Source organism: Nostoc sphaeroides (assembly GCF_003443655.1).
Classification (GTDB): Bacteria; Cyanobacteriota; Cyanobacteriia; order Cyanobacteriales; family Nostocaceae; genus Nostoc; species Nostoc sphaeroides.
Genome location: NZ_CP031941.1, coordinates 1441614 through 1499284, shown reverse-complemented (window position 1 = coordinate 1499284; position 57671 = coordinate 1441614). Strand labels below are relative to the sequence as shown.

The following is a 57671-nucleotide window of genomic DNA, read 5'->3' as shown; positions in this document are numbered from 1 at the left end:
GTTTAGATAGGAGTTTAATTTAGGTGCTAGTTCGTTAATGATTGTTTTGATTGCATTTATCTATTCGGTAGTTAAAAGGTTACGAGTATAAGCCCGTCTTAACCAATGTTGAGTTTCATTCAAAGAGCCTCTCGCTATTTTGATAAAACGTCTATTATCTTGAAAACTACCTCTTCCTACACCTTCTGCTATATTGGCACCGATACTATCTGCCGAACGTACAATCTGTTTACCAATCGTATCTTTTGCAAAAAAACTCCATCCATCAACAATTTTCCAAATGTCATCTGCCAACTGTTCTGATAATTGATAAACCTGTAATTCTTGGAAACGCTTTCTTGCCATTTATTCAGTTATCTACTTAATTTATAGTCACTCAATTTTCGTCCATATATTTTAAATTGTCACTATTTGTAGACAAATGACCAATAACCAATGAAAAATGACAAATAATATGAAGATAGTTGCAAGAAAGAAACTGTGGAAATATCTGTTTTGGTTGGGCCCGTTCCTAATTCCTGCCGGACTAACAGTTGGGTTAGTCTCTGAATCCTGGGGACTAATCCCATTAGCATTTATAATTGCGGGAATTGTCATTAGTGGATTGGGGATAATATGGCAAAGCTATGAGACTAACTGGTGGAAACGTCGTTCTACCCAAGCTGGGACTAATGCTTTATTAGCAACTCTGGCAGTGTTGGCAATTTTAGGATTGATTAACTTTTTGGGAACTCGTTACCACCTGCGGGCAGACTTAACAGAGGCTCAATTGTTTACCCTTGCGCCCCAGTCACGGGAACTGGTGAGAGTTTTACCACAGCCAGTTAAGGTATGGGTGTTTGATATTAACCAAAATCCCCAAGACCGGGAATTGTTAGAAAATTATCAACGCCAAAGCTCAAAATTTAAATATGAGTACATCGACCCCCAAACTAAACCAGGATTGGCAGAAAAGTTTGGCGTCAAAGATTACGGGGAAGTTTATTTAGAATCTGGCGATAAACGGCAATTAGTACAGACGATAAATGAAAATGAGCGCTTGTCAGAAATCAGATTAACTAGTCGCCTACAACAACTAACAAATTCAACCACAGCCAAAGCTTACTTACTTCAAGGTCATGGCGAACGCCAACTTTCACCTGGTAAAGATGCAATATCACAAGCAGTTCAGGCATTAGGCGATAAAAGTTTTACAACATCACCCCTGAATTTAGGAGAAACTTCTAAAGTTCCTCAAGATGCGGCTGTAGTGATAGTAGCTGGCCCTAAGCGAGGGCTGTTTGAAGGCGAAGTCAAAGCTTTGCAAGAGTATCTTAATCGCGGTGGTAACTTACTGCTGATGATTGATCCTAATACCGATCCCAAACTTAACAGCCTACTGCAAGAGTGGGGTGTTCGTCTGGATAATCGTTTAGCAGTGGATGTCTCTGGCGAAAGCGTCGTGGGACGTGGCCCTGCTGCGCCCTTAGTCACAGAATACGGACAACATCCAATTACCAAAGATTTCGGTAACGGTAATTCTTTTTATCCCATTGCCCGACCACTGGAAATTACCTCTGTACCTGGTGTTGAAGCTACTCCACTGCTACGAACCAAACCTTACCCCAGCAGTTGGGCAGAAAGCGACCTCCAAAGCGAAAAATTGGAATTTAATGCAGATAAAGACCTCAAAGGGCCTCTAACCTTGGGCGTTGCCTTAAGCAGAAAACAAACACCCAAATCTGCTTCCACTCCCCAAGCTGCACCGACACCTTCACCCCTACCATCACCAACCACCCAAAACAAAACTTCCCCCACTCCCCCTGCTCCCCCTGCTCCTACTCCTTCCCCCACTTCTTCATCTCAAACAGCCACCGAATCCCGGTTAGTAGTTTTAGGAAATTCCGATTTCGCCACCGATGGCTTATTTCAACAGCAATTAAATGGAGATGTATTCCTCAACTCAGTTACTTGGCTGAGTCAACAGGATCAACAACCCCTTTCTATTCGCCCTAAAGAACCGAAAAACCGTCGGATAACCTTGACAACCACACAAGGCAATCTTTTAATATTGTCATCTCTGTTGGTTTTACCCTTAATTGGGTTTGCTGCGGCAGTTATTATTTGGTGGAAACGACGGTAAGAAATGAGTTAGGAGTTAGGAGTTAGGAGTTAGGAGTTAGGAGTTAGGAGTTAGGAGTTAGGAGTTAGGAGTTGAGAGTTAGGAGTTAAGAGTTATAAATATTAACTCTTTACCAATGACAAATGACAAATGACAAATGACAAATGACTAAAAATGAAATTGCCAAGAACGACTTTAATTTTGATACTGCTAGCGCTAGGTTTAGGTGGTTTTGTTTACTTCCATGAAATTCGAGGTGCAACTGTGCAAGAAGAAATCAAGGAGCAAAAGCAGCGAATTTTCTCTTTTGGAGAAGATGATGTACAGTCTTTAACAGTCACGACAAAAAAACTCACTCTGAATCTGGAACGGAACCCTGAATCTAGTAGTAACCCCAAATGGTTAATCAAATCTCCGGTATCTGGGCAAGCAAATGATGCTATTGTTTCTTATTTAATGGATTTGTTAGTCAAAGGTAATAGCGATCGCACTTTATCAACTTCACCAAAAGAGCTTAAAGAATTCGCCCTAGATCAACCCCAAGCAACCATCAATATCACCCTGAAAAACCGACAAAGCCATCAGTTGATTTTGGGTAAATCTAACTTTAATGGTCGTTTCTTGTATGCTCAAGCTGACTCTGCTGCTAAACCCGATGGAAATATAAATGTGCTGTTGGTATCTACAGATTTTGCAAATGCCGTAAATCGGGAGCTATCAGAGTGGAAACAACCTGTAGATAACAGCCAGAAACTTCCTCCGCTCACCATTCCTAAACCGACTCCGACAAACAGCAAATAATTAATTCAAAATCTGGCGATATTATTATGACAAATCCGACAGCAACATTGCTGATTTCTTGCCCAGATCAACGAGGATTGGTAGCGAAATTTGCCAATTTCATCTATTCTAATGGTGGTAATATTATCCATGCAGATCAGCATACAGATTTTGCTGCTGGATTATTCCTTACGCGCATTGAATGGCAGTTAGATGGGTTCAATTTACCGCGAGAATTTATTGCTCCTGCATTTAATGCCATTGCTCAACCTTTAGGCGCTAAGTGGGAAATACGTTTTTCTGATACAGTACCACGCATTGCTATTTGGGTAAGTCGGCAAGACCATTGTCTATTTGACTTGATTTGGCGACAACGTGCTAAAGAATTTATTGCTGAAATTCCTTTAATTATTAGTAACCATTCTAATTTAAAGGTAGTGGCAGAGCAATTTAATATCGGCTTCCAGCATATTCCCATCAATAAAGATAATAAAGCAGAACAAGAAGCCCAACAACTAGAATTACTGCGCCAGTACAAAATAGATTTAGTTGTATTGGCTAAATATATGCAGATTGTTAGTGCAGATTTTATTAGTAAATTTCCGCAAATTATTAATATACATCATTCATTTTTACCAGCTTTTATCGGAGCAAACCCTTATCACCGAGCTTTTGAACGTGGGGTAAAAATTATTGGTGCAACTGCTCATTATGCCACTGCTGATTTAGATGCAGGCCCAATTATTGAACAGGATGTGGTGCGAGTTAGTCACCGTGATGAAGTGGATGATTTGGTGAGAAAAGGCAAAGATTTGGAGAGAGTTGTATTAGCAAGAGCGGTGCGATCGCACTTACAAAATCGTGTATTAGTATATGGTAATAGAACAGTAGTCTTTGAGTAAATGATGCTCAAACCACGGCATGAATTACGCAAACAATTGCAAACTGGTTAAATCGCAAGTGTTTCAGCTTTTCTTAGTGCCATTCCTCTCTTAGTTTTTAGTAGCAAATAAGATGCGTTTGCTCTATGCTAGTGATAGCTATTTAGGTAGTGTCTAGACCAAGAAACCAGGTATCCGCTCAATAAATCGGGGCGAACTACCAGTTCAGGAACGAGTTTACGCCATTTGAGCCTTGTCACTGAGCGATTTACCCCGGATTATTGAGCGGTTACGAAACCAGTTTGTAGTAGTAGATGCTACATTGTATTATGAACTACCTATCTAGGGTTTCTCCTCGCTGGCAGGGCTACTCATAGATGACACCTCTGCCAGCGAATATCTCTGAATCAAACTTATAACTGAGGGGATTGATATGCCAGACATTATTGGAGACAACAGGAATAACACTCTAATTGGCACGTTTGAGAATGACGCTATCCTTGGTCTGGGCGGTGATGATAACCTCTTTGGTCGGGGTGGCAATGATGACCTCTTGAGTGGGGCTGGCGATGACTCGCTTAATGGCGAAGACGGCAATGACCTTCTCAATGGTGAGGACGGCGAGGACACCCTGCTTGGTGGGTTCGGCGATGATATCCTCCTTGGTGGATCTGGCAATGACCTTCTCGATGGCGAGGAGGGGGACGATCAACTCCTTGGCAGAGGCGGTGACGACACCCTGCTTGGTGGGTTCGGCAATGATGTTTTCCTTGGTGGATCTGACAATGACCTTCTCGAAGGCGGGTACGGAAATGATCGACTCTCTGGAGAAGACGGTAAAGACCAACTCTTTGGCGGGGAGGGGGCTGACACGCTCAATGGCGGGGCTGGCGATGACCAGATTGATGGCGAGGAAGGCAATGACAGCTTGATTGGTCAGACTGGCGATGACACCCTCCTTGGGGGGGCTGGCAATGACCGACTCGAAGGAGGGGACGGGGATGACAAAATCTTTGGTGGGACTGGCAATGATACTGCTGACTATTCAAATAGCACTGCTGGTGTCACCGTTAACCTAGCGACTCGAACTGCCAGTGGAGGGGCAGGGAATGATGTCCTGTTTAATATGGAACAAGTCTTTGGTTCTGGTTTCAACGATTCCATAACTGGCGGGCGCGGTAATGACACCCTCTTGGGTAGAGGTGGCAATGACCTGCTTGATGGTGAAGTTGGCAATGACCTGCTTGATGGCGAGGAAGGCAACGATATTGTTCGTGGTGGGGCTGGCGATGACACCTTGCGCGGTGGGACTGGCAATAACCAACTCTTGGGTGGAGATGGTGTTGATACTGCTGATTATTTAAGTGCCACTACCGGAGTCACGATTAACCTTGCCACTGGAACTGTTACTGGGGAGGGCAGGAATGATGTCTTGTTGGAAATTGAAAGATTCGTTGGTTCTAGGTTCAATGACACCCTCTTGGGCGGAGCTGGCAATGACTTCTTCCTCAGTGGTGGGAACGGGAATGACTCTATCAATGGTGGGGCTGGTAATGACCGCCTGTTTGGCGATAACGGCAATGACACCCTCCTTGGCGGGACTAACGACGACTTTATCAATGGCGGGGACGGCAATGACTCCCTGCTAGGCGGTAGCGGCACTGACATCCTGCTTGGTGGGCTTGGCAATGACCAACTCTTTGGTGAGGACGGCAATGACTCCCTCATTAGTAGAGAAGGCAATGACATTCTGTTTGGTGGTAGCGGCAATGACATTCTCCTTGGTGGAAGTGACAATGACACTCTCCTTGGTGGAGGCGGGGATGACCAACTCTTTGGTGGAGATGGCGTTGATACTGCTGATTATTTAAATGCCACTGCCGCAGTCACCGTTGACCTTAGCACTGGAACTGCCAGTGGGGGAGATGGGAATGATGACCTGTTAAATATCGAGCAAGTCTTTGGTTCTAGTTTTAACGACTCCCTGATTGGAGGAGGCAGCAATGATACCCTCTTTGGCAGAGGCGGCAATGACACCTTGCTTGGTGGGGATAACGATGACTTTCTTGATGGTCAGGAAGGTAATGACCTCGTCTTGGGCGAGGATGGGAATGACAGCCTGTTTGGCGGGACTGGCAATGACCAAATCGAAGGAGGGGAAGGCGATGACACCCTCCGTGGCGGGGTCGGCAATGACAACCTCCTTGGGGGGCCTGGAAATGATGTCTTCATAGGCGTTGATACAAACGCTTCTGATTCTCCTGGATTAGGGGAGGTTGATACCCTAACTGGAGGGCCTGGGGAAGATCAGTTCTTGCTTGGAGATGCTACTAATGTCTTCTATGACGATAACAACAGTGGAAGTAGTGGTTTTGCAGACTACGCTACCATCAGTGGCTTCAGCTCCAACGAAGATACAATCCAGCTCAAAGGAACACTGGGAGACTATCGCTTGGAGACTGTGGGAGCCAATACAAGGGTATTTCTGGACAACTCAGGGGGAGAGGTAGATGAACTCGTTGGTGTTGTGCAAGCATCGCCTCTGAAGCTTGATAGTAACGACTTCCTGTTCTACGAGAAAGAAAATGCTCGACAAGGAACAAACAACACACTAGCCACTGCTGAGAAGCTAGGTACTTTAACATCAGGTTCAGAAGTTAATACCTCTGCTGAACTGGCAAGACTTCCAGGGAACAATCCTGATTTCGACTTTTTCACATTTTCTTTAGGTAACCCAGGAACTGTGACTATCAGCACGTCGAATTATAACGGTTTCTTTCCAGTTCTCGGTCTATTTAATAGTGCCGGGAACTTACAGAGTTCCAGTACTTCTACATCAATCACCGCTTCACTAGGGGCAGGTACTTACTCCATTTCAGTAAGTGATTATGATTACTTCCCGCAAAATGGCGGAACTTTCAGTTCTGGCTCTTTTGATCCTGGTTCTTATACACTAGGAGTCACTGTAGCCTAAAGACAAATAGTACTAAGGAATGAGGATTAAATTAGATCCATAACTTTTTTCTGGGGGCATGGCACTGAAATGCTTCTATGCAGGAAATCTGGAAGTTAATAAATCCTCATTCCTAAGAAAAGCGGAAACAGTTGCTAATTAAGAAGTTTGCAATTGTTTTCGTGATTTTTGTCGAGGTTTTGTCATGAAGGGGTAAGCTTTGGGGCGGCGTTTTTGATTCAGCTAGTCGAGTTATCGCACTTTACGAAAATCTCCTAGAATAGCAGGAAAAGGCTCACAACGAAACTCTAGAACAACGTGAGGCTTGAAAAGATATGGATTTACCAAAAGCGCCAAGAACTTGAGCAAGTACAGAATGGGCTGGAAGTAATTCTTAATAAATCCACTATAGTTTAATCGCATTCCTTACAGGCTTCAGTTTTTAACAAGGGCTGCGATCGCAGCCACCAATTCGGCAGGATCGGCTGGTTTAGCGATATGGAGTTGAAATCCGGCTGTAAAAACCTGTTTTTGTGTCGTTTCTGCGGCGTAAGCAGTTAGGGCGATCGCGGGAATTTGTCCACCTAAATCGGCGGGCATTGCTCGTAACTGTCGGATCAAAGTATAACCGTCAACATCTGGCATACCTAAATCGCTTAACAGCAAATCTGGCTTTGACTTCATAATTGCAGTTAGTGCTTCACTGGCAGATGCTGCGATCGTCACGATTGCCCCCTGCTGTTCTAATAGAAAAGCCAGAAATTCACGGGTATCAGTATTATCATCTACAACTAACAAACGTATTCCTTCTAGTGGAGCATAAAGCGTACAGGATGGATAGGAATCTTCTGATACATTCTGATTTTCCTTTCCTAATTCCAGATTTTGAAACACGGGTAGGCTAACTGTAAATGTCGCACCTTGCCCTTCTCCTAAACTCTCTGCCAAAACTGTACCGCCATGTAACTCGACAAGTTGGCGCACAATCGCCAAACCAAGTCCTAGTCCACCAAAACTTCGGGTTGTCCGACTATCTGCCTGACGGAAATACTCAAATACGTATGGCAGAAAGTCAGGACTAATACCTTTACCCGTGTCACTAACTCTCAGTTGTACCTCAGAATTAATCTGTTCTAAGTAGACTTCGACTTGTCCACCGGATGGTGTGAATTTAACAGCGTTAGAGAGTAGATTCCAAATAATTTGTTGAATCCGATTACTATCACCCTTCACCTGTCCAATTTCTCTATCCAAATGAAGACTAATTTTAATCGACTTTGCTTCTGCTGCCAATTGCACTGTCTCTAAGGCAGCTTCAATAGTAAAAATAAGATTAACAATTTCTAAATTAAGTGCTAGTTTGCCCTGGAGAATGCGAGAGATATCCAACAAATCTTCAATCAACTGAGCTTGTAATTCAGCATTTCGTTCGATGGTATCAAGGGCACGCACAGTAGTAGCTTCGTTTAATGAGCGGTTTTTCAGTAGCTTTGCCCAGCCTAAAATTGGATTAAGAGGAGAACGAAGTTCATGAGAGACAATTGCTAAAAATTCATCTTTGATGCGGTTTGCTCTCTCAGCAGCTTCTTTCGCCTGTTGACGTTCTTCTGCTATTGCTAGAGCCTGATCGCGGAGGTTTTTATATTCGTGAACTCGGAACGTTAAATCTGTCAAATCTTCAATTGAAAAGAGAGCATAAAATTTCTCTCCATCCAATGCAGACACAGCAGTAACAGTTGTGTGTTGAATGCGGTATTTATCTTTGGATACAGGTACTGGAATAATATATTTATGCAGTTGAGAAGAAAAAATTGCCGGAGGCCCGCCTTGAAAAATTTGGTACAAACGGCTAGCGTAACGAGGTTGATTTAGATGAGGAAAATATTCATGAATAGAATTTCCCAAAATCTGACTTCTGGGAATTTTTGTCCATTCCTCTAAGCAGCAGTTCCAGAAGATAACAATATAATCTGACTGTAGAATAAATGCTCCTAAAGGAATTTTATCTAAAAGGCTAAATTTTTCCTGAGCTTGTTCAATTATATTCATTGGATTCTCAAACTTCTTTAAGACCTTTCTCCACTATTTTTGCTAATATTATATTATTGGATTATTCCCATTTCCTCATTCATTGCATTGATCAGCGCATCAAAAGTGCCCACCAAAAAGATTAAAATAATATCGCCGATAATTTCTAAGCGTTCAATTGTGAAACTGGCTTGTGCTAGTAAGATTTTTGAATCGCTCTCGTATGCAGATAACAATAAATTTTCCAGCGTATCTTCTAAATAAACGGGCAATGTGTAGTTTAGATGCCGCTTTAGCACATTACTGAGTGAACCCATTACCCCATTGATCACAATGTTACCAATTTCGCTCAGAGTGCCAATTTTAACCGCATCTAGGTCAACCGAGCCTGGATCTTCACCTGTAAGCACTGCAACCAATGTTGATGCGCTGTCAGTTGGAAAAATTAAGCTAGCAGTGCCATAGAAAGAGCCTGTAAAGCGTAGTTTTACAGATGCCAAAGTCTGATCGTGAAATCGTGTTGCTAATTCTTGATATGCATCGTTAGCAGTTAAGACTTTAACAACCGGAATTTTCAGACGAATATGAGAATCTACCATTTCATTCAGTAGACTTGCTGCTCGACCGACTCCAATATTAATTAACTCTTCTAGGGCATCCAGTTCTTCTTCTGTCACATTCATGAAAACTTATTCCTTAGTATTAAGAACTTCCTGGACTACCTTTCGCAATTCACTTTCTTTTGGCGGTTTATTAATAAAGTTGACTGCGCCCAAGCTATAACTTTGATTGCGTGCCCCTTCTTGGATATCGGCAGAAATGATAATGGTCGGAATCTTTAATTTTTTATCTTGCATAGCTTTCAGAAATTCAAACCCATTCATATCTGGCATGAGAAGATCCGCTAATACACAATCTGGCTGATGGTTGTCAACCATTTTTAATCCCTCACGCCCATTAGTTGCTTCGATAATTTCATAGCCATCGACTTGCAGAAACTTACGGATCATTCTGCGAGAAAAAGCTGCATCATCGATAATCAAAACCACTGCCATCAGCTTTGTCCTTTTTTGCTTTAGCTTAATAATTATTGATTTAGGCTAATTAGCCTACATTATTAATTAAAAGGAATGAATTAAAGAAGAAATCAATATAATTTTACAATTATCAATAATCAGAGTTTCGGAAAAATTATCAAACTCGCTGAAACTATTATCTTGTGGAGCTAAAATTTTTAATAAGGGAAAATTTTAAAAATTTGTTAAGTATTTGAAATCCGATCTAATGCCAGCTTTGCTATCCGTTGCCAATGCAAAACTGTTGTGTGGTGGATATCGGTTACTTGCTCGATTTATCGCAGGGTTATACCATTAAGATACATTTTGAGGCATCATTGCTTGATATCGTTTGAGTAGCACCAAGTTTGTTAGAATTTGATAAACTGACGATCGCATTATTTGCACTTGTAATACTGTCTGTCTTAACGACGACTATTCTTGAAAGTTTAAGTTGAATGGCAACGATAAGATTGCCTGTCTTTTAACTATATCATTAAGGCAAATATAATGTCTTCATCCTGAGACAAGACAAACATCTCTCTTTCGATAGAGATTGCAGAGGTGGAATATTAAATTAGTATTAAAATAATATATATAAAACTTTACTTTATTAACCAATGGAGTTAAATGAAATTGACGATGATATAGAAGCATTTCTTGTTGAAAGCTATGAGAACTTGAATCAAATTGAAGGCGATATTATTGAGCTAGAGAAAGCATCTGGTGATGGAGAAGCATTAGTTCGGATTTATCGCTCACTCCATACGCTTAAAGGAAATTGCGGCTTTTTACCGTTTCCTAATTTGGAATCACTTGCTCATGCTGGAGAGAATTTGCTCTCGTGTCTGCGCGATCGCACGATCGCAATCACCCCTGACATTATTAGTATTTTACTACAAACAGTTGACGGCATTCGGCAAATCTTGTCTCAAATTCAAGCTACAAAGCATGATGGCGATGTCTACGACGGGCTGCGCCTACGCGATTATTCAGCACTGATCGCGGCTTTAACCCGATTGTCAGAAACTAAACAGACTCCAAAACCCTCTCAATCCCATGAGCCTATTGTTAATATACAAACGCCACAAATAGATACAGCAGGTAGTGATGTTGAGTCTGTCAATCACGAACTCACAGAAATATCAACGACAACATCAGAATCTGCTTATATCCGAGTCAATGTTAATCTACTAGATCAGATGATGAACCTAGTGGGTGAACTCGTTTTAGCCCGTAACCAGGTAATTGGATTTAGTACGAAGTTTAAAGATAATAGTTTTGCTGCTACCTGCCAGCACCTGAATTTACTTACAGCCCAGTTGCAAGAAGGGGTGATGAAAACTCGGCTGCAACCAATTAGTTCCATTTGGCAAAAGTTCCCTCGCGTCACCCGCGATTTAGCGATCGCTTCCGGTAAAGAAGTTGAAGTAGAAATGGAGGGAACAGAGACTGAACTAGACAAAAGTATTATTGAAACAATTAAAGACCCCTTAACACACTTATTACGCAATTGCATCGATCATGGCATTGAATTACCAGCCGAGCGCGTTGCTTGTGGAAAGCCAAGGGTAGGACGGCTATTTCTCAGAGCCTTTCACGAAAGCGGCAAAGTCAATATTGAAATTGGCGATGATGGTCGCGGTCTGAATTTAGAACGGCTCAAAGAGCGATCGCAGCAACTTGGTTTAGTCAACGCTGTGCAAGCTGCAACCATGAGCGAATCAGAAGTGATGAACTTAATTTTTTTATCCGGCTTCTCGACTGCTCAACAGGTAACTCACCTTTCCGGGCGTGGGGTTGGGATGGATATTGTCAAGAGCAATATTGAGAAGATTAACGGAACGGTTGAAATTTACAGCCAACAGGGACAAGGAACGACCTTTAAAATCAAGATTCCCCTGACATTGGCAATTATTCCAGCATTGATTGTCAGCAGTGGTGGCGATGTCTCACGACAAGCCGCTCCGCGTCTACGCTATGCTATTCCCCAAGGGAGTTTACTAGAACTAGTACGCCTAGAAGCACTCAATAGTATTGAGATGTTATACGATGTACCAGTGTATCGCTTGCGGGGTAATCTTGTGCCCTTGATTTACCTCAATGAAGTATTGCAACAGGATAGTCTTAGGAACTTAGAAACACTCAGTCTGGTAATTGTGGAAGTTGATAATTATCGCTTTGGACTGGTTGTGGACACAATCGAAGACATCCAAGATATTGTAGTTAAACCTTTGGGAAGACAGTTAAAGGCGCTATCCCTATTTGCAGGAGCCACCGTTTTAGGGGATGGCACAGTGGCATTAATTATTGATGTTGTCGGTCTGGCAAACCAAACTGGTATAACCGCCAAAAAGCAGTTGTTGAGCGAAAATGCTGCAAATAGCCAAAAGCAAGCAGGCTCACGCCAAACAATTTTACTCTTTGAAGGGCCCCAAGGCGCACGTATGGGCATTCCACTAGCGATCGCATTTCGGCTTGAGGAGATTCTTGCTTCTGCTGTCGAAAAAGTGGGTAATCAGCATGTCTTCCAGTCTTACGGGCGAATTTTGCCACTGATTGATCTTTATCAGATATTTTGCGTTGGCGATCGCTTTAATGATCAGGCTTTGGCGACAGTTACAGAAACGCTCCAGATAGTTATTGTCTCTCCATACTCAGAACTCAGTGTTGGGCTAGTAGTCGATCGCATTCTTGATATTGTGGAAGAACCACTAACCATTAAAGGTATTCCTAGTAGACCTGGTGTGCTTTTCTGTGCTGTAATTCAAGGACAAATCACAGAAATTATTGACATTGAGACTGTAATTCGGATTGCCAACCCTCATTTGCTGCAACTGGCTACTCATGACTGAACAACAAATTTGCACATTTTTTCTTAAAGGAGCTTACTTTGGTATTGACGTGCAACACGTTCAAGAAGTGATTCGTCCCCAAGCAATGACTCGTGTACCTTTAGCACCACCAGATATCTGTGGGTTAATTAATTTACGTGGACAAATTATTACTGTCATCGATTTGCAGCGTCGATTAGAGATGAACGAACCGCAGACACAATCAACTACAAAACTTGGAGATGAGCTTGATTCACACTATGTGGAAAAACCAACGCGAAACCTCCCTTCTCTACAAAGGAAGGGGGAGAATTCAAAGCCTCTCTCCTTGCAGGAGAGAGGTTTGGAGAGAGGTTTTCCAGATCCCGTGAAAAATCAGGTAGATGAACCGCAGGGATTTAATGTCATTGTGTGTTCTGATAATGAAGTAGTTAGTCTGCTAGTCGATCGCGTGGGAGATGTTCTAGAGTTCGCACAAAACACCTTTCAACCCCCACCCGCAACGTTAAAAGGTAAAATACGTCAGATGCTAGCAGGAGCTTACCCGCTCCCAGAGGGATTTCTGTTAGTTCTAGACGCCGAGAAAATTCTAGATGTTAATTTAATAAATCAGATTATCGAATAATTGAGGAGCGCTTTGCAATGACTACAAATCGGGCTGGGAAAACACCCAACTCTAAATCTGCCTCGGTGGATAGTGCAGATTCACAATCGGCTGATGACAGTGTGATAAAAGTGCAATTGCAAGCGTTATTAATAGCACTAAAGGCTGTAAAAAACGGTGATTTTAGCGTTCGTTTAGCTGATGAGAATAATGAACTGGGTGAAATTACCTCAGTTTTTAATGAATTGGTGAGTTTAAATCAAAACTTTGCTAACGAAGTTAATCGCTTGGCATCCGAGATTGGTATTGAAGGGAAGCTTGGTTCTCAAGCCGTTGTCAAAGGAGCAGGTGGGAGTTGGAAAGAATCACTCGACAACTTGAATCAGATGTCTACAAATTTAAGAGAGCAGATAAAAGGTATTAATGAGGTCAGCCTTGCCGTTGCTCAAGGAAATTTATCCAAGCAAATCGAGGCAAGCAATGCAGGAGAGTTTAAGCAGCTCACGGATAATGCAAATCAGATGATTAGCAGCCTACAGTCTTCAATCAGACAGATGACAGAGGTGGCAACAGCAGTTGCATCTTCAGCAGAAGAACTGACCGCAGTCAGCAAAGAAATGACTGAGAACGCCGAACAAACAGCCGAACAGGCCACTTCTGCGTCTGCTTCTGCTGAACAGGTAAGTCAGAATACTAATACAGTTGTGACTGCCGTGGAAGAGATGAATGCTAGCATTCGAGAAATTGCTAAGACCGTTACTCAAGGAGCAAAGGTAACGACTGAGGCAGTTAAAACAGCTGACCGCACCAATGAGACAATTAACAAACTCGGTCAAAGCAGCATCGAAATTGGCAAAGTTATTAAAGTCATTACCGCGATCGCAGGGCAAACAAACCTGCTAGCACTCAATGCTACCATTGAGGCGGCTAGAGCCGGGGATGCCGGTAGAGGATTTGCCGTAGTCGCCAACGAGGTGAAAGAATTAGCCAAACAAACGGCAAATGCTACTGAAGATATAAGCTTGCGAATTGAAGCAATTCAAACAGATACAAAAAGCGCCGTTCAAGCCATCACTCAGATTACTAGTATTATCAATCAAATCAACGACTTCCAAAGCACGATCGCCAGTGCTATTGAAGAACAAACAGCAACTACAAATGAAATTGGTCGAAATATGGCTGAGGCAGCCAAAGGAACCTTAGATATTGCCAAAAGTATTGGAATTGTGGCACTCAATACTCAAAGTACGACTACTGGAACCAGTAATACCTTAGAGGCAGCTACAGAATTATCTCGAATGGCAGTAGATTTGCAGAAAGTCGTCAATCAGTTCAAGTATTAATTGAAGCACAGGTGTCAACTTAACGTAAAAGTCATGTCCCGCAAGGAACTGAAGTTCCTTGCTAATAGCTAAAGTCATCTTCAGATGACTAAATAAGCTAATCGTCATTCATTTTTCCAAAATGATTCGCTTTAGCTTATAGCTGTTTCCGACCTAGTGATACCATTTCACTTTACTAGTGATACAAATACGTTAGTAAGGGCATGGCATTGCCATGCCCCTACGATAAATCTATGTGTATCAAGGTTTTCGTGAATTGGTATGAGGTACACGCGTAGGGGCACGGCACTGCCGTGCCCTTACACCTTGCGATATAATGTTGTACCGCATCTGAATGGGAACCGCTATATACCTAAAAATCTTTAGTCTACTTCAGTAGACTTTAGCTATTAGCCTTGAACTTTAGTTCCAGGCGGGTGAGGAAGCCAACAGATATATTTTAGAATGCAACAATGAGCCTTTGAACTCCATTAAAGAGTCTTTGAACTCCATTAATGAGCCTTTGAACTCCATTAAAGAGTCTTTGAACTCCATTAAAGAGTCTTTGAACTCCATTAATGAGCCTTTGAACTCCATTAAAGAGCCTTTGAACCCCATTAAAGAGCCTTTGAACCCCATTAAAGAGCCTTTGAACCCCATTAAAGAGCCTTTGAACTCCATTAATGAGTCTTTAATACTCGTAAACAAGCATAAAAATTCCCCCTGCCCCCAATCCCCAATGCCCAATGCCCAAAATCCGGGTACTAATTGTCGATGACTCCGTAATAGTGCGGAGTCGAGTAAGTAAAATTTTGTCTAGCGATCCAGAACTGGAGGTGGTAGGAGTCGCGGCTAACGGTCGTATTGCCCTTGCCAAGATTTCCCATGTTAATCCCGATGTGATCATTTTGGATATTGAGATGCCGGAGATGGATGGTTTGCAAACCCTGGCCGCTATCCGACAAAAGTATCCACGTTTACCAGTAATTATGTATAGTACCTCCACACACAGGGGAGCGATCGCAACCCTAGAAGCTCTTTCTTTAGGTGCTTCAGACTATGCCACAAAACCTAGTAACTTAGGAAGTGTAGAGGCAACAAATCAACATATTCGGGATGATTTAATTCCCAAAATTAAGGTATTTGGTGCATTTTTCACACAAAGCGCAATTACCCATCCGGTTGTTTTTCCCGTTTGTCGGGATATACAGCAGGTGGAAGTTGTGGCAATTGGGGTTTCTACCGGAGGCCCAAATGCTTTAGCTGTAATGCTTAAGGAGTTTCCAGCAGATTTATCAGTGCCGATTTTGATTGTGCAACACATGCCGCCAATCTTTACGAAACTACTAGCTAAACAATTAGCTTCCAAGTGTCAAATCCCAGTAGATGAAGCGGTTTCTGGACAGATACTAAAACCGGGACACGCCTGGATTGCCCCAGGAGATTTTCATCTAATTGTGCAACGTGACAAAACTGGGGTTAGACTTGTTACCCATCAAGCAGCCCCCGAAAATTCTTGTCGTCCTTCAGTCGATGTGCTGTTGCGATCGGTTGCACAAGTTTATGGAGGTGGGGCGATCGCTGTTATCCTCACAGGTATGGGGCAAGATGGCTTACATGGCTGTCAGTGCATACGCGAGGCGGGTGGACAGGTACTTGCACAAGATAAAGCTACTAGCGTCGTGTGGGGAATGCCTAGTTTTGTCGTTAATGCCGGACTTGCCAATCAAATTCTTCCACTTAATGAGATCGCAGCTGAAATTATGCACAGAATTCGTTTCAATCAAGTTCCTCCTTCAGACCTGTAATTAAACAGATTATGGGTGTAAGCAGCACTGATTTTGAGTATCTTCGGGAATTAGTTCATCATCATTCAGCAGTTGTGTTGTTTGGTGATAAAACTTATTTAGCAGAGTTACATTTGCAGCCAATTGTCGAATCGGCAGGATTTGCTTCGATCGCTGATTTAGTGACTTACTTGCGAACTCAGCCGTTTAATAGTCTTCATGCCCAGACAATCGAGGCGCTAGTCACTAACGAAACTTCATTCTTCCGTGATAGCCACCCTTTTGAAGCACTGAAAAAATACATACTACCAGAGTTAATTAAACAACGAGAAAGTGAGCGATCGCTCAATATTTGGTGTGCTGCTTGCTCTAATGGACAAGAACCTTATAGCATCGCCATACTAATTAATGAACATTTTCCCATGCTTAGTAATTGGTCTGTAAATTTAATTGCGACTGATTTTTCTACTAAGGTTTTAGCGCGGGCCCGCGAGGGGCATTATAACCAGCTTGAAATCAATCGTGGACTCCCTACAAATATTCGCGATCGCTACTTTCAAAAACTAGATAATGACTGGCAAATAAAAGAACAAATCCGCCAGATGGTTGATTTTCGTCAGTTAAATCTTTTGCAATCTTGGTCATCTCTGCCGCAATTTGACGTTATCTTTTTACGGAATGTTTTAATCTACTTTGATGTTGTTACCAAGAAAGCCTTGCTAAAAAATATCAAGCAGCAATTAAGTCCAGATGGCTATTTTTTTCTTGGTAGTGGTGAGACGACTATCAACCTTGATGAATCATTCAAGCGGGTTTTATTTGACAAAGCTATCTGCTATCAATTGCACAATCCTGAAGTTAAAATTCCCGATTGAGGTAAAATCAGCAAACTGTTGTTTTCCGCCATTTTCCTCATAACTATTAAGGGTTTTGACAAAATATTGACAGTTACAAATTACACAAATTTGAAAAAAGAATGCGACAAATAGACCATTTGTAGAGACGCGATTCATCGCGTCTTAAGGATGTGTTGCTGTTGAAAATGCCCCTAAAGGTGAGTTTAATTTAAGTATCGCTATAAAAGGAGTTAAAAAAGTATATTTTTTTAACTCCAATTCCCTATTTAGTTTTAAGTTTTTCGAGCTAAAAATCTCAGCAGCTTTTTTACATTACCCCAAACTTCCTTTAAAGAACTGTACTTAAATATCAAAATAGCGTGTAATAAATTGATAATCAAGTAGGAATAAAAAACATCCTACTTTTCCCACCTTTCTTACTTTTTATACTATAGTTTTTCCTAACATTACTCCTCTATTTTTTTCAGAGTATCAGGCTTGTGAGCAGCTTGTTTTCCTGTGCGATCGCTTTCAACTAAGTACTCAGGGTTATCTTCATTTGCAGCAATATGGTGTTCTTTAATATCTGTAGTCGAAGTAAGTTTCTTTAATATTTTGCCAGTTGTCTTGCCTTGTGAAGTGTTCCATTCAACCCGATCGCCCTTTTTAAATTGTTCAGCCACATTTATCTCCTGTTGGATGTTTTATACCTACTAACGTCACATTAGGGACTTCCAAGTAAAAAAATATTCCATTGCTATTGTTCACTGTTGACCGTTGACGGTTCACGATTTTTCAGTCAACATTCAACAGTCAACGACTTGAATGTGGAATAATTTATTTTTTGGAGTTCCCTTATGTCTGCGACTGGAAAAGCAGCCATCATTCTAGTGATAGAGAAAACATCTGTTCTGAAGCCAGTAGTTTAATTAGGTGTAAGATGAAAAAATTAGGCGATCGCTACAACCACCTTGATACAAAACCTGTGCAATCGCCTGATAATAAAGAGAGATTAAGCAGATTGTAAAGAATTCTCTCAATGAGCCAGACTAGCCTAAATTTAGTTGCAATATCTATCTTTCTGATGACCCTATCGGTACTGCTGGGGCCATTATTGAATTTATCACCAGCAGTACCAGCGATCGCTACCTTCGCTATTTTGGGAATAGCCACTTTTGACAGTTTTAGCTTGCAAGGCAAGGGTGGTACTATCTTTTTAGATTGGATTGCTGGTTTTTCAAGTGAACACCGCGATCGCATCGTCCATCACGAAGCAGGGCATTTCTTGGTTGCTTACCTGTTAGGTATTCCCGTTACCGGCTACACTCTAAGCGCTTGGGAAGCCTGGAAACATGGGCAACCTGGGCAAGGTGGCGTTAGCTTTAATGATGGCGAATTAGCATCTCAACTAGAAGTGGGTAAAATCAGTGCCCAAATGCTAGACCGCTACTGCACTGTTTGGATGGCGGGTATTGCTGCTGAAACCCTAGTTTTTAATAATGCTGAAGGGGGAGGCGATGATAAAAATAAGCTGATAGGAGTCTTGACAATTTTGGGCTTTTCTGAATCAGTTTATCAGCAGAAACTACGGTTTCATACCCTCCAGGCAAAAACCCTACTGCAAGAAAATTGGCCTAGTTATGAGGCTTTAGTTAATGCCATGCGACAACGCACTTCGGTAGAAGATTGTCATGCCCAGTTAGGAGACGCGATTAATCGCGTACAAGAGAGACGCGATTAATCGCGTCTGTACAAGAGTGGGGGATGAGGGAGCAGGGAGAGCAGGGGAAGAATAATTAATGACAAATGACTAATGACAAATGACAAATGACAAATGACTAATGACTAATGCCCAATTTTAAGAAGAAACAGCATTTAGATGTGGGATATGAGATAAATAGTTCGAGGCAATAACCCGATTACGTCCAGTAGTTTTAGCTTGTAGCAAGCATTGATCGGCATGATGCAACAAACTTACTCCTTGCTCATCATCCTCAGCTTGTAAACAGCCTATGCCTAGACTAATGGTGACATTAATTGTCAATTTATTACTGATTGAAAATGGTTCCTCGCAGACTACCCGATTAAGACGACGGGCGACAACTAGTGCTTCCTCACCGGTAGTGTTAGCCAAAATAATCACAAATTCTTCGCCACCATAGCGAAATGCTGTGTCTTGACAGCGCAGATTGTGTCGCAGACGCTTACATAGTAGTTGCAAGACGCGAATCGCCTATTAAATGCCCGTGAGTATCATTAACTTTTTTGAAATGATCTACATCTAGAATAATCAAACTCATGGGAGTCTTTTGAGTTCTAGCTTTTTTTATTTGCCTGGGTAAGTCCCATTCTAAAGCACGACGATTATTTAATTCTGTCAACGAATCGGCTAAGGCGATCGCTGATAACATATCATTTGTCCGAATCAAATCTCGGTATTTTTGGGCTTTTCGCAAGCCAACAGTCAATTGAGCAAGTATTAGTCCATGATTGGCAGTCAATTCTGTCAAGCTATGGTCTATTTTTTCATCAATAACATGCCAAATATAAGCATCGGCTCCTTGCTTTAATGCCGCAGCAGTCATCTCTAATTCCCTGTGCCAACCCTTATTTCTATCAGCAAGCTGCTCTGGACGATCCTCGAGGAGAATACAGTATATCGAGGATAGTTTTGTCTGGTCTTTCAACCAACTGCAAAGTTTTATACTGCCATCCTGACTAGCCTGCACAAGTATTATATCAGGGGGTGTCATTTGAATCCGGGACACTGCCTGATTCAGATTGTGTATAATTTCTACACTAGAAGCCATCGCATAAAGGATCTGATCTGGAAGTGTGGCGATAAAGTTATTTTTTCCAAAGACCAAAATAGAAATATCCATTGCTTTATTTTTTATCCTATTTAACTTTAAAGAGATTAACTTGAGTCACTTACTGTTCTTGTTGCCTAATACCAAAGATGATTTTTGTGGTTGACTTATAGTTGCTCATATATTATTTTTTTGACGCCGAATTTACAATATCTTTCCAATTCTAATCTCATTTCCAGACTTTATATTTACTACTACAGTTTCTGAAACCTCCTCTTATAATCAACCAATGTCTTCTTTACATAATTTTTTTAAAACAGTAAAAATACTGAAAATTGTTTACAATTATAACACCGCTTATGTAGTTGGTTAACTGTTATTTTCCTCAAATAATTACCAAAATAAATACTTTGTAATAACTCTCACATTAAGCGGCAAATTTTATTTGATTAAAGAAAAATAAAGAAATTATAATTTTTCTTTAATTATAAAAACCCAAACTTTTTCTTTGAATGAGAAATGTTATTAACCAAACACGAGTTAAGCCTTTTTCTTTAAAGAATAGGCTTTTATTAACTATCAAGGTAGGGGTTTAATTGCAAGAAAACGGCGAATCAAATAGACAGCAAAAGTCACCACTACTAAGCCGAGTAGCTTTATAGCACTAACCTACGCTACAATTAAAGATTGAATTTTTACCCTAAAAATTCACAGTTTAAGTGAAGTTCCACAATGTGTTAGTAGGAGAAACAAAAGGTTTCTGTCTACACTTTTGCTGTGTTTGTTTGTTTATTTACTTAATTCACATCTTCTTTTGTTTGCCGCAACCTCATAAATCTAGAAAACAAAGCTAAATAAAAGAGTTTATGTTAAAACCTACCCCTAATGTGGGGAATTTAGTTCAATTCCGCCCGTAGAAAGGGCGGAAAAAATATGAAAAATTTTGTTAGCGTACCCTAAAATATGAAAATCTCAACTTCTGTGAAAAGCTAGAACCTGATCAATAACCCTTAACAGCATAACCAGCAGTAACAATTACCTGTTTGATTGACTCCTCAGAAGCTGCGGATTCCAATGTGACAGTTTTAGCATTAAGGGACTTCCAAGTAAAAAAATATTCCATTGCTATTGTTCACTGTTGACCGTTGACGGTTCACGAGTTTCCAGTCAACTGTCAACTGTAAACTGTCAACGACTTTTGCTATTGTTCACTGTTGACCGTTGACGGTTCACGAGTTTTCAGTCAACTGTCAACTGTAAACTGTCAACGACTTTTGCTATTGTTCACTGTTGACCGTTGACGGTTCACGAGTTTTCAGTCAACAGTCAACAGTCAACAGTCAACGACTTTAATGTGGAATAATTTATTTTTTGGAGTTCCCTAACATCGATATCCATCTTCGCCTCAGGTTCTATAAAGTGATGGATTTAGTCAGTATTTCTGCACATCCCTCACAAGCAATATTTGATACTTTCAGTTTTAGTGCTATTTGTTACCCTAGTATGGGAATTTTAAAGTATTTCTTAAGGATTAATCTTAAAGACCAAAATGCGATGTCTACGACGGGCTACGCCTACGCGCATTCTGCCAGAGTCGGGTTATGGTGTAAAAGCGTCCTAATCACTGGATATTGCTCATCGACTGGCACAATTTGTTGGCAGTAATATGAAACAAAATGCAAGAATATATAAAGCTATTTATGAAAATACATCTATCTACTGCCGCTACGCCCAAGTCTAAAGTTAAAAATACCTATGTCTTCAAATCCCCAGTACTTAAGCGGTAACGAAATTCGCAACATATTTCTCGACTTCTTTGCACAACGGAATCACCAAATTCTCCCAAGTGCCTCCCTCGTGCCAGAAGACCCAACCGTGCTGCTGACGATCGCGGGGATGCTACCATTTAAGCCGATATTCTTAGGGCAGCGCACACCAGAATTTAAGCGGGCTACAACTTCACAAAAGTGTATCCGTACCAACGATATCGAAAATGTCGGACGCACTAAACGGCATCACACATTTTTTGAGATGCTGGGCAATTTCAGCTTTGGTGATTATTTTAAAGAACAAGCGATCGCTTGGGGTTGGGAAATCTCTACACAAGTCTTTGGCTTCTCGCCTCAAAATCTCGTCGTCAGCGTTTTTAAAGAAGATGATGAAGCCTTTGGCATTTGGCGCGATCAAATCGGTGTGCCGGTAGCGAGAATTAAACGCTTGGGCGAAGACGATAACTTTTGGGTATCTGGCCCAACTGGCCCTTGTGGCCCTTGTTCAGAAATTTATTACGACTTCCACCCAGAACGCGGTGACGAAAATATAGATTTAGAAGATGATTCCCGGTTCATCGAGTTTTACAACCTCGTCTTCATGCAATATAACCGGGATGCTTCCGGGAATTTAACGCCACTGCAAAACAAGAACATCGACACCGGCATGGGTTTGGAGAGAATGGCGCAAATCCTCCAAAAAGTGCCCAATAACTACGAAACTGACCTGATTTTTCCAATTATCCAAACAGCAGCGCAAATTGCTGGCATTGATTACCACAAAAGTGATGAGAAAACCAAAGTTTCTCTAAAAGTTATTGGCGATCACGTTCGTTCTGTTGTCCACATGATTGCCGATGAAATTCGCGCCTCCAACGTGGGAAGGGGTTATGTGCTGCGGCGGTTAATTCGGCGCGTGGTGCGTCATGGGCGATTAATTGGGATTTCTGGCGAATTTACTACTCAAGTTGCCGAAACTGCGATCGCTCTTTCTGAATCAGCTTACCCCAATGTGCGCCAACGGGAAGCAGCAATTAAAGCTGAGTTGCAACGGGAAGAATCGAATTTTCTCAGAACTCTGGATAGAGGCGAAAAACTCCTAGAAGAAATTATCCAAGAGGTGAAACAGCAAGGGGAAACTCAAATTAGCGGTGAAAGTGCATTTACCCTTTATGACACCTACGGATTCCCCCTCGAACTTACTCAAGAAGTTGCTGAAGAAAATCATCTCACAGTCGATGAAGCGGGATTTGATGCCGAAATGCAAAAGCAGGTGGAACGCGCCAAAGCAGCACATGAAACCATCGATTTAACTGTGCAAGGTTCCCTCGACAAATTGGCAGAACACATCCAAGTCACCGAGTTTTTAGGCTATACCCAATGGGCGGCGACGGCAAAAGTCGAAGCGATTTTGGTAGAAGGTGTTTCTCAAGAGGAAGCAGAAGCGGGGACAGAGGTGCAAATTGTCCTTGATAAAACGCCATTTTATGGTGAATCTGGGGGACAAATTGGCGATCGCGGTTATATCTCCGGTGATGGTATTGTTGTTCGGGTGGAAGATGTTAAAAAAGAATCTGATTTCTTTGTTCACTTCGGACGCATCGAACGCGGTACACTGCGCGTAGGCGATCATGTAACCGCCCAAATCGATCCGGCTTGTCGCCGTCGCGCCCAAGCTAACCATACCGCAACGCACCTATTGCAAGCAGCTTTGAAAAAAATTGTTGATGATAGCATCTCTCAAGCTGGTTCCCTAGTATCCTTTGACAGGTTGCGCTTTGACTTCAACTGTCCTCGTGCGTTGACAGCAGAGGAAGTGCAACAAATTGAAGAACAGGTGAACACTTGGATTGCTGAAGCACATGCAGCGAATATAGAAGTATTACCAATAGCCGAGGCGAAAGCTAGGGGTGCTGTTGCGATGTTCGGCGAAAAATACGGTGACGAAGTGCGCGTGATTGACTTCCCCAACGTCTCAATGGAACTGTGCGGTGGAACTCATGTGAGTAACACGGCTGAAATTGGCGTATTTAAAATTATTTCTGAAGCTGGTGTAGCTTCTGGGGTGCGGCGGATTGAAGCTGTTTCGGGGCCAGCAATCCTAGATTATCTCAATCTGCGGGATAAAGTAGTTAAAGATTTGAGCGATCGCTTTAAAGTTAAACCCGAAGAAGTACCAGATAGAATCACAAGTCTGCAAAGCGAACTGAAAAATAGCCAAAAGGAATTAGAAACCTTGAAGGGACAGTTAGCGATCGCAAAATCTGATAGCTTGCTACAAACAGCCGAAACCGTAGGCGATTCTAAAATTATTGTCGCTCAATTAGAAGACGTTGATCCAGAATCATTGAAAACCGCAGCCGAACGCTTACTGCAAAAAATCGGTAACGGTGCAGTGGTGCTGGGTTCTGTTCCTGAAGAAGGGAAAGTTAGTATAGTTGCAGCTTTTAGTGCAGAAGTGAACAAAAAAGGTTTGCAAGCTGGTAAATTTGTAGGTGCGATCGCTAAAATCTGCGGTGGCGGTGGCGGTGGAAGACCGAACTTAGCCCAAGCAGGCGGACGCGATGCGAGTAAATTACCAGAAGCGTTGCAACAAGCCGAAAGTGAGTTAAAGTCCGCGTTGGGTTAACTATCTTCTGTTTCAACGACCGAATTGGTGCGTTACGGCTGATACCTGTCAACTTAACGTAAAACTCATGTCCCGCAAGGAACTTCAGTTCCTTGCTAATAGCGAAAGTCATCTAAAGATGACTAAATAATCCAAAAAATCTTTAGTCTACTTTTAGTAGACTTTAGCTATTAGCCTGGAACTTTAGTTCCAGGCGGGTGAGTCAGCCAACAGTTAAGCTATTTCTAGCTTCAGTTGACACCAATGCTTACAGCTTCGCCTAACACAACCTAGATTTTAGGTTAGGTTATGAAGATTATTGCTGCCCATCTTCTACGCAATTATCATTGGGAGATATTACCCAACCAAAGATGGGTTGCGGGTTAGATTTCAACCTCGGTGAAATATTTTATGGCTTCCCAAATAGACATACATTTATCTAACGGAGTTTTGCAACGCTTACAAAACGTGAAAGATTTTGTCGGTGAAAATGTTAACTCTCTAAGTAACTCAGCACAACAAGTTGGGGAGTCTTTAAAGGCAACAGCAACTACAACGACTGATAAAGCAATTGATACAGTTACGACAAGCTTAGAACAAACTTGGCAAACTGCTGATAAATTTAAGAGTACAACATCGGGAGCAGTTAAAGATGCGATCGCATCTTCTGCAAGTGATTGGCTGACACAACACCCGATATTTTTTAGATTAGTTCAAATACTAGGTTGGGCTACTAATCACCCAATTATTAGTATAGTGATTTTGCTGTTTGCACTTGCTTTAATTTGGAGCATCATCAGAGCAATTGTTCGCTTGATTGAAACAGCTAGTTGGTCAATACTGCAAGTTCCGTTAAAATTGCTTCAGGCTTTGATTAAAGTTAGTTTTCTATCCTTAACTAAAGTTGGCAGTTTTGCAGTTCAACGAATGACAGCTACTAAAACAATTGATAACCTGCCAGCTTTGTTACCTGAAAATTTTCAACCAAATAAGCAACAACGATTAGCAGAAATTTCTAGTCGCTTAGAAGCAATTCAAAAGGAACAACATGAGCTTTTACAAGAAGCCGCAGACTTGATTGCTACTGACACAATTGATATAGAAATATCAAAAATTAAACAGCTAAAAAACGTTGAATCACATCTTGGCTGAGTTCGGCTGTGGAACCGGAGGCGACAATACCACCTTTTTGCATGGCGTAATAGTAATCAGCCTGACGGACAAAGTGTAAATGTTGCTCTACCAATAAAACAGAAATGCCTGTGGTTTCGACGATGCGACGGACTGCGGCTTCAATTTCTAGGATGATGGAGGGTTGAATACCTTCAGTGGGTTCATCTAAGACGAGTAATTGAGGTTCTCCCATTAAAGCACGAGCGATCGCTAATTGTTGCTGCTGTCCCCCACTCAAATCACCACCCATCCGCGAAAGCATGGTTTTTAACACCGGGAATAAGCTAAAAGTTTCTTCGGGAATTTCTGCTTTTTTTACTGGTTTGCGTCTAGCTTCTAACCCCAGCAGCAGATTTTCTTTGACTGTCAACCGGGGGATAATTTCTCTTCCTTGGGGGACATAACCAATTCCCAACTTTGCCCTTTGGTCGGGAGATTTTGAGTTGATTAATTCTTCAGCTAAATTAATAGTACCACTGCGGGGTTTGAGTAAACCCATAATTGTTTTGAGTAGGGTGGTTTTTCCTACACCATTGCGTCCAATTAGGCATACCATTTGCCCAGATGGTACGCTTAAATCTACATTGCGGAGAATATGGCTTTCGCCGTAGTAAACGTTGAGGTTAGAAATTTTTAGCATAAAATAATTTTTTACTGTTAGTTTTGATATCAAGTATTTTACTGGCGATCGCTCTGTTAAGACACTCATTAACCACGGTTCATTAGGATTCTGGTTAATCTCTTCAGATTTACCACGGGAGATACTGAACTTGACCTTCTAGCTCTCCGTCTTGACTACACTCTACAAGCACAAGAATATCTTCAATGACCCGCCCGACTGCTGCATCTGGGCTGACTTCGATAACTCCGGGCATTGTCTGTCCAAGCCTTACTCGATCGTATGCATAGCGAGTGATTGTAGAAACATCATGGGTAAGCAGGATGCGCTCTTCTTGGGCTGCCCATTCCAGGATGGTTGGATCGTCCTTACCTGACAATCCAACATCTTGCACACGAACGATGTCGATTTCTGAGTTACGGCGGAATATTCATCTAACAACCGTATTATCAAAGTTTTCATCAGCAAGCAGTTTTAACATGCTTCTGGCGCTGTTTTGCGGGCAAGCAATCGATCGCGTAAGCCTTGTGGGTCAAATCTTGCTTGATTCATTGCCCGAATCTCTTGTGATTGTTGCTGTCGCTGTTGCAAGTAGGCTTCTACTTCTGCCTGGTGATTGAGGTAGAAGGCGATTGTGGCGTAAACATCCGCCAGATTCAGCGATGGATAGCGATAAACAATTTCCTCTGCTGTCGCGCCTTGCTTAAAAACCAATACGGTTCAGTTAAAGCCAAAAACCTTGATACACGTAGGTTGGGTTGAGGAACGAAACCCAACATTTGGCGGGTTTGTTGGGTTTCGCTGTCGCTCAACCCAACCTACAATTTTCCTTAACTGAACCGTATTGGCTTAAAAACCACAACAACAGTATCCAGTGTTACACGAGTTTTTCCCACGAGAACCACACCATCTTTATTAGATTTCAGAGGAGCAGGTTCAGCCATAATCGCTAGTGTCATAAGCGCCTTCAAATTCATTGTTTTGATAGTAGCAAATCGGCTTCGCATAATTGAAATATAAATTCGAGCGTCACCGAACAATAAAGCAACTGGTACAAGATTTAAAATAACCGCTACTCTCAAGTCTGTAGTGACTACTCTCAAGTCTGTAGCGACTACTCTCAAGTCTGTAGCGACTACTCCCAAGTCTGTAGCGACTACTCCCAAGTCTGTAGCGACTACTCTCAAGTCTGTAGCGACTACTCTCAAGTCTGTAGCGACTACTCCCAAGTCTGTAGCGACTACTCCCAAGTCTGTAGCGACTACTCTCAAGTCTGTAGCGACTACTCTCAAGTCTGTAGCGACTACTCTCGTGTTTGCTACTTCTTGCCTTCGTATATGAGTAATTATATACCGGAATATTACTGATACAAACGAAAAATTTTATTATCAAAAATTGCGAATTATGCTGAACCGGAATCAGGGTTAATTGAGGCAAGCTAGTTCTAGAAGTATCTTAAAAGAGCAAATTTATGTCTCGTCAAAAACGTACATCCCGCGTTTTAGAAAAAGCTGAATTAAGAGCATCTGGGATGAAATCGATTGTTCCAAGCATTAAATTTGAAGAAAATTATACTTTAGAAAAACTGATTGAGTCAATCGAACAGTTACGTAACAAACTTGATGTTCATAATAGCGCTCTGGCTATAGTTGACTCTTCTTTAACAGAAGTTGAACAGATGGAAAAAAACTTGAAGCAGTTTTCTGAGAAAATGTTAATGGTGGTTGCTATCAAGTACGGCAAAGACAGCGCTGAATATGAAATGGCGGGTGGTGTTCGCAATAGCGATCGCCTCCGCAAAATGAGAGCGAGCCGCTTAAAAAATATTGCAGAACAAGCATCAGATAAGAATGAGAAAACTGTATAGAAAATGAGATAATATCATTTTGGATTTGAGATTTTGGATTGAATAATCTAAAATCTCAAAGGTATTTCTACCTCTGGCTGAAGCAAGCTTTTTATCACAATTGGGATGTCCACAATAAATCTATTGCTTCTTGATGTAGCGGCTCATCAACCCATACAATTTGAACGCTTGAATTGTTGATCAGTTCAAGGCTGTATGACAGTACAATTGAACGGGAAAAGCCTCGAACCAATGCTAGAGCCACTAATTCTGCTAAAACATAGTTGTGCGTAAGCCGAGTTCTGCTTGTAGTAGCAATCAGTTCAACTGCCCTTTCATGTTGTGGCTTATCTTTACAGCAGATTGCGCTCTAATCGAATACACATAGAGACGTAGCACTGCGGGATTGTTAGACCTTGTGGATTATTTTCACCTTTTCATAAACCACTTATTTCAAGCTCGTTTTACTTCGTTAAGAATTTGTCTTGGAGACTTTCCAGCCATCTGTTCACAATCTTTCTCATTTATATTCTTGTGCGCTGCTACTTTCACGCTCTCTTTCAGTAATTGCTTATCAACTTCACTGGTTATCCATTTAGCCCCTGCTACTCCTACAAGAAAAGCACCAGCTAGAGCGGAGAATCTGAGACTGATTTGTGATTGTTCAGTAAGTTGTGCTAACTCAACTGAAGCACCTGAGCCATAAAATGCCCACGAGCTGAAAGCAGAAACAGCACCAATGAGAACATTTGAGATAAAACCAGGACACCAAATCGTACTTTCTTTGCGAGGAAGTATAAAGCCATTATCGGTTAATATAGCGGTGTGCAGTTCAGTGAGATACAAAAAAAATGCTGGAATGATTTGACAGCAAGGACTTTGGTGTTCTCATCCAATCGATAACCGCTATAGAGCGTTGACTACTCCACCTAAAGCCCCAGAAATTGAAATTAGAAAAGCGCACATCCAAGGATTCATAAGTTTCTTTTTCGAGTTACATGATGTACTTATTCACCACACTATCATTTAGTGATAGTCTGTATAGGGTAAGAAGGCAAAACTTAATGACCCAAACGACGAAAACCCAAAAACTGCTGACCTTTGAGGAGTATCTTACCTATGACGATGGTACAGACACGCGCTATGAGTTGGTGGATGGAGAATTAGTCGAGATGCCACCAGAAAGTCAGGAAAATAGCAATCTGGGAAGATTTTTATTCGTTGAACTACTAAAACATTTCCCATTTTATTTTGTTGCTTACAAGGATACAGAAATTGAGGTGGCGGGGCGACGGGCGAGATGTCGTTTACCTGACTTAATGGTTCACACAGAAGAATCTTATGTTGCCCTTATCGGTGCTACTCGTGCCACCCTCACCCGTGATATGCCGCCGCCTGCGCTAGTGATTGAAATTGTTTCACCAGGAACAGCGAACCATGTTCGTGATTATCGCTACAAGCGGACGGAGTATGCTGCTAGGGAAATATTGGAGTATTGGATTGTTGACCCACAGATACAACAAATTACAATTTGCCAGTGGGTGGAGGGACAGTATGAGGATAAGGTATTTACAGGTTCGACTTGCATGGAATCAGTGGTAATTGCTGATTGGGTGCTAACAGTAGAGCAGGTGTTTAACAGCGCAAACCGAGCAGAATTACCAGGCGAATAGAATCTTATTGAAAAATAAAAACTGGGATGCACTCCGCATCAAATTGCAGAAACAAACTCGTTGACTGTAAGCCCAGCAGTGCGAATCAAACTTCGCAACGTTCCTTTTGCTACTTCACGATGCTCAGGAACAGACAGTGTGGCTAACTCTCCTTCCTTAACCAGGATGATATGGCTTCCACTTTGACGTGCAACTTCCCAACCAAATGACTCAAACACACGAACTACTTCACGTCCGCTAAGAATAGGAAGAGTAGACGCCATAATTAGGCCACAACCTCTACTTGGTGAGTCTCTATGGTAAGTGGCAAACCGCGCTCGGCCCGAACTTGTAGGCAAGCAGCTATTGCATCTTTGATATTCTCTAGTGCTTCTTCCTTAGTCTGACCTTGACTAACACAACCCGGAATACTGGGGCACTCTACAATCCATGCACCATCTTCATCACGATCAACCGTTACATTAAACCTCATATTTCCTCATCCACTAAGCTTGTGACTATAGTATATCTAAGCTTTGTAGAGCTAAAAATTTAGTCTTCCTGTTTTCCTAAATAAACCTCAATCACACGAGAGTCATTTTGAACTTCCTCAAAATTTCCTTCGCACAGCACCGAACCTTCATGTAGTACCGTTACTTTTTTGGCAATTTGACGCACAAATTCCATATCATGTTCAATTACTAAAATTGAATGACTTTGCGCTAGTGCTAAAAGCAGTTCGCCAATATTGTAAGTTTCTTCATCTGTTAAACCCGCAACGGGTTCATCAACGAGTAATAAGTCTGGAGACTGTGCTACTAACATCCCAATTTCTAAACGTTGCTTTTCTCCGTGGGAAAGTAAACCTGCTCTGATATCAGCTTTCGGCGTTAAACCGATGGTTTCTAATAATCCTTTAATACTATTCTTTTCAGCAGTATTAGAACGTCCAAACAAAGTAGAAAAGACATTTTTATTTTTGTTACTGGTAATTTCTAGATTTTCGCGGGGCGTTAAATTTAAGTAAATTCGAGGTGTTTGAAACTTGCGTCCAATTCCCAATCGCGCAATTTTATATTCAGGTAAAGAACGCAAGTTTCTTCCTTTGAATAAAACTCGCCCAACAGTTGGTTGCACTTTTCCCGTAATCACATCTAGAAATGTTGTCTTTCCCGCACCATTGGGGCCAATTACTACCCGTAATTCGCCAACATCCATGCTGAAATTTAGCTGATTTAGAGCCTTAAAACCGTCAAAACTAACAGTTACGTTTTCAGTTTCCAATATTTTCGCGTTCATGTTGCACTTCGGGGTCTTCTTCCAAGGTTGGATATGTAGCAATTTGTTGACGGCGGTGGAAAAGAAAAATATTCTGACTACGCAACCATCCCACTATGCCGTCAGGAAGCACCGTAACGACTATTAAAAATAGTGCGCCTTGGAAAAATAGCCAGATTTCAGCAAATTGTTCACTTAAAAAAGTGCGGGCATAATTGACTAACAAAGTTCCGACAATCGCGCCAATTAAAGTCGCGCGTCCGCCTACAGCTACCCAAATTACCATTTCAATCGAAAAGGCAATATCCATTGCTCTGGGTGATACAGAACCACTTTGAATGGTGTAAAATGCTCCTGCTATACCTGCGATCGCACCTGAAACTGCAAAAACCACCACCTTAAAATCTGTAGGGTCATAGCCAGAAAATCTTACCCGACTTTCATCATCACGAATCGCTATTAACAACCTCCCAAAGCGTCCAGTTGTCAACCAGCGACAAATACCGTAAGTGGCTGCGAGAAACACTATCGTCAGCGTGTAGAAAACAAATTGCGTTTTTGCATCACTGACCGTTGCCCCAAACAAAGTTGTAAAATCTATGAGTCCATTTGTACCGTTGAAAAGTTGTTGTTGACCATTAAAAAAATTAAAAAATACAATAGTTCCCGCTTGAGTCAAGATAGAAAAATAAACTCCCTTGAGGCGATTTCGGAAAACCAAATATCCCAATAATCCCGCCAATAACCCTGGAATTAGTACCACACCAGCGATTGTCAAAGGAAAAGAATAAAAAGGTTGCCAAAAACTAGGAAGTTCCGTAACCCCATAAAGTCCCATAAAATCAGGCAATTCTCCAGTAGGGACTTGCAGTTTCAGGTACATTGCGATCGCATATCCACCCAAACCAAAGAAAATACCATGTCCCAAACTCAGTAAACCAGTATAACCCCAAATCAAATCAATACCCAAAGCTGCGATCGCCAGCGACAAAAATCGCCCCAACAAATTCAGACGAAACTCCGACAGCAACAGTGGCATGATAATTATAAGGAAGAGTGCGATCGTAACCACCACCCCAACCTCAATTAATAACCTTCCTCCCTTCTTTCTCATCTTGGCGTCCTTGGCGTCTTGGCGGTTCGTTTTAAACATCAACAGTACGTCCCTTCTGCGGAAAAATCCCCCCAGGCTTCCACTGTAAAAACACAATAATCAGCGCAAACACCATCACCTTAGCCATACTCGTCGTTGCAAAAAAGCTAAACAAATCAGCCAAAGGCTTAACAGGACTCAACAACAAAGCCAAAGTCCCAGAACCAATTAAAAAATTAGCCGTACCAATACCCAACGCCGCCACAATCGTCCCGCCTAAATTCCCCACACCTCCAACTACAACCACCATAAAAGTATCAATAATATAGTTTTGTCCCGTATTTGGCCCCACAGAACCGAGTAAACTAATCGCACATCCAGCCACACCAGCTAAACCAGAACCTAGTGCAAAAGTAATCGCATCAACCTTTTGAGTTGGGATACCCAAACAAGCACTCATACTCCGATTTTGCGTCACAGCCCGAATTCTTAAACCCCAGCTAGAACGTTGTAAAAATAAATAAATTCCTGCCACACAGATTATTGTTAAAGCAATAATAAATAATCTGGCAAAGGGTAATTGCACACCACCTAAAGACATCCCTGCTTGTAACCAAGTTGGTGCAGTTACATCCACATTTTGAGCGCCAAACCAAGGTTGAGTAACTGCTAACTGATAAGTTTGACTCAATAAATTGCCCGTTGTGATTGTCACCCCCAGCGATAATAAAAATATTACCGCCACAATCCAGTTACGAACTCTTCCCACAGTGCGAGAATTTAAAATCCATAAACCTCCAAAAAACAACAGAGAAAATAAGCATACACAAATTACCAATACCCAATTTACGCTGCGAACAAACTGTTGAAAAATCAAACTTACTCCCCAAGTTGCCAAGAGAGTTTCTAGAGGTCGTCCATAGAGATAACGAATCACGCCTCTTTCTAGAATTAATCCCACAGCAGCTGTGAATATAAAAGCGATAATCAAAGCCAAAAATATATAGATTTCAAACCACACTCCACCCAATTGCTTACAGACATTTTGCACAACAAATGTAGTATAAGCGCCGAACATCATCAATTCACCATGTGCCATATTAATGACACCCATCAATCCAAATATAATAGCTAGTCCCAACGCGGCGATTAATAATACCGCGCCAATACTAATACCATTAAATACAGCTTCTAAGAATCCTGCCAACACTTATTTCTCCACAAAAGCTATCAGCGAGTAGTTTTGCCTCGTTCCCAGTCTCCGACTGGGAATGCCATCTTAGAGGCTCCGCCTCCTGACTTGCGGCAGCAGCCCAATGAGGTGCATTTCTAGGTAGAACCTAGAAACGAGAATTTGCCTCGTTTGCCTCGTCCCTCGTTCCCAGTCTCCGACTGGGAATGCCATCTTAGAGGCTCCGCCTCCTGACTTGCGGCAGCAGCCCAATGACGTGCATTTCCAGGTAGAACCTGGAAACGAGAATATTACGAATTACGAATTATTTAGGCTTTCTTGTACTTACCACCCTTAGCCGGGTCACTCCAATCACAAGCAAATCCCTTAGTCTCTTTGACAAATTGATTCCAAGGAACCGGCTCAACGGCTGTCGGAGTAGCATAAACAATATCAAACAAACCATCTTGTCTAACTTGACCAATCCGCACAACTTTAGATATGTGATGATTGGCATCCATTGTCACTTTACCTTCAGGCGCATCAAGAGTTTGACCATAGGCCGCAGCACTGACTTTCGCTATGTCCGTAGTGCCAGCTTTTTCTACTGCTTGCTTCCACAAATAAACGGCGATGTATGCTGCTTCCATTGGGTCATTTGTTACCCGATTTTCACCGTACTCTTTCTTGAAAGCTGCGACAAACTTCTTATTAGCAGGCGTGTCTACTGTTTGGAAATAGTTCCAAGCTGCATAGTGACCTTTGAGATACTCTACACCAATTGCTTTTACTTCTTCTTCAGCAATACTGACAGACATAGAGGGATATTTTTCTGGTGTCAATCCAGCCCCTTTCAATTGTTTGAAGAAAGCAACATTGCTATCACCATTTAGGGTGTTATAAATCACGCCACCATTGGGCAAATTTTGTTTTATTTTAGTAATGATAGGCGTAACTTCTGTATTGCCAAGAGGTAAATAATCCTCACCAACTGTTTTTCCGCCCAAAGCTTCTAATTGGGCTTTAATAATTGTGTTAGCAGTGCGGGGAAAAACGTAGTCAGAACCAACTAAGAAGAATTCTTTGCCTTTATTTTTTAACAGCCAATCAACAGATGGTTCAATTTGTTGATTTGGCGCAGCACCAGTGTAGAAAATATTTTTAGAACACTCTTGACCTTCATATTGCACAGGATACCAGAGCATGTGATTTTTGCTCTCGAATACTGGCTTCACATTCTTGCGGCTAGCAGATGTCCAACAACCAAAAACTACAGTGACTTTATCTTGATCAATTAACTTAGTTGCCTTTTCTCTAAAAGTATCCCAGTTAGAAGCACCATCTTCGGTAACTGCTTCAATTTGTTTACCTAAGACACCACCATTCGCGTTAATTTCTTTGATTGCTAATTTTTCAGCATCGACAACGCTTTTTTCACTAATAGCCATTGTGCCACTAAGGGAGTGCAAAATACCTACTTTGATTGTGCCACCAGTCGCAGCTGGAGATGCAGTAGGAGATGCGGCTGGACTCTCTGGAGCAGTTGGGGAATTATTCGCGCAAGCCTTCAGAAAAAAGCTGCTTCCAAAAGTTAAAGAACCGTAGATTAAAAACTTACGTCTGTTAAATTGTCTTCTCATCTTTTTATGAATTTTCCTCTTGATCAATCAACCAACTCAATACAAAGCTGACAATATTAAACTTTAAAGTGTGATGATAGTGCGATAAGTTACTAGTAAAAAGTTACTTATTATACAAAATAGATGATTTTGTAACAAAAAAATAACTTTACAATATTAATCTTTGTTAAGCTTAGGATTGTGAAATTATTGTCCGCGATGAAGAGATATAGCAATCCGATTTGATTTCTGAATCACTTGTAGAGGTAAGGGACTGGGGATTGGGGACTGGGGACTGGGAACAAAGAATAAAGGTGTACTGAGTTTTGTTCAAAAATCAAATATGAGTCCTATAGCTGGATAATAATCTCATCTTCCTTGCCAGATGCAAAATTAGCAAAGCGCTTTGCCAAAGGTGGTATAATCACCAAAGGATTGCTAAAACCAGAGAATAGATAAACGCTCTTCATACCTGGGATAGTACCAATCAAGGGTAGGCGATCGCTACTAAATGCCACCAAGCAATGATGCCAAGTTCCTGGTAAATTCTCCAAAGCTGGTAAAACTTCACCGACACTTTTTCGCAACCACTTTTCACTCGCCTCTGAGTTTACCTTGGCATAAGGATCTGTGAGAACGCGGCTAATTTGACCGATGCGAAAGCTACCATCTTGAAACTGAATCGCCCCCGCATCTAAAATTGGCGGTACTGGCTCATTACCTGGTTGATTCCACAATTCATCAACTTGAGTAGATTCAGCTTCTAGTTGAAATCGTTGCAGATTAGCTGGCATAACTAAGGTGCGTAACTGCACATCCACAGGTGGAGTTTCAATAATTTCTGCGTGGGTAAAATACAGCTTGACGGGAATACCAGCAGATTTTAAAAGCTGGCGGCTGAGTCCACCCGCACAGATGACAACCTTTGCACTGTGGAAAGTTGCAGTAGTTGTTTTTACACCATCTTGCAGTACTTGCAATACTTGAGTAATCTGCATTTCACCCCCAGCACGCAGAAAGGCTTGGATATAAGCAAGTGATGTTTTTTCTGGGTGGATATGACCGTGTTTGACAGTTAAAGCACCAGATATCGCCTCTCGATTTAGCAATGGTTCCAACTCACAAGCTTCTTGGACACTCAATAAACAGGGTGGAATGGCAAAATGATTATATGATGCAGCCGTTGCTTCTGGGTCATTAGCGGCTGAAATAGTAAGTAATAAATCTAGTTCCCGAAACTGGATATCAGCGTCTAACTCTTGAGATAGGATATGGTAACGCGCGATCGCTTCTTCACGCAATAGACTAGTTACTGGTGTAGTACCCGACCAATAAGCAAGCCCACCATAACTATAACGAGTTGCATTCTGTGGTGTGCCGTATTGCTCCAACAAAAGAACAGCAAAACCTGTTTTTACTAATTCATAAGCCAGTGCAGCACCCGCAATCCCACCGCCAACCACAATCCAGTCGTAGGTTTTCATATTATAGCAAGGGACTGGGGACTGGGGACTGGGGACTGGGGATTGGGTGAAAAGTCTTGTTGTGTCTAAGTTTTATCATCTGTTAATGTCTTAACCACGTTGGCTGTTGCTATAAATATCTTTTTTAATTACGAATTACGAACTTGTACTGAGCGTAGCCGAAGTATTACGAATTACGAATTACCATAAGTTGCTTGTAAACGACTTAAAAGATATTCTCCCGCCAAGATAGGGGGATAAATAGGCGATTTCTCTTTCTGGCAACTTTCCAGACAAGCTATTTCTGTATCATCATTAGGATGACAGAAAAAAGCGATAGAATAACGGGACTGCTTCACTTTGTTATTACTGGGAATCATTACCCGATGCTTGGTTGAGCAAAACATATCATTTGTCCATCGTTGCATTAAATCGCCAGTATTAACTACCACAGTATCAGCGATCGCAGGTGCAGCAATCCACTCACCAGATGCTGTCTGTACTTCCAACCCGCCAACGTCATCTTGGAAAAGTAAAGTAATACTGCCATAATCGGAATGCTCACCAGCACGTACCTGTCCGGGTTTGGGTGGTGTCTGCAATGGGGGATAATGGAGCGATCGCAAGGTATGATTTTGTTGATTGTGTCTTTTTATAAAAAAATCTTCTGGCAATTCCAACGCCAAAGCATAAGCTTGTAACACTGTGTTAGCAAGTTCTGTACAACTATCATAAAAGGCGACAATAGAAGCATCTATTTTTATAGCCGCTTGTTTGTTTACATTAAACGCCTCCTTCAAGTCGCCTGGTTTGTTCGGGTCAAGACGTTCTCTCTCAATACCGACGTATCCTGTATTATTAAACTCATCACTCCAAGCTTGCTTTTGCTTAACTTCTAAGGGTAAATTGAAGAAATATTTGCTGTAAGTAAATACTTGCCTGATTATGTCTTTTGATATTCCTGAATTCTGCAAGTAAATGAAGCCAATTTCATGGCAAGCTTGATAGATTTGTTTGATAATATTTTGCCGAGTTATTGTGTTGCCATTGTTAAAGGCAGTTAAATCTATTATTGGAATTGTAACCATTTATTATATATATTTAGAAAATTTGTGTTTTTCTTTTGTTAACAGTAGTATACTCAATAATTAGGTACGGAAATTTATAATGACTCTTGCTCCTTGGCGAAGCGCGATCGCTCATGCACTCCATCGCAACCGCAGCCTTGTTTATGCCCGTTACCTCCAACTAGCAACAGTGCAGCCGAACGGTCGTCCCGCTAATCGTACCCTAGTCTTTCGCGGTTTTCTAGAAGATACAAACCAGCTAAAATTTATTACTGATACTCGTAGCGCTAAAGCCGACCAGATACAGCAACAACCTTGGGCAGAAGTTTGCTGGTACTTCCCCAATACACGCGAACAATTCCGAATCACTGGCTGTTTGACTCTGGTAGGTAATGATGATTCGCACCAAGATTTACAGCCAGCCCGCATTTCCATTTGGCAAGAACTGAGTGATGCTGCACGTTTACAGTTTGCTTGGCCGCATCCTGGTAAACCCATTGAAAACCCAGAAGCTTTTACACCACCAGCACCCGACCCCGTGCAGCCATTGCCTAATTTTTGTCTACTGCTACTCGATCCAGTGCAACTAGACCACTTAGAATTACGCGGCGAACCACAAAATAGAAGGTTTTATCGCCGGGATGAAAATCAAGAATGGTTTTGTGAAGAAATTAATCCTTAATTTGACTTTTGACCCTTCGACTGCGCTCAGGGTCAACTTTTGACTTCTCCAAAGGGGCTGATCCATTCCAAATTTGATTGAATTGATCTGCCGACAACGACTGTAAAATACTGAGATTAAGCGGTTCTTTACTGATAAATTTGGCGTAGGAAGGCTGTAAATAGGAACGGTATTCAGGGCGGTTAAGGAGATGGGTTGACAAAAAAGCTACGCTGAGGGCGTTGAGATAGGAATAAACAGGGGCGCGATCGGGGCCCAGCAAGGCAGCTGGCACTGGTAAGACATTATTTCCAGAAGTAGTTTCTCCGATCGCCGAAAAGTGGGTGGCGTTTTCGATCAAAGCTAGATACTTATTGGAGTTAGAAAGCCAGGTAAAGGGGCGAATCTGCTCAAATACAGGTGGGGCAAAAATATCTTGACTACCTGCTACCAGCATTACCGGAATTTTAATTTGACTCACTCCGGCCTCACCCAAAACTAAGCTGTCAATTGGATTAATCGCCATGATCACCTTGATGCGATCGTCTTTGAGTTCGTAATTTCTTAAGGGTAATTTATTTGCTTCACACTGCAACAAGAGCGACAAATTAAAGGATGAATAATTAGAATTACAGTTTTGCCTCAGTTGGTTAAAGTTAATCTTTGCTCCTGCTAGAGTCAAAACGGTATAACCACCAAAGGATTGACCGATCGCGCCAATTTGCTGAAAATTGAGTTTTCCTTGGAGGCTGGGATCAGATTTGTCCAGACGTTCGAGTTCATTGAGGAGATATTTGATATCCAAAGGTCGATTGATAAATTCTGTTGGATCTGGCGCTCCTGCCAAACCCGCAAAATATTGTTGAAAGCGTTCGGCATTACTACCAGGGTGTTCCAGTACAGCAACGGCAAAACGGTATGATGCTAGATGTTCAGCCAGGTAGACAAAGGTAGAGCGGTCTGAGGCGAGGCCATGAGAAATTACAATCAGAGGAAAGGGAGGCGAGGAAAGTTCTTTAGTGTTTTGTGAACCGGCTTCCGGCAGATAAATATCTACGGGTAGACGGCGATTGCGAGAAAAGTCATTTAGCTCGAAGGTTTTTTTCTGCCAGCGAAATTTTCCAGGCGATCGCAAATCTGGCTGTTGTGATAAGTCAGTTTTTGAATTGGCTGATTGAGCGATCGCTTCTTTTTGAAGAGAGGCAAAAACTTCATCTCTTTTTTTGAGCAATTGTGACAAGTCATCAACTATCTTTAACCCCTCTGTAAAATTCACCCGGACAGTATTGCTAGGAAATTTCCGCAGCAAATTTACAACCGTTAAACCTTCTCGATCGGCAGCAGCCAAAATCAAAGAGGCACGTATGGCATAGAAGCCATTCTGTCGAGACTCAGTGAGGAGTAATTTTCCTAGCTGTTGCACCACTTCTTCGCCTATAGGTGAGTAGGTAACTTGAGATACTAATGTAGGAGTGACATTGAACCTTTGCTGAAGCAGCTCCCGCAGTTGAGCGAGTTGTTGGGGCGTAGCACGGCTAGCATAAAATGAAAAATCTTGATCGATTTTGCCAACTTTTGCAAAAGTTTCCAGCGAGTCCACAGACAAGGAGAATTCGCCGAAGGGAGGGTAATAAAAGTTAATGCGTTCAGCTCCCAATCCAGGAGTTGCAGTCAAAAACGTAGATAGAAAACCTAAACCCAGGTATCTCAGAAATTTTTTCATTACAAAAACCCACACAAATTTTTCAGCCAAATAGCATCAGTAAGGCGATAATAGATATAGAGATCAAAATATTTTATATGTCCTTTTCCTCCTGCCCCTCTTGTGTTGTCGTCCTCAATCAACAACAGGAGCAAAATATTTCTCACCAAAACCAATGCCAGGATGTGCCAGTTAACCCCAGCAAGAGCATGGTTAAAAGTTGCACTGTAGTTGAAAATGGTCGGGTTGTCGTTAAACCCTTACAAGCTCCACTCAATCAGACTGTAAAGTAACTTTCAGGCATTTCAACTGTTTTCATCTAAAGGTAAAACATCGTGGAAGCGGTTGTAATCAATGTAGCGATGTCCATCGGGTGTGTGATGGAAGATATCGACAAATTGATTATTCCACAAAATATCATTAGCACCATAAGTATGACGGGCATGGACAACCTGTGCAACCGTTTCATCAATGCCACTCAAAGAGACGATTAGTATAGTATTTGTCTGGGTTAACGATTCTGGTGTCATCCCATATAAAGGACTAAACTCATCAATGACATGCATCACCGACCAGCTTAAGGTGAAGCTAGGTGTTTGGTTCCTCAGCAGTTTCAGGTCGTAGAACCGACGCATGAACTGCCCTTCTGAGGTTATATCGTCGCGCATTAAGTAGACTCGCATCTGCGCCTCCAGAATCATATTGCGACGCTGATTAGCGCTGCGAAATATGAGAGTAGGCATTGCATTATGAGGTGTAATCACTGCTACACGACTAAAAAGCACACGGGCTGTAGGTCGGGAGAATCGAGCAAACGCTAGTCCCGTCATCACAGCAATTCCCACCAAACCGATCATTGCTTCAATGGTGACAATAATGTTGGCGTAAGTTGTTTTAGGATACATTGCCCCATAGCCGATGGATGCTAGGGTTTGCACGCTAAAGAAAAAGACATCTAAAAAAGAGCCAGGTCGGGCGTTAGCAATACAATCTCCTCCGATCAAGTAAGCTAGGGCAAATAGAGCATTAATAGTTATATAGAAAGTACAAATCAGGATTATAAAGCCAGTCCAGGGAATCGTTAGCAGCAGATGGTAGGGATCGCGCCAGTAAGAATGCCATGCACCCATACCCATAATCTCAACTTTTCCATCTCGAACTTGAATCTGAATAGGTGGGATCAGACGCTGTTTTTTCTTCAGTGAAAGTCTCTTCAGTCGAAATTTCATGGCAAGTAGCCAAAAGAACGGCAACTGCTTAGTATTGTAAATTAAGTTGCTTTGGAGACATTGCACTTATACCAATTCCCGAAAATCCTGATACATATACAGCGTATTTCAGGTAAATGAGGTACACCCGTAGGGGCATGGCACTGCCATGCCCTTACAATTATCTGTACCTCACCAACTTGCAATCTGCTGTAGATTTATCGTAAGGGCATGGCAATGCCATGCCCCTACGAACGTGTTTGTATCATTATTATATGAAATGGTATTATCTGTAAGGGAACGGAAATTTCAACTTTCTTTTCTTAAATCAGCAAAAAAAAAGAGGGTGTGCAATGCCCACCCTAACAATCAGCGAGAAACTAATTCATTTTTCAGGGTTTGGTTGCTGACCTTTAGAACATCGGTCAAACCACTCCTGGTATTTTTTCTGGTGTGACTCATCTTCAACAGCGATGGTCACTCGCACCTGGTTGCAGCCGTGATTTTGCTCTAGTGCGATCGCATTCAACAATAAACTAGCAGTTTTAGGTGAGCTAAATTCACCACTTACCATTAAACCACTGCCAAAATGCTGAACTTCAAGTCTTTCTACTTCCGTTAAGTCAATACCAGAAATTTCCTCTTCTCCTAAATCAATTTCTGCAAGTTGTTTATGTTCTGGGCTAATTTGTTCTACAATCAACTTTTCGCGCCGGACAGGAACTTGTATCATCCGGGTTTCGATTTCTTTGCGAACAATCACCTCACCAACTTTACGTTTACTGCTTTCAACAACTAGTCGTTCTTCTAGTAAACGAATAATCTGTTCTTCCGTAGCCTCATCTATATTTACTGGCTCAACTGGGCTATTTGTAGTTTGATAATTACCTAATTGCTCAGTTGAGTTTTCTGATATTGTGCTATCGCCTGGTGTTTCTGTTTCTAAATATTCAGGCATATATTCGATTTCTGATTTACTTAAGTCTATGAAAACAGATTTAGTCGGCTTGTCTATTTTTTTTATTCTCTGGCTTTGCAACCTAAATAAAGAAGGATGTTTATCAGCTAACTGCTGACCAGATTCTAGAGTTTGTTGATTGACTTGATTAGATATAACTAAGTTTAATCGGCGATTAGCATCCACAATTAAGTCATGAACTACTCCTACTAGCTGGCCTTGCTGATCGAACACAGCAAAATTATTCACCTTCTTTCTTAAATCTGCTAATGAGGTGCTAGTCTGAGAGTCCGAGTTTGCCTGTCCAATGTTTTTTGTCATCGGTTGGCTATTCATAGTGCAAAGTTTATGAATTGTTTTCTAGTTAGCTAAATTAAATGTATTGATTATCTAAATACCATTTAGATAATGTTTGCGACAGTATTTATCTAACCCATATTAATATTCGCAATCCAAAATCTAAAGTTGTATTAGTTATTGGAAGCACAGGTAAAGCTAATTTTACAGCCTCACCTGTACTGTGTCGAATTAATTATTAGTCATTAGTTAGGGACTTCCAAGTAAAAAAATATTCCATTGCTATTGTTCACTGTTGACCGTTGACGGTTCACGAATTTTCAGTCAACAGTCAACGACTTTAATGTGGAATAATTTATTTTTTGGAGTTCCCTTAGTAACTAATGACTCTGTTATTTAGCGTTCTTCAATGGGAAGATTACCAGAATTCACATCTAACTCTTCACGACGCACGGTTTCTTGAGTTTCAACTGTCTCTTGATCAACCACTTTTCTAACTCTGACTTCTTCACGCAAAAATGCTTCTTTGCGAATTTCAGGAGTTTCTTCGTGAATTTCTATGCGAGCAACTTCGCCTTCACGGAAGTCTGCTTCACGCCCAGAAACGGCAGTACCTGCATCTGCTGGAGTTACACGTTCAATTACAACTCGCTCTCTTTCTATTGGCACTGCAACGCGTGCAGTATCAGTCTCAACGTGCTTACCGATCGTTACTTCTCCAGTTTTTTGGCGACGTTTGCTGGCAATTAGCCGTTCTTCATACAATCTCAAAGTTTGATGATCTTGCTCATTTAACCCGAATAAAGAAGGCTCTTGTTCGTAATTGTAGCTATCACGATTGTAAGTTGGCGTAACCGGCTGCTGATAGGTTCCATCCAGTGGTGCGATCGCTTCCAATGGTAATGATGCATCTACAGGTTGTACGTAGTCTGCGGGTTGGCGATATACCCCACGCACCCGTTCTTCATAATCATAATCAAGCGCTTCGCGTTCACTGAACTCGGGTAAATCTTCTGCTTGCTCTCTAGTCAAGCCAATTGTATAGACGCGATCAACATTATAGTCAATACGGGTACGAGCAATTGGTAGTAACACTTTTTTACCAAAAATCCAGAAGCCTAAATCAACGACTAGATAGCGGAAATGACCTTCTTCATCCACTAAAACATCGCTGACAGTACCAACTTTTTCATCAGTTCCTTGTGTATAAACCCCAAGTCCATTAATATCGTGACCTTCAAATGTATCGCGATAGTTAGGCTCAAAATCTTGTAATTTGTAAAGTACCATTATATTTTCCTCAAAACTTTTCTTCCCATCTCCTAATAACTAAAGTAGCTATTTAATTACTTATTTCCCTCCTTCTGGCGAATGAATTATTTTAAAAGTTAAATTATCAAAAGTTATAGATAATATTATCTGATGTCAGAGTAAAGAAAATTCACGTTTCTATATCGTTACTTAAAAGGAAAAATTTTTAAAGCGTTAAATTCCCGATTTCTCTAAGAAGTCGGGAATCTTGTTGTTTAATACAAAAACACAGGCAGAGATAAAAATTAACTTTGCCTGCATGATTATTTCAGATAAATCTACCAAACAAACTTATTGACCAGCTACTTAAATAGTTTCATGTGTAGGAGTATCATGTTCCTGCACCTGTAAATTACCCTCAGTATCAACATCTAACTCTTCTCGACGAATGGTGCTTTGTGTTTCCACAGTCTCTCGTTCTACTACTTTCTTAACCCGGACTTCTTCACGCACAAAGGCTTCTTTACGTATCTCAGGGGTTTCTTCGTATACTTCTATCCGTGCTACTTCCCCTTCTTGGAACTTAAGTTCATTGGGATCTACAACCTTTCCTGCTTCTGTTGGCACAACTCGCTCAATTACAACTCGTTCTTTTTGAATAGGTACTGTAACGCTTGCAGTATCTGTTTCAATATGTTTACCAACCGTTACTTCTCCGGTTTTGATCCGGTATTTGCTGGCAATTAATCGTTCTTCGTAGAGTCTAAAAGTTTGATGAGCTTGCTCATTCAACCCGTATAAAGCTGGTTCTGTCTGGTAATTGTATGTATTGCGATCGTAATTTACACCACTACTTGGAGAACGAAATACACGACGGACATTTTCTTCGTAATCATGATCAACAACCATGTCTTCTCTGTACTCGACTAAACCTTCTACTTGATGTCTGCTTAACCCATCAACATAGACGCGTTTTGCAGGATAGTCTATCCGGGAAAGACCAATTGGTAGCAATATTTTCTTACCCAAAAAATCTGAGCTTGTATCAATAACTAAATACCGGAAATGCCCCTCGTCATCAACTAAAACATCCGCCACTGAGCCAACTCTGTCTCCTCCTTCGGTGTAAAGATCCAAAGCTCTAACGTCGTCTCCGTCAAAGGTTTCTCGATAGTTTGGGTCAAAATGTTCAAGTTTGTGAAGAGGCATACGCTGTTTCCAGGTTGTTTATAAGGTTTATTTAATAGTGTAAAAAATATTGTGCTCAGTTTCATCCTGCTGGCGACTGAATCCAATTGAGAGATTTTATGGTTTCTAGTTCATACCTTATGATCTAAATACTCAATTTGAACACTCAGGGCAATCAAGAGGAGTAGAACTAAAGTGATATAAAACTCTAGCTTATGCTGATATAAAAAAGTTTTACTAGAGATGAGCCAATACGATTAAGTTAAGTTTTAATCTTTTTAAGATCCCCCCAACCTCCCTTTTTAAGATTTATCATTACCAACATCAAATAAATCTTCCGTTTGGTTGCTAACCCGCCTGGGAATAAATTCCGAGGCTAATAGCTCAAGTCCTCTTAAGAGGACTAAATATCAATACGCTTGGGTTAAGGCTAAAACTTTTTATCAAAGTCAATTTTTTTAACGAACCACAGAGACGCAGAGGAAACAGAGAGAAGAGAAAAATGCTTAACTGAACTGTATTGCATCATATCGTTGTTTACACAACCTGAAAACTAAAGCTAAGACTTGCCCAATTATTCACATCCAAGATATATGAGTCGGCTGCTGTGCCGTTCATTTCCGCTTTGAGGGCGCTGGCGTTATGCAAGTCTTGTAGCAAGGCTTGTGCAACGTCTAAGGGATTCAACAATGAACCAATCGGCCGTTCTTCGGCTGTGGAATACTTAGCAGTACTCAAGGCGGCGAGAGTTTCGCTAAAGGGGGCAGTACTAAAAATTAGTTGTTGTTCGCAAAAGCGAGCTGGCCCTGAAATCAGCCATTCGGAAGCAGCATTAGTTTGCGGTAGGGTGAGGCTTTCACCTGGGGGGATGACAACTTGTTTGATGAGGGGCTTGGTGTCGGCAGTGTTTGCTTCTTGAGGGGTTTCCCAAGAGTAGAAAGCAACTGCTGTATGATTATTGTTTAATCCCAGTAAGATTAAATATACTGGGCGATCGCTCTGGTTTTCCACTCGATATTGCATTCGACTACCGATAGGCACAATCGCAGTGGGGAGAGAGGCGATTAATCGCGTCTGTACTGATTTTTTTATCGAAGTTTCAGGTTTGAAAGTTCGTATTGTTTCACGCTGCATCACCACCTGTGGTGATATACCGCTAATTATTTCTAAGGTTGCCTTGAGAGGCAAGCGGGAAGAACCTTGATTTTCTGTAAGTCGCCATAACTTGGCTGCAAACAGGGTTGATAATTTTGGCGCTAACCTTTGCACTGTTAATTTTACTGCTTCTCCTACTTCCCCGATGGTATTGGGAATTAGTTCGCCACCAAGAGAAAATAGACCATAACGACTAGGAATTTCCTCTAGCTTGGCAAATATATAATCGGCCGGTTTTTCTCCTGCTATTACGGTGGATACATGGGAAAATCCAGCAAAGGCACTTGTCGCATCTACCCGCTCAATTCTTTCTAATCTAGTATCCAAAGCTATTGTTAAATGAATATTTCGCGGTAAAACCCGGACTGCTTCTTGGACGAGTTGCCCAACTTTTAGGGGATTTGCACTTTCAATTTTGGAAATTTGGGCTTTTGCAGTTAACCCAGTGCGCGATCGCAATACTAATTGCTCTGTTGTTTCTAATGTAAATCGAGAATTAACTCCGTAGTATAGCAGCACTTGTGGAGGTAATCCTGCCAACCACAGATAGACTGTTTTACCGTCTTCTTCAATAGCACTCACTACGCCTTCTGCACCAATGATGCTGTCTGGCTGTAGAGACGTTACATGTAACGTCTCTACACGTTGATTTTTCTCACTACTTAATAACCCCGGTTGCTGTTTACTACCCAATTTGTATAGAGAATTTTCCATACACGACAGGGCGACTTGAATTGTGGTAGCTGGGGTGAATTCCCACAAATACTGTGTCAAGGCGTAGGTAAATAACCCCGCACTAAAACCAGAAAAGAGTCCTTCCCTTGCTGGCTGGTTTGGTTCTGAGGTAGCTGTTAAAACAATTGGAGTGCTGGATAATTTCTGAGTTTTAAGTTGTTTGAGAAAGTCCAGTTCTTCTGCTGCTAGCTTTGCTACTGACTCCTGAAGGGCGCGAATTTTTAACCCTAAGACTGGGCTAGGAACATCATAGCTAGTATCCAATACTGCTGTGACTCGGTTTGTGGGCAGCGATCGCAATAATAGCAGTAGAGTTTCTTCTAATATATAGTTGACGATTTTATCATTTTGTGTATATTCACCCACATTAGCTGGCACTAGAGCATTTTGCATTGTCTCTGGCGATGTCTCTAATTTTACACGGCTGCCATAACCGCTAAAGTGGAAGACGACAAGATCATCGGCTTTAGCTTGCTTGCCCAAGTGATCTAAAAAAGCTGCCTCAATGAATTCCCTGCTAGCTTGTTCCTCAGTTAAGGTTAAAATATCTGACCCTTGGAAACCAAAGCGGTTAATCAAAAGTTCTCTTTGTAAATCCACATCCGTCAGACAACCACTGAGGGCTGGAATTCTTGGGTATTGGTTAATACCTATTAACAATGCCAACTTGCGCGGACTGGGTTGCGCCAAAGCCTGATAATAGCGATTTCCCAAAGACAACCACTCAGCTTCAGTTACCCCCAATACCGCGAGTATTGAGCCGATTCTGTTTAAAAACGTGCGCCGTTCCATAATTAGCTATCAGCCCTAAGCCCATTAGCTAGCAGCTTACAGGGCTGAACACTGTATTGTAAAGTTACGGTCAATACTGTTTGCTTCTTGACCAAATAATTGTTCATTCATAATTCATAATTTCTGGTAACAGAGTCCCTAACTTAAGTTACTCAAGGAAAGCGGATTCATCAGTGGAGTCTTAATTACGAATTACGAATTACGAATTATGCCGGTACTTCTATCTGCATTGCCCGCGCTAACTCTGCCGCTACCTCTGGACGAGAAAATTCTGGTGGTGGTAATTCACCGCGTCGCAGCATTTCCCTGACTTTTGTTCCCGATAAATGAATACGTTCTTCTGGCTTGCTGGGACTGGTTTTAGATGTTGCCATCTGCTTAGTGCGCGTGCAGTAGAAAGCGTGTTCAAATTTCATCGGCACAATGCCCAATTCACTTGGCGCAAATTCATCAAAGATGTATTGAGCATCGTAAGTGCCATAATAGTCACCAACGCCAGCATGATCCCGTCCGACGATAAAGTGAGTACAGCCGTAGTTTTTGCGGACTAAAGCATGGAATATGGCTTCACGAGGCCCAGCATAGCGCATTGCGGCTGGATTGATTGCCAAAGTTACCCGGTCTAAGGGGTAATAGTGTTCCAGCAAAATTTCATAGCAACGCATCCGCACGTCAGCAGCGATATCATCTTCTTTTGTCGCCCCGACTAATGGGTGCAAAAATAGACCATCAACGATTTCTAAGGCGCACTTTTGAATATATTCATGGGCGCGGTGGATGGGGTTGCGAGTTTGAAAGCCAACGATGGTTTTCCAACCTTTATCTCTAAATAGTTGCCGTGAGGCAGCTGGATCGATTTGGTAAGTGGGAAACTGGGGATGAGGTTCGCGTTGCAACAACCAAATATCACCCGCCAGATGTACAGTACCTTGGTTATAGAGTACCTGCACGCCGGGATGTTTAGCATCATCAGTGCGGTAGACATTTATGGCTTCGCGGGTTTTGTCGTAGTTATATTTTTGCGTCAGTTGCAAAACCCCAATAAATTCACCTCTGGAGTTATCCAGACGGATTAAGCCGCCTTCTTGTAACGGGGAAGCTACTTCTTCGCTGACCGATAGTGTAATTGGAATTGACCAGACAAGACCGTTAGCTAATCGCATTTCTGTTACAGTGCGATCGTAGTCTTGCTGGTTCATAAAACCCGTCAGTGGACTAAAAGCACCGATCGCAATCATTTCTAGATCAGAAACGGCGCGATCGTCTAGTTGCACTCGCGGCAAAAAGTCAGCTTTTGAGAGAAACTCTGCTCTTTGTTCTGCTGTGGCGATACGGTTAACCAACTGTCCACCGTGCGGGGCTATGGCATCTGGATTGTGACTCAATGTAATCCCCTCTCTGCTTTTAATGTTATTGTTTCAGATTATGTACTAACTTACCAAATGCTGGTACGTAGAGAAAAAAAGTTTGGGTATTGGGTATGGGACAAACTAAGATAAACTACGTGGACGCAAAGAAATTATTAAATACTTTCTAAATACTTTCTTTGCCCGTTCTTTGTGTGCGTTATGGTGTCAGCAGTAATGTCATAATTGGCTATGATAATTCGAGCATGGCCAAAAGATAAACATGGACAAAACTCTGCTGGAAAAGTTTCGCAAAGCGTATCAGGATTTAGAACTATTCCCACTCATCACAGCGAGACAGGTTGAAGCCTTTCGGGTTGATTTTGCTAACGAGACGATCGCCCGCTTAGAACAAGCTGTTGAAGATGCACCGCCTAATGGCAAAATTATGTTTGCCGGACATCGCGGTTGTGGCAAGTCTAGTCTGCTGGCGAAATTTGCTAAAAAAATGAACCAGCAAGGATATTTTGTTGCTTTCTTTTCGGTTTCTGACTTGATTGAGATGTCAGATGTTAACCATATTAATATTTTGTATGCGATTACTTTAACTTTATTAACTCAAGCGACTAAAGCTGAAATAGAAATTTCTAAAGATATTGAAAAATCTCTTTTAGAATGGTTCACTACTACTCAGACAGAGACAGTTACCAAAGACTTAAAATCTGAGATTGGAGTGGGTGGTGATTTCTTAAAAATTATCACTGCCAAGCTCAAAAATGAAGCAACGTTTCGGGAAGAAATTAAAAAGACTTACGAACGGAAGGTTTCGGAACTCGCCCGTAAGGCTGATGAAATTGCCTCTATCATTCAAGCTGCTACTGGTAAGCAAGTTCTCATCGTCATTGATGACTTGGATAAGCTTGATTTGGGTTTAGTCGAAGATATTTATAAAAATAATATTAATTCTTTATTTCTCCCGAAGTTTCAAATTATCTATACAATTCCTATTTCGGCAATTCGCAACAGTGAATTACTCCCCATTCTGCAATCTGTTGTATCTCGGATTCAGTTGATGGCTGTCTGTAAGTTCTTCAATCCCGGAGACAGCCGCAAACCCGACGGAGTACCCAAAGAACAATTGCTTAAATTGTTTCTGGATATTCTTGAAAGGCGTATTCCACCAGAATTAATCGAACCTGAAACCGCAAGGCAAATTGTCCTTAATAGTGGCGGTGTAGTGCGAGAATTGGTAAGAATAGCTAGAGAATGTTGTTCTCAGTGTTTGTTGCTGATTCGTTCGGAACCAGAACGCTTAGATATCAAAATTAATCAAGAAGTTCTGCAATTAGCAGTCAAAGATTTGCGGAATGAATTTGCTCGTCCATTGGGTGAGAATTTGACTAACATATTAGTAACGACATACGAAAATTTCACACCCAAAGATGCGAAAAGTGACGATTTTCTCTCGCTGCTGCATGGATTATACGTGCTGGAGTATGAGAATGATGATTTGTGGTATGACGTGCATCCCATTGTGGTGGAGATACTCAAACGCAAGCAGCTGATTAAATGATGTTAACCGATGATCCAAAAGCAGAAAATCAACGGAATTATCAGAAGTTAATTGTAGCCCTTGAAGCGAGTCAGGGTATTTTAAATTTGCTGATTGCAGTTTGTGACGATCGCAATTTACGCGAAAAACTCATTCAGCAATACGAAACTGAACTCATACAGCAGGACTTTTTTACCTATCGGATAAGGGTACGCAATCAAGATCCTAGTTTACGCTATGCCGTAGCGCAGTTGATAGAGGCAGAGCCAGATTTACAACAGGGTACACCTGCGGTAATTACAGTATTAGGTATAGATGAGTTGCTGTCGGTAAAGCTAGACGCACCCAAATCAGAAGAAGACAGGTTTTTTGGCTACTTACAATGGACAAGGGAAGCACTGCGACAATTTCACTTTCCGATTGTGTTGTGGTTAACTGAACCAATATTAGTTCGCTTGGTGGAAAAAGCGCCGGATTTTTGGAGTTGGCGAGGTGGAGTGTTTTGGTTTAAACGCGAGTCTGTGTCTCTAGAATTAGCAAGTGCGAATGTTTCACGAGACATATCCAAGACGATACCAGAGGAACCAGGCGGTTTACCTTTAGAAGAAATTTTACGACTCATTGAGCAAATTGAAGCCCAAGAGAAGGAAGCACCATTATTAGCAACGCTTTATGAGAGTTTAGCGGAAGCTTATAAACAGCGCTATCGCAGTCAGCAAGAACGCCAATTGGCAATTAAGGCATACGAAAAAGCAATTGCTTTGCAAACAAAGTTGGGGTTAAAGGCTGATTTAGCTAGTAGCTTGGAAAAGTTAGGAAATCTCTATTTTGAATTTTACGATGAGGTCAAAAAAGCTAATGATTGTTATCAACAGGCACTCTTAATTTACCAGGAGATAGGCGACAGGCAAGGGGAAGCGAATACATTACAAGCCATCGGCGATGTTTTGCAGTTCCTCAAACGCAGTGATGAAGCATTAGAACGCTACGAAACCGCATTGTCATTTTACCGCGACACTGGTTCTCGCTTGGGGGAAGCGAATACATTAAGAGCGATCGGCGATGTTTTGCAGTTCCTTGACCGACGTGATGAAGCATTAGAACGCTACGAAACCGCATTGTCATTTTACCGCGACACTGGTTCTCGCTTGGGGGAAGCGAATACATTAAGAGCGATCGGCGATGTTTTGCAGTTCCTTGACCGACGTGATGAAGCATTAGAACGCTACGAAACCGCTTTGTCATTTTACCGCGACATCGGCGATCGCTTGGGGGAAGCGAATACATTAAGAAGTATCGGCGATGTTTTGCAGTTCCTTGACCGACGTGATGAAGCATTAGAACGCTACGAAACCGCTTTGTCATTTTACCGCGACATCGGCGCACGCTTGGGGGAAGCGAATACATTAAGAAGTATCGGCGATGTTTTGCAGTTCCTTGACCGACGTGATGAAGCATTAGAACGCTACGAAACCGCATTGTCATTTTACCGCGACATCGGCGATCGCTTGGGGGAAGCGAATACATTAAAAGCGATCGGCGATGTTTTGCAGTTCCTTGACCGACGTGATGAAGCATTAGAACGCTACGAAACCGCTTTGTCATTTTACCGCGACATCGGCGCACGCTTGGGGGAAGCGAATACATTAAGAGCGATCGGCGATGTATTGCAGTTCCTTGACCGACGTGATGAAGCATTAGAACGCTACGAAACCGCATTGTCATTTTACCGCGACATTGGCGATCGCTTGGGGGAAGCTAATACATTAAAAGCGATCGGCGATGTTTTGCAGTTCCTCAAACGCAGTGATGAAGCATTACAACGCTACGAAACCGCATTGTCATTTTACCGCGACACTGGTTCTCGCTTGGGGGAAGCGAATATCCTGCAAGAATTCGGTAAGTTGCAAGAAAATCCCCAGCAAAAACTAGAATATCTCCAGCAAGCACAAAATCTCTACATCCAAATTGGCGATATCTACAGTCAAAGTCGTAACCTCGCATATTTTATCGCCAATGCACAGTTAAACATGGGAGACTCAGAAGCTGCAATTAATTCCTTAACTCATGCGGCTGAACTCGCCACCACCATTAACTATGCACCAATCCAAGAATACGCCCAAAGTCGCATAGCTGAAATCAACTCTACGCCCACACCAACAGGGTGAATAAAAGAGAGGTTCATCCAATTTATCCAGCAGCGTTGGGTAAAATTCGCGTTTTGTTTTCTTGTTGGTTTAATTGCTTTTCTACTGCTGCGTCGCTGAGTCGAAAATTAGTAACGAATATTTTTGGAGAAATTGGTATATCTGAGCGCACCTTTTCCATTATTTATATAATACCTTGTCAACTGCTAAAAAGTCAACAGTTGCTTGACTTCAATTTTTAATTGAACGTGAGTTCGACAAGTACTTTTCTGACCTCTCCCCCAACCCCTCTCCGACACGGAGAGGGGAGCAAAAAGCCTGATTTTTCGTTACTCTTCCCCTGCTTATCCGAACTGTATTGTGGCTACGCTTACGCATTTGCTATTTCGGCGAACTCATTTGTTATTTCGGCGAACGCATTTGCTATTTCGGCGATCGCATTTGTTATTTCGGCGATCGCATTTGTTATTTCGGCGAACTCATTTGTTACTTCGGCGAACTCATTTGTTACTTCGGCGAACTCATTTGTTACTTCGGCGATCGCATTTGTTATTTCGGCGAACTCATTTGTTATTTCGGCGAACTCATTTGTTATTTCGGCGATCGCATTTGTTACTTCGGCGAACGCATTTGTTATTTCGGCGATCGCATTTGTTATTTCGGCGAACGCATTTGTTATTTCGGCGAACGCATTTGTTATTTCGGCAATGCCTACGGTTGGCTACGCCTACGCATTGGGGATTATTCAATACGGTTCGGTTGAGGGAAGACGCGATAAATCGCCGTCTCTACAAGGTGGCTTTGGTTTATGCCAAAACAGGGTAGGAGTTATTTTTAACTAAACTGTTCAATTATTCCGCCACCTAACACTTTTTCGCCGTCGTACCATACCGCCGCTTGTCCGGGGGTGATGCTGATTTGGGGTTCATCAAATACCAAACGCACACGGGAGTTTTCCAACGGAATCACTGTCGCTGGTGTAGGCGTTGAACGATAGCGAATTTGCACTTCGGCATGAATTGGGGTGGATGGTTCAGCAATAGAAACCCAATTTACCCGATTTACTGTGCATTCTGGCTGAGTTACCTTAGTGCGATCGCCTACTACTACTTTATTATTTTCCGCATCTAATTCAATCACATACAACGGTTCGGCAGCAGCAATTCCCAAGCCTTTGCGCTGGCCAATGGTGTAGTGATGGACACCATCATGCTGTCCCAAAACTTTGCCTGTAACATCGACAATATCGCCTGTTTTGGGAGCTAAATATTTATCCAAAAATGCCCGCATGGAACCATTGCTTTCCACTAAGCATAAATCTTGACTTTCTGGCTTGTCAGCAGTTTTCAGTCCGTATTCAGTCGCAATGCGGCGGGTGTCAGTTTTTTCTAGTTCGCCTAGAGGAAATATAGTTGCTGCAAGTAAATCTTGAGACAAATCATAGAGAAAGTATGACTGGTCTTTGTTGCGGTCAACAGCCCTTAATAATTGGTAACGCCCAGTTGCTTCGTCATGGCTAATTCGGGCATAATGACCAGTGGCGATGCGATCGCATCCCAATTCTTCACGAGCATACTGCACCATTGGCCCAAACTTCACCGTTTTATTACACTGGGAGCAAGGCAAAGGCGTGATCCCAGCACTGTAACCAGTTACCAGGTAATCGACAATATGCGTCTGAAAGAGATCCCGAATATCGACAATCTGATGGGGAACGCCCAGTTGTTCACAGAGATCAGCCGCGTCGATCATACCTTCAGAGCAACATTGACCTTTGCCTTTCATTAGCCAAAGAGTCAAACCAATCACTTCATAGCCCTGATGGTGCAGGATAGCTGCGGCGGTGGAACTGTCAACGCCACCAGAAAGACCAACGACGACTTTTTTCATACATTGCACGACAAGCTGCGTGGTTGTCCAATTGTAGCACACACTCTTTCATCGCCTTGCCACCAAAGCACTTCAGTTTTAAAGTTGCTGAAGGAGCGACGCCGATAGCGAACGCGAGTCTTCTCCCTTGGCGCTAGCCTCTCCCAAAGGGAGAAGCCAAGGGCGATAGCGCCGGCGGCAAGCGAGTCATCGAGCGTCACGAGCGCCTTTGCTTACTGGGCGCTCGTGTCGCCCACCCCACAATAAATAGTTGGATATTTTTTTATTTAGAAGTCCCTTAACGCTATATAGTTGCTACAACGCTAAACTAATTAGTTGCTGACGCCAAATTTCCTAAAAATACTTTGACTACTTTCTGAACTATTATGTCGAGAGGATTACCAAGTCAATTTATCCCATTTCACATACTGCGCCGAAGTTCTGAGGGTTGGAAGCGCACTATAAAATTTCTCCCCTTGTTAATGGGAGGATGGTTACTACTGATTCCCAATAACATGCTACTGGCTCAAGAATCAGGTGAAATTTTGCCGCCCACGCCAATTCCCTTTGGCCAACAGCCATCACCGCAGTTACAACCAGTACAAAACAATCAAGTTGAGCAGGATTTTCAGCCCTCCCAACCATTACAAAACAATCAAATTGAGCAGGATTTTCAGCCCTCCCAACCATTACAAAACAATCAAATTGAGCCGAATTTTCAGCCTTCTCAACCTTCACAGTTTAGTCAATATAACCAGAACTTTGAGCGCTACTTAGTTTACGTAGATGGTAGTGATTTCCAGACGTTACAAGCAATCCGTCAGATTGAACCAAGTGCTTACATTCGCCAGTACCAAGGCCGGAATGTTATTCAATCAGGTGTTTTTAACAGAGTATCTAACGCCCAACAACGGGTGAATGAGTTACAGTCACGAGGCATATATAATGCCCGAATTATCAGCTTCGGTAACGGACAGGAAATAGATGTAGGTAATGGAAACTTTGGAGGCGATCGCAATAATATAAATCCTCCCAAACAAGCCTCTAGATATTATGTCGTGATTCCCACCACTCAAGAACAGTTACCTGCGATCGCAGAACAAATTAGGCAGAATTTAGCCCGATTTAGCCAAGGTTTAGGACGATCTGGCGGAGTCCTCGAAAGGACGCAACCACGAGGGCCACATGTAGCAGTCGGGCCTTTCTCTGATCGATTCCAAGCTGGGGAATGGAATAAATATCTGCGAAATACAGGATACGGTAATGCCAGGGTTTACTACGGAAAGTGAACAAAGGAGTTAGGAGTTAGGAGTTAGGAGTTAGGAGTTAGGAGTTAGGAGTTAGGAGTTAGGAGTTAGGAGTTAGGAGTTAGGAGTTAGGAGTTAGATGACATCCCTAGTAGATTATTTTATCTAGATTCAGGATTGCGATCGCTAATGATGAACCCGTGTTTGGTGAGATAATTCTGGATGTATTTGATCTCAATTCTTCACTCCTAACTCTTAACTCTTAACTCTTCACTCCTAACTCCCCACTCCCCACTCCCCACTCCCCACTCCCCACTCCCTCGATTCTTAACGCAGGGATTCAATAATTACTGCTGTTGTAATTAAACACAACAGGATGATTCCCAGTGGAAGCAAAAACTGTTGTAAAAGATACAGGAGTATGGGTATGATTTGGAACATACCTAAACCACTGGATAGAACATAGGCGATCGCAATACCAAATAGCACCAACAAAAAATATTTCAAGGATTTAGAGGCAATGCGAAATAAAAGCGTATCCTGATTTGTGTCCATAATTTTACTCACAAAAGTAGCTAAATTTTGGGCAGTGAATATTCTTATAGCGTTTCCCGGCAAGCGTGACGTACACTCGTAGGGGCACGGCACTGCCGTGCCTCTATACCTTGCGATATAATTTTGTACCTCATTTGAATGGGAACCGCTATATTGATTGCCCCACTCCTCATTAAAAAAGGAGGCTGTGGGGAATCAACAGTATTAGTTTTACAAGTGAATAATTGCCTGATTGGGTGAATTATTTAAAGACTGTTGTTGCCTTTGTGGATTGTTTTGCTTCTCATAGTTAACTAACAGTTGAAATGCGATAAACAAGCTCAATAACAAAAGCAAAAACGAGCCGAAACCAGAGGAATACTGATTTATTTCTCGCTCAACACCACATTTAAGGCAGACATATCTATTGGGATTCTGTGCATCTTGGGTAAAAGGACACTGATTCTGATTGCAATCATGATGACAATTTTTGTCTAACATCATTCAACCTCCTCATAGGGTAAAGACTTACATACTTAGTTGTAAATACACTCTACAGAATCTAGTTAGTTAATACCCACTGCCTGTTTAGTAGACACCACTTTCATGAGTTATTAATATAGGAGAGTAACAAGTAACATCTGTGATTTACTAAGCTTGCAGTAGTCGCACTGATAAAATCTCCCCTCAACCACCTTTTATTGGCGCTTAACTTAACTTCGCCTGTATTACCTACAAGAGTAATACAGCCCAAGATGCTTTGCAGTACGATAGAGTAGCCTGTTAGAGAGTAGGAAAAAGTATTTTCTAGTATCAAGAGTAGGAACAAGTAGTAAAAATATGGTTATAATCAAGTAAAAAGAATACATCAAGTTCACAAATGGGTGTAGAAGAGGCCTTAGAGTTTGTAGATAACTTGGTTTTTTTCACGAAGGGACAACACCTAGATAAAATTCAAAGGATTATCTTGCGTAAGGTGTGGGAAGATGAAAAACAGACTTACCAAGATATCGCCAATAGCAGTAGTTATACAGAAGCGCATTTAAAAGCAGTTGGTGCAGGACTTTGGCATCTATTATCAGATGTGCTAGGAGAGAAAGTCTCAAAATCAACCTTCCAAAGCGTGGTTCAGAGATTTTGGACAACTAAACAGTCTCAAAAAGTTTCCCATCTTGCAAATTCAACGAGCAATGGCGATAAACCCCAAGATTTAGATTTTAACTTTATCGGGCGCGATCGCCAAATAGCCGAACTCCACACCCTTGTCACTCGGGGAGCAAAAGTTATTCTCATCCAGGGTAAAGGCGGTGTTGGTAAAACAACCTTAGCACGTAAGTATTTTAAAACTCAAAAGTTTAATTTTGTATTGGAACTGTGGATGGCCACAGAAATCCAAAACCTCACTCCTGTAGAAAGTGTGGTTGAGGAATGGCTGCGGCGATATTTTAACGAAGAACCAGGACGCGATTTTGGTATCAGCTTAGAACGACTACGGCGGAAACTGCGAGAGCAAACTTCTAAAATTGGGGTGTTTATTGATAATCTCGAAACTGCTCTCGATAAAAATGGCAAGTTCCTAGAATATCGTCGCTCTTATGTTGAGCTATTAAGAGTATTAGCTGATATAGATGTGCATTCAGTTACTTTAGTAACAAGTCGTGAGCGTTTGCGGGAGTCTAC

53 protein-coding genes and 2 pseudogenes (2 of these 55 cut by a window edge) are annotated in these 57671 nt (G+C 41.9%); 23 read left to right on the top strand and 32 right to left on the bottom strand.

Features of this window, described 5'->3' with window-relative positions:
• Positions 1 to 345: pseudogene (locus D1367_RS06970) on the bottom strand (four helix bundle protein); it reaches 30 nt to the left of the window's first position.
• Between the two features lie 109 nt (positions 346 to 454).
• Here D1367_RS06970 and D1367_RS06965 point away from each other — a divergent pair.
• The 4 genes from D1367_RS06965 to D1367_RS06950 all read left to right on the top strand — a co-directional run bounded on the left by D1367_RS06965 (position 455) and on the right by D1367_RS06950 (position 6736).
• On the top strand, positions 455 to 2122 hold the full coding sequence (locus D1367_RS06965) for a GldG family protein (protein ID WP_118165075.1): 1668 nt from the start codon (positions 455 to 457) through the stop codon (positions 2120 to 2122).
• A 153-nt stretch (positions 2123 to 2275) separates the two neighbouring features.
• Positions 2276 to 2902, top strand: a complete 627-nt coding sequence (locus tag D1367_RS06960) for a DUF4340 domain-containing protein (RefSeq protein WP_118165072.1) — start codon at positions 2276 to 2278, stop codon at positions 2900 to 2902.
• A 26-nt stretch (positions 2903 to 2928) separates the two neighbouring features.
• Complete coding sequence (gene purU, locus D1367_RS06955; RefSeq protein WP_118165068.1) at positions 2929 to 3783, top strand: formyltetrahydrofolate deformylase; 855 nt, start codon at positions 2929 to 2931, stop codon at positions 3781 to 3783.
• Between the two features lie 412 nt (positions 3784 to 4195).
• Positions 4196 to 6736 carry a calcium-binding protein gene (locus D1367_RS06950; protein ID WP_118165065.1) on the top strand — a complete coding sequence of 847 codons (2541 nt, stop codon included), beginning with the start codon at positions 4196 to 4198 and terminating at the stop codon, positions 6734 to 6736.
• Positions 6737 to 7150: 414 nt separating this feature from the next.
• Here D1367_RS06950 and D1367_RS06940 read toward each other — a convergent pair whose 3' ends face one another.
• The 3 genes from D1367_RS06940 to D1367_RS06930 are packed head-to-tail and all read right to left on the bottom strand — an operon-like array spanning position 7151 to position 9798.
• A complete protein-coding gene (locus tag D1367_RS06940) occupies positions 7151 to 8764 on the bottom strand; it encodes a hybrid sensor histidine kinase/response regulator (protein WP_118165062.1) in 1614 nt (537 codons plus the stop codon).
• A 53-nt stretch (positions 8765 to 8817) separates the two neighbouring features.
• Positions 8818 to 9426: a chemotaxis protein CheC gene (locus D1367_RS06935; RefSeq protein ID WP_118165059.1), complete on the bottom strand. Its 609-nt coding sequence runs from the start codon at positions 9424 to 9426 to the stop codon at positions 8818 to 8820.
• A 6-nt stretch (positions 9427 to 9432) separates the two neighbouring features.
• Positions 9433 to 9798 carry a response regulator gene (locus tag D1367_RS06930; protein ID WP_118165055.1) on the bottom strand — a complete coding sequence of 122 codons (366 nt, stop codon included), beginning with the start codon at positions 9796 to 9798 and terminating at the stop codon, positions 9433 to 9435.
• 620 nt (positions 9799 to 10418) lie between these two features.
• On the opposite strand from D1367_RS06930, the gene D1367_RS06925 reads away from it, so the two are divergent.
• The 6 genes from D1367_RS06925 to D1367_RS06895 all read left to right on the top strand — a co-directional run bounded on the left by D1367_RS06925 (position 10419) and on the right by D1367_RS06895 (position 17220).
• On the top strand, positions 10419 to 12653 hold the full coding sequence (locus D1367_RS06925; RefSeq protein WP_118165052.1) for a chemotaxis protein CheA: 2235 nt from the start codon (positions 10419 to 10421) through the stop codon (positions 12651 to 12653).
• Positions 12646 to 13257 (top strand): chemotaxis protein CheW, encoded by a 612-nt coding sequence (locus tag D1367_RS32090; protein WP_225892323.1) that lies wholly within the window; start codon positions 12646 to 12648, stop codon positions 13255 to 13257. The genes D1367_RS06925 and D1367_RS32090 overlap by 8 nt, the downstream gene beginning before the upstream one ends.
• A gap of 17 nt (positions 13258 to 13274) precedes the next feature.
• Complete coding sequence (locus D1367_RS06910; protein ID WP_118165049.1) at positions 13275 to 14579, top strand: methyl-accepting chemotaxis protein; 1305 nt, start codon at positions 13275 to 13277, stop codon at positions 14577 to 14579.
• A 460-nt stretch (positions 14580 to 15039) separates the two neighbouring features.
• Positions 15040 to 15336, top strand: coding sequence for a hypothetical protein (locus D1367_RS31680; protein WP_220451009.1), 297 nt, complete (start codon positions 15040 to 15042; stop codon positions 15334 to 15336).
• On the top strand, positions 15305 to 16366 hold the full coding sequence (locus tag D1367_RS06900) for a protein-glutamate methylesterase/protein-glutamine glutaminase (protein WP_118165046.1): 1062 nt from the start codon (positions 15305 to 15307) through the stop codon (positions 16364 to 16366). Before D1367_RS31680 ends, D1367_RS06900 begins: the two co-directional genes overlap by 32 nt.
• An 11-nt stretch (positions 16367 to 16377) precedes the next feature.
• Complete coding sequence (locus D1367_RS06895) at positions 16378 to 17220, top strand: CheR family methyltransferase (protein ID WP_181985091.1); 843 nt, start codon at positions 16378 to 16380, stop codon at positions 17218 to 17220.
• 428 nt (positions 17221 to 17648) lie between these two features.
• Here the strand turns inward: D1367_RS06895 and D1367_RS06890 are convergent, their stop codons facing one another.
• Positions 17649 to 17864 (bottom strand): hypervirulence associated TUDOR domain-containing protein, encoded by a 216-nt coding sequence (locus D1367_RS06890; RefSeq protein ID WP_118165040.1) that lies wholly within the window; start codon positions 17862 to 17864, stop codon positions 17649 to 17651.
• Positions 17865 to 18220: 356 nt separating this feature from the next.
• Between D1367_RS06890 and D1367_RS06885 the strand changes: the two genes are divergently transcribed.
• Positions 18221 to 18922: an ATP-dependent Zn protease gene (locus tag D1367_RS06885; protein WP_118165037.1), complete on the top strand. Its 702-nt coding sequence runs from the start codon at positions 18221 to 18223 to the stop codon at positions 18920 to 18922.
• 117 nt (positions 18923 to 19039) lie between these two features.
• Here D1367_RS06885 and D1367_RS06880 read toward each other — a convergent pair.
• Together D1367_RS06880 and D1367_RS06875 are read right to left on the bottom strand one after the other, a co-directional pair.
• Positions 19040 to 20063, bottom strand: a pseudogene (locus D1367_RS06880) (diguanylate cyclase).
• 928 nt (positions 20064 to 20991) lie between these two features.
• The gene (locus D1367_RS06875; protein WP_410477538.1) at positions 20992 to 21114 is read right to left on the bottom strand and encodes a hypothetical protein; all 123 of its coding nucleotides are present in this window, start codon (positions 21112 to 21114) and stop codon (positions 20992 to 20994) included.
• 299 nt (positions 21115 to 21413) lie between these two features.
• Here D1367_RS06875 and D1367_RS30560 point away from each other — a divergent pair, with 299 nt between their 5' ends.
• The 3 genes from D1367_RS30560 to D1367_RS06865 all read left to right on the top strand — a co-directional run bounded on the left by D1367_RS30560 (position 21414) and on the right by D1367_RS06865 (position 25520).
• Positions 21414 to 21656, top strand: a complete 243-nt coding sequence (locus tag D1367_RS30560; protein WP_181985090.1) for a hypothetical protein — start codon at positions 21414 to 21416, stop codon at positions 21654 to 21656.
• A 90-nt stretch (positions 21657 to 21746) separates the two neighbouring features.
• Positions 21747 to 24389, top strand: a complete 2643-nt coding sequence (gene alaS / locus D1367_RS06870; protein WP_118165034.1) for an alanine--tRNA ligase — start codon at positions 21747 to 21749, stop codon at positions 24387 to 24389.
• Positions 24390 to 24779: 390 nt separating this feature from the next.
• Entirely contained in the window at positions 24780 to 25520 is a 741-nt protein-coding gene (locus D1367_RS06865; protein WP_118165031.1) for a hypothetical protein, read from the top strand.
• Here D1367_RS06865 and urtE read toward each other — a convergent pair.
• From urtE to D1367_RS06845, 4 genes are all read right to left on the bottom strand, one after another.
• Positions 25483 to 26181: an urea ABC transporter ATP-binding subunit UrtE gene (gene urtE, locus D1367_RS06860; protein WP_118171182.1), complete on the bottom strand. Its 699-nt coding sequence runs from the start codon at positions 26179 to 26181 to the stop codon at positions 25483 to 25485. The genes D1367_RS06865 and urtE overlap by 38 nt on opposite strands.
• A gap of 109 nt (positions 26182 to 26290) precedes the next feature.
• Complete coding sequence (locus D1367_RS06855; protein ID WP_244944987.1) at positions 26291 to 26554, bottom strand: DUF5615 family PIN-like protein; 264 nt, start codon at positions 26552 to 26554, stop codon at positions 26291 to 26293.
• An 80-nt stretch (positions 26555 to 26634) separates the two neighbouring features.
• Positions 26635 to 26874, bottom strand: a complete 240-nt coding sequence (locus tag D1367_RS06850) for a DUF433 domain-containing protein (protein WP_118165028.1) — start codon at positions 26872 to 26874, stop codon at positions 26635 to 26637.
• Positions 26875 to 26990: 116 nt separating this feature from the next.
• On the bottom strand, positions 26991 to 27452 hold the full coding sequence (locus D1367_RS06845) for a hypothetical protein (protein ID WP_118165025.1): 462 nt from the start codon (positions 27450 to 27452) through the stop codon (positions 26991 to 26993).
• A gap of 179 nt (positions 27453 to 27631) precedes the next feature.
• Between D1367_RS06845 and D1367_RS06840 the strand changes: the two genes are divergently transcribed.
• The gene (locus D1367_RS06840; RefSeq protein WP_118165022.1) at positions 27632 to 28027 is read left to right on the top strand and encodes a hypothetical protein; all 396 of its coding nucleotides are present in this window, start codon (positions 27632 to 27634) and stop codon (positions 28025 to 28027) included.
• 432 nt (positions 28028 to 28459) lie between these two features.
• Here the strand turns inward: D1367_RS06840 and D1367_RS06835 are convergent, their stop codons facing one another.
• Complete coding sequence (locus D1367_RS06835; RefSeq protein ID WP_118165019.1) at positions 28460 to 28852, bottom strand: hypothetical protein; 393 nt, start codon at positions 28850 to 28852, stop codon at positions 28460 to 28462.
• A gap of 218 nt (positions 28853 to 29070) precedes the next feature.
• On the opposite strand from D1367_RS06835, the gene D1367_RS06830 reads away from it, so the two are divergent.
• A complete protein-coding gene (locus tag D1367_RS06830) occupies positions 29071 to 29679 on the top strand; it encodes a Uma2 family endonuclease (RefSeq protein WP_118165015.1) in 609 nt (202 codons plus the stop codon).
• A 38-nt stretch (positions 29680 to 29717) separates the two neighbouring features.
• Here the strand turns inward: D1367_RS06830 and D1367_RS06825 are convergent, their stop codons facing one another.
• The 8 genes from D1367_RS06825 to D1367_RS06790 form a co-directional block, all read right to left on the bottom strand.
• The gene (locus tag D1367_RS06825; RefSeq protein ID WP_099099175.1) at positions 29718 to 29942 is read right to left on the bottom strand and encodes a type II toxin-antitoxin system HicA family toxin; all 225 of its coding nucleotides are present in this window, start codon (positions 29940 to 29942) and stop codon (positions 29718 to 29720) included.
• A 2-nt stretch (positions 29943 to 29944) separates the two neighbouring features.
• A complete protein-coding gene (locus D1367_RS06820) occupies positions 29945 to 30151 on the bottom strand; it encodes a type II toxin-antitoxin system HicB family antitoxin (RefSeq protein WP_109007382.1) in 207 nt (68 codons plus the stop codon).
• Positions 30152 to 30210: 59 nt separating this feature from the next.
• A complete protein-coding gene (urtD, locus tag D1367_RS06815) occupies positions 30211 to 30957 on the bottom strand; it encodes an urea ABC transporter ATP-binding protein UrtD (RefSeq protein ID WP_118165012.1) in 747 nt (248 codons plus the stop codon).
• The gene (gene urtC / locus D1367_RS06810) at positions 30932 to 32050 is read right to left on the bottom strand and encodes an urea ABC transporter permease subunit UrtC (RefSeq protein WP_118171179.1); all 1119 of its coding nucleotides are present in this window, start codon (positions 32048 to 32050) and stop codon (positions 30932 to 30934) included. The genes urtD and urtC overlap by 26 nt, the downstream gene beginning before the upstream one ends.
• Before the next feature lie 31 nt (positions 32051 to 32081).
• Complete coding sequence (locus tag D1367_RS06805; RefSeq protein WP_118165009.1) at positions 32082 to 33239, bottom strand: ABC transporter permease subunit; 1158 nt, start codon at positions 33237 to 33239, stop codon at positions 32082 to 32084.
• A gap of 290 nt (positions 33240 to 33529) precedes the next feature.
• Positions 33530 to 34840 (bottom strand): urea ABC transporter substrate-binding protein, encoded by a 1311-nt coding sequence (gene urtA, locus D1367_RS06800; protein WP_118165006.1) that lies wholly within the window; start codon positions 34838 to 34840, stop codon positions 33530 to 33532.
• 329 nt (positions 34841 to 35169) lie between these two features.
• A complete protein-coding gene (locus D1367_RS06795; protein ID WP_118165003.1) occupies positions 35170 to 36303 on the bottom strand; it encodes an NAD(P)/FAD-dependent oxidoreductase in 1134 nt (377 codons plus the stop codon).
• 173 nt (positions 36304 to 36476) lie between these two features.
• On the bottom strand, positions 36477 to 37370 hold the full coding sequence (locus D1367_RS06790; protein ID WP_118165000.1) for an isopenicillin N synthase family dioxygenase: 894 nt from the start codon (positions 37368 to 37370) through the stop codon (positions 36477 to 36479).
• A 79-nt stretch (positions 37371 to 37449) separates the two neighbouring features.
• On the opposite strand from D1367_RS06790, the gene D1367_RS06785 reads away from it, so the two are divergent.
• On the top strand, positions 37450 to 38031 hold the full coding sequence (locus D1367_RS06785; RefSeq protein WP_118164997.1) for an Npun_F5749 family FMN-dependent PPOX-type flavoprotein: 582 nt from the start codon (positions 37450 to 37452) through the stop codon (positions 38029 to 38031).
• On the opposite strand, the gene D1367_RS06780 is transcribed toward D1367_RS06785, so the two are convergent.
• Positions 38021 to 39733: an alpha/beta hydrolase gene (locus D1367_RS06780; RefSeq protein ID WP_118164994.1), complete on the bottom strand. Its 1713-nt coding sequence runs from the start codon at positions 39731 to 39733 to the stop codon at positions 38021 to 38023. The two genes, D1367_RS06785 and D1367_RS06780, sit on opposite strands and share 11 nt — an antisense overlap.
• 77 nt (positions 39734 to 39810) lie before the next feature.
• Here D1367_RS06780 and D1367_RS06775 point away from each other — a divergent pair, with 77 nt between their 5' ends.
• A complete protein-coding gene (locus D1367_RS06775; protein ID WP_118164991.1) occupies positions 39811 to 40005 on the top strand; it encodes a hypothetical protein in 195 nt (64 codons plus the stop codon).
• A 12-nt stretch (positions 40006 to 40017) separates the two neighbouring features.
• Here the strand turns inward: D1367_RS06775 and D1367_RS06770 are convergent, their stop codons facing one another.
• From D1367_RS06770 to sat, 6 genes are all read right to left on the bottom strand, one after another.
• Positions 40018 to 40941, bottom strand: coding sequence for an ion channel (locus D1367_RS06770; RefSeq protein WP_118164986.1), 924 nt, complete (start codon positions 40939 to 40941; stop codon positions 40018 to 40020).
• Between the two features lie 364 nt (positions 40942 to 41305).
• Positions 41306 to 42199 carry a YsnF/AvaK domain-containing protein gene (locus tag D1367_RS06765; protein WP_228674611.1) on the bottom strand — a complete coding sequence of 298 codons (894 nt, stop codon included), beginning with the start codon at positions 42197 to 42199 and terminating at the stop codon, positions 41306 to 41308.
• A gap of 372 nt (positions 42200 to 42571) precedes the next feature.
• On the bottom strand, positions 42572 to 43465 hold the full coding sequence (locus D1367_RS06760; protein ID WP_118164980.1) for a DUF2382 domain-containing protein: 894 nt from the start codon (positions 43463 to 43465) through the stop codon (positions 42572 to 42574).
• Between the two features lie 327 nt (positions 43466 to 43792).
• Positions 43793 to 44635, bottom strand: coding sequence for a DUF2382 domain-containing protein (locus D1367_RS06755; protein WP_118164976.1), 843 nt, complete (start codon positions 44633 to 44635; stop codon positions 43793 to 43795).
• A 516-nt stretch (positions 44636 to 45151) separates the two neighbouring features.
• Complete coding sequence (locus tag D1367_RS06750) at positions 45152 to 47296, bottom strand: caspase family protein (RefSeq protein ID WP_118164973.1); 2145 nt, start codon at positions 47294 to 47296, stop codon at positions 45152 to 45154.
• Positions 47297 to 47502: 206 nt separating this feature from the next.
• Positions 47503 to 48681 carry a sulfate adenylyltransferase gene (sat, locus tag D1367_RS06745; protein WP_118164970.1) on the bottom strand — a complete coding sequence of 393 codons (1179 nt, stop codon included), beginning with the start codon at positions 48679 to 48681 and terminating at the stop codon, positions 47503 to 47505.
• Positions 48682 to 48925: 244 nt separating this feature from the next.
• Here sat and D1367_RS06740 point away from each other — a divergent pair, with 244 nt between their 5' ends.
• A complete protein-coding gene (locus tag D1367_RS06740; protein ID WP_118164967.1) occupies positions 48926 to 50215 on the top strand; it encodes an AAA family ATPase in 1290 nt (429 codons plus the stop codon).
• The gene (locus tag D1367_RS32085) at positions 50212 to 52362 is read left to right on the top strand and encodes a tetratricopeptide repeat protein (protein ID WP_147337339.1); all 2151 of its coding nucleotides are present in this window, start codon (positions 50212 to 50214) and stop codon (positions 52360 to 52362) included. Before D1367_RS06740 ends, D1367_RS32085 begins: the two co-directional genes overlap by 4 nt.
• Positions 52363 to 52384: 22 nt before the next feature.
• On the opposite strand, the gene D1367_RS30545 is transcribed toward D1367_RS32085, so the two are convergent.
• Positions 52385 to 52522, bottom strand: a complete 138-nt coding sequence (locus tag D1367_RS30545) for a hypothetical protein (protein ID WP_181985089.1) — start codon at positions 52520 to 52522, stop codon at positions 52385 to 52387.
• A 177-nt stretch (positions 52523 to 52699) separates the two neighbouring features.
• Between D1367_RS30545 and D1367_RS30540 the strand changes: the two genes are divergently transcribed.
• A complete protein-coding gene (locus D1367_RS30540; RefSeq protein WP_181985088.1) occupies positions 52700 to 53104 on the top strand; it encodes a hypothetical protein in 405 nt (134 codons plus the stop codon).
• 71 nt (positions 53105 to 53175) lie between these two features.
• On the opposite strand, the gene mnmA is transcribed toward D1367_RS30540, so the two are convergent.
• Together mnmA and D1367_RS30040 are read right to left on the bottom strand one after the other, a co-directional pair.
• Positions 53176 to 54231: a tRNA 2-thiouridine(34) synthase MnmA gene (gene mnmA, locus D1367_RS06725; protein ID WP_118164960.1), complete on the bottom strand. Its 1056-nt coding sequence runs from the start codon at positions 54229 to 54231 to the stop codon at positions 53176 to 53178.
• On the bottom strand, positions 54228 to 54431 hold the full coding sequence (locus tag D1367_RS30040; protein ID WP_147337338.1) for a hypothetical protein: 204 nt from the start codon (positions 54429 to 54431) through the stop codon (positions 54228 to 54230). Before D1367_RS30040 ends, mnmA begins: the two co-directional genes overlap by 4 nt.
• Positions 54432 to 54596: 165 nt before the next feature.
• Here D1367_RS30040 and D1367_RS06720 point away from each other — a divergent pair, with 165 nt between their 5' ends.
• Positions 54597 to 55499, top strand: a complete 903-nt coding sequence (locus D1367_RS06720; protein ID WP_225892328.1) for a hypothetical protein — start codon at positions 54597 to 54599, stop codon at positions 55497 to 55499.
• A 285-nt stretch (positions 55500 to 55784) separates the two neighbouring features.
• Here the strand turns inward: D1367_RS06720 and D1367_RS06715 are convergent, their stop codons facing one another.
• Together D1367_RS06715 and D1367_RS06710 are read right to left on the bottom strand one after the other, a co-directional pair.
• A complete protein-coding gene (locus D1367_RS06715) occupies positions 55785 to 56012 on the bottom strand; it encodes a hypothetical protein (RefSeq protein WP_118164953.1) in 228 nt (75 codons plus the stop codon).
• Between the two features lie 210 nt (positions 56013 to 56222).
• Complete coding sequence (locus tag D1367_RS06710) at positions 56223 to 56495, bottom strand: hypothetical protein (RefSeq protein ID WP_147337337.1); 273 nt, start codon at positions 56493 to 56495, stop codon at positions 56223 to 56225.
• Positions 56496 to 56871: 376 nt separating this feature from the next.
• On the opposite strand from D1367_RS06710, the gene D1367_RS06705 reads away from it, so the two are divergent.
• Positions 56872 to 57671, top strand: partial view of an ATP-binding protein gene (locus D1367_RS06705; RefSeq protein WP_181985087.1) — the 5' portion only. The gene runs 613 nt beyond the window's last position; 800 of the gene's 1413 nt are visible here — the first part of the coding sequence; the start codon lies at positions 56872 to 56874; its stop codon lies beyond the right edge, outside the window.

Coding starts and splice junctions, on each gene's coding strand:
- D1367_RS06965 (WP_118165075.1), top strand. CDS start 455: ATGAAGATAGTTGCAAGAAAGAAACTGTGGAAATATCTGTTTTGGTTG.
- D1367_RS06960 (WP_118165072.1), top strand. CDS start 2,276: ATGAAATTGCCAAGAACGACTTTAATTTTGATACTGCTAGCGCTAGGT.
- purU (WP_118165068.1), top strand. CDS start 2,929: ATGACAAATCCGACAGCAACATTGCTGATTTCTTGCCCAGATCAACGA.
- D1367_RS06950 (WP_118165065.1), top strand. CDS start 4,196: ATGCCAGACATTATTGGAGACAACAGGAATAACACTCTAATTGGCACG.
- D1367_RS06940 (WP_118165062.1), bottom strand. CDS start 8,764: ATGAATATAATTGAACAAGCTCAGGAAAAATTTAGCCTTTTAGATAAA.
- D1367_RS06935 (WP_118165059.1), bottom strand. CDS start 9,426: ATGAATGTGACAGAAGAAGAACTGGATGCCCTAGAAGAGTTAATTAAT.
- D1367_RS06930 (WP_118165055.1), bottom strand. CDS start 9,798: ATGGCAGTGGTTTTGATTATCGATGATGCAGCTTTTTCTCGCAGAATG.
- D1367_RS06925 (WP_118165052.1), top strand. CDS start 10,419: ATGGAGTTAAATGAAATTGACGATGATATAGAAGCATTTCTTGTTGAA.
- D1367_RS32090 (WP_225892323.1), top strand. CDS start 12,646: ATGACTGAACAACAAATTTGCACATTTTTTCTTAAAGGAGCTTACTTT.
- D1367_RS06910 (WP_118165049.1), top strand. CDS start 13,275: ATGACTACAAATCGGGCTGGGAAAACACCCAACTCTAAATCTGCCTCG.
- D1367_RS06900 (WP_118165046.1), top strand. CDS start 15,305: ATGCCCAAAATCCGGGTACTAATTGTCGATGACTCCGTAATAGTGCGG.
- D1367_RS06895 (WP_181985091.1), top strand. CDS start 16,378: ATGGGTGTAAGCAGCACTGATTTTGAGTATCTTCGGGAATTAGTTCAT.
- D1367_RS06885 (WP_118165037.1), top strand. CDS start 18,221: ATGAGCCAGACTAGCCTAAATTTAGTTGCAATATCTATCTTTCTGATG.
- D1367_RS06875 (WP_410477538.1), bottom strand. CDS start 21,114: ATGGAATATTTTTTTACTTGGAAGTCCCTTAATGCTAAAACTGTCACA.
- D1367_RS30560 (WP_181985090.1), top strand. CDS start 21,414: ATGGATTTAGTCAGTATTTCTGCACATCCCTCACAAGCAATATTTGAT.
- alaS (WP_118165034.1), top strand. CDS start 21,747: ATGTCTTCAAATCCCCAGTACTTAAGCGGTAACGAAATTCGCAACATA.
- D1367_RS06865 (WP_118165031.1), top strand. CDS start 24,780: ATGGCTTCCCAAATAGACATACATTTATCTAACGGAGTTTTGCAACGC.
- urtE (WP_118171182.1), bottom strand. CDS start 26,181: ATGCTAAAAATTTCTAACCTCAACGTTTACTACGGCGAAAGCCATATT.
- D1367_RS06840 (WP_118165022.1), top strand. CDS start 27,632: ATGTCTCGTCAAAAACGTACATCCCGCGTTTTAGAAAAAGCTGAATTA.
- D1367_RS06830 (WP_118165015.1), top strand. CDS start 29,071: ATGACCCAAACGACGAAAACCCAAAAACTGCTGACCTTTGAGGAGTAT.
- D1367_RS06825 (WP_099099175.1), bottom strand. CDS start 29,942: ATGGCGTCTACTCTTCCTATTCTTAGCGGACGTGAAGTAGTTCGTGTG.
- D1367_RS06820 (WP_109007382.1), bottom strand. CDS start 30,151: ATGAGGTTTAATGTAACGGTTGATCGTGATGAAGATGGTGCATGGATT.
- urtD (WP_118165012.1), bottom strand. CDS start 30,957: ATGAACGCGAAAATATTGGAAACTGAAAACGTAACTGTTAGTTTTGAC.
- urtC (WP_118171179.1), bottom strand. CDS start 32,050: ATGAGAAAGAAGGGAGGAAGGTTATTAATTGAGGTTGGGGTGGTGGTT.
- urtA (WP_118165006.1), bottom strand. CDS start 34,840: ATGAGAAGACAATTTAACAGACGTAAGTTTTTAATCTACGGTTCTTTA.
- D1367_RS06795 (WP_118165003.1), bottom strand. CDS start 36,303: ATGAAAACCTACGACTGGATTGTGGTTGGCGGTGGGATTGCGGGTGCT.
- D1367_RS06790 (WP_118165000.1), bottom strand. CDS start 37,370: ATGGTTACAATTCCAATAATAGATTTAACTGCCTTTAACAATGGCAAC.
- D1367_RS06785 (WP_118164997.1), top strand. CDS start 37,450: ATGACTCTTGCTCCTTGGCGAAGCGCGATCGCTCATGCACTCCATCGC.
- D1367_RS06780 (WP_118164994.1), bottom strand. CDS start 39,733: ATGAAAAAATTTCTGAGATACCTGGGTTTAGGTTTTCTATCTACGTTT.
- D1367_RS06775 (WP_118164991.1), top strand. CDS start 39,811: ATGTCCTTTTCCTCCTGCCCCTCTTGTGTTGTCGTCCTCAATCAACAA.
- D1367_RS06770 (WP_118164986.1), bottom strand. CDS start 40,941: ATGAAATTTCGACTGAAGAGACTTTCACTGAAGAAAAAACAGCGTCTG.
- D1367_RS06765 (WP_228674611.1), bottom strand. CDS start 42,199: ATGACAAAAAACATTGGACAGGCAAACTCGGACTCTCAGACTAGCACC.
- D1367_RS06760 (WP_118164980.1), bottom strand. CDS start 43,465: ATGGTACTTTACAAATTACAAGATTTTGAGCCTAACTATCGCGATACA.
- D1367_RS06755 (WP_118164976.1), bottom strand. CDS start 44,635: ATGCCTCTTCACAAACTTGAACATTTTGACCCAAACTATCGAGAAACC.
- D1367_RS06750 (WP_118164973.1), bottom strand. CDS start 47,296: ATGGAACGGCGCACGTTTTTAAACAGAATCGGCTCAATACTCGCGGTA.
- D1367_RS06740 (WP_118164967.1), top strand. CDS start 48,926: ATGGACAAAACTCTGCTGGAAAAGTTTCGCAAAGCGTATCAGGATTTA.
- D1367_RS32085 (WP_147337339.1), top strand. CDS start 50,212: ATGATGTTAACCGATGATCCAAAAGCAGAAAATCAACGGAATTATCAG.
- D1367_RS30545 (WP_181985089.1), bottom strand. CDS start 52,522: ATGGAAAAGGTGCGCTCAGATATACCAATTTCTCCAAAAATATTCGTT.
- mnmA (WP_118164960.1), bottom strand. CDS start 54,231: ATGAAAAAAGTCGTCGTTGGTCTTTCTGGTGGCGTTGACAGTTCCACC.
- D1367_RS06720 (WP_225892328.1), top strand. CDS start 54,597: ATGTCGAGAGGATTACCAAGTCAATTTATCCCATTTCACATACTGCGC.
- D1367_RS06715 (WP_118164953.1), bottom strand. CDS start 56,012: ATGGACACAAATCAGGATACGCTTTTATTTCGCATTGCCTCTAAATCC.
- D1367_RS06710 (WP_147337337.1), bottom strand. CDS start 56,495: ATGATGTTAGACAAAAATTGTCATCATGATTGCAATCAGAATCAGTGT.